Origin of the sequence: Acinetobacter junii CIP 64.5 (genome assembly GCF_000368765.1) — a bacterium.
In the GTDB taxonomy this organism is placed as follows: Bacteria; Pseudomonadota; Gammaproteobacteria; order Pseudomonadales; family Moraxellaceae; genus Acinetobacter; species Acinetobacter junii.
In genome coordinates, this window is the sequence record NZ_KB849655.1 from 519,080 (window position 1) to 576,750 (window position 57,671).

The 57,671-nt window shown below is 38.0% G+C and carries 51 protein-coding genes, 1 tRNA gene and 1 pseudogene (1 of these 53 cut by a window edge); 28 read left to right on the plus strand and 25 right to left on the minus strand.

Annotation, left to right across the window (positions count from 1 at the left end; all coding sequences use genetic code 11):
• Positions 1–177 (minus strand): transposase (locus F948_RS08240; protein ID WP_004962561.1); only part of this gene is annotated, 177 nt, incomplete at its 3' end.
• Between the two features lie 111 nt (positions 178–288).
• Here F948_RS08240 and F948_RS08245 point away from each other — a divergent pair.
• The 5 genes and pseudogenes from F948_RS08245 to F948_RS16700 all read left to right on the plus strand — a co-directional run.
• Positions 289–1,191, plus strand: a pseudogene (locus F948_RS08245) (catalase family protein); the annotation flags it as partial.
• Between the two features lie 150 nt (positions 1,192–1,341).
• Positions 1,342–2,271 (plus strand): LpxL/LpxP family acyltransferase, encoded by a 930-nt coding sequence (locus F948_RS08250; protein ID WP_004962565.1) that lies wholly within the window; start codon positions 1,342–1,344, stop codon positions 2,269–2,271.
• Between the two features lie 117 nt (positions 2,272–2,388).
• Positions 2,389–2,465 (plus strand) — tRNA-Met (locus F948_RS08255).
• Positions 2,466–2,739: 274 nt separating this feature from the next.
• Positions 2,740–2,961: a cold-shock protein gene (locus tag F948_RS08260; RefSeq protein ID WP_004911781.1), complete on the plus strand. Its 222-nt coding sequence runs from the start codon at positions 2,740–2,742 to the stop codon at positions 2,959–2,961.
• A 277-nt stretch (positions 2,962–3,238) separates the two neighbouring features.
• On the plus strand, positions 3,239–3,472 hold the full coding sequence (locus tag F948_RS16700) for a hypothetical protein (RefSeq protein ID WP_004962567.1): 234 nt from the start codon (positions 3,239–3,241) through the stop codon (positions 3,470–3,472).
• 76 nt (positions 3,473–3,548) lie between these two features.
• Here F948_RS16700 and F948_RS08270 read toward each other — a convergent pair whose 3' ends face one another.
• Positions 3,549–4,115 carry a lysozyme gene (locus tag F948_RS08270; protein ID WP_004962571.1) on the minus strand — a complete coding sequence of 189 codons (567 nt, stop codon included), beginning with the start codon at positions 4,113–4,115 and terminating at the stop codon, positions 3,549–3,551.
• 222 nt (positions 4,116–4,337) lie between these two features.
• Between F948_RS08270 and F948_RS08275 the strand changes: the two genes are divergently transcribed.
• Together F948_RS08275 and F948_RS08280 are read left to right on the plus strand one after the other, a co-directional pair.
• A complete protein-coding gene (locus F948_RS08275) occupies positions 4,338–4,892 on the plus strand; it encodes a 1-acyl-sn-glycerol-3-phosphate acyltransferase (RefSeq protein ID WP_004962575.1) in 555 nt (184 codons plus the stop codon).
• Between the two features lie 142 nt (positions 4,893–5,034).
• Positions 5,035–5,784 (plus strand): YebC/PmpR family DNA-binding transcriptional regulator, encoded by a 750-nt coding sequence (locus F948_RS08280; RefSeq protein ID WP_004954784.1) that lies wholly within the window; start codon positions 5,035–5,037, stop codon positions 5,782–5,784.
• Between the two features lie 43 nt (positions 5,785–5,827).
• On the opposite strand, the gene F948_RS08285 is transcribed toward F948_RS08280, so the two are convergent.
• Both F948_RS08285 and F948_RS08290 read right to left on the minus strand, forming a co-directional pair.
• Positions 5,828–6,298 (minus strand): Lrp/AsnC family transcriptional regulator, encoded by a 471-nt coding sequence (locus tag F948_RS08285; protein ID WP_004911804.1) that lies wholly within the window; start codon positions 6,296–6,298, stop codon positions 5,828–5,830.
• Positions 6,299–6,754: 456 nt separating this feature from the next.
• Positions 6,755–7,525, minus strand: coding sequence for a glutathione S-transferase family protein (locus F948_RS08290; protein WP_004962578.1), 771 nt, complete (start codon positions 7,523–7,525; stop codon positions 6,755–6,757).
• 356 nt (positions 7,526–7,881) lie between these two features.
• On the opposite strand from F948_RS08290, the gene F948_RS08295 reads away from it, so the two are divergent.
• The 7 genes from F948_RS08295 (at position 7,882) to ychF (ending at position 15,513) form a co-directional block, all read left to right on the plus strand.
• Positions 7,882–9,093, plus strand: coding sequence for an SfnB family sulfur acquisition oxidoreductase (locus tag F948_RS08295; protein ID WP_004962581.1), 1,212 nt, complete (start codon positions 7,882–7,884; stop codon positions 9,091–9,093).
• 13 nt (positions 9,094–9,106) lie between these two features.
• The gene (locus F948_RS08300; protein WP_004962585.1) at positions 9,107–10,330 is read left to right on the plus strand and encodes an SfnB family sulfur acquisition oxidoreductase; all 1,224 of its coding nucleotides are present in this window, start codon (positions 9,107–9,109) and stop codon (positions 10,328–10,330) included.
• Positions 10,330–11,742 carry an LLM class flavin-dependent oxidoreductase gene (locus tag F948_RS08305; protein WP_004962589.1) on the plus strand — a complete coding sequence of 471 codons (1,413 nt, stop codon included), beginning with the start codon at positions 10,330–10,332 and terminating at the stop codon, positions 11,740–11,742. Before F948_RS08300 ends, F948_RS08305 begins: the two co-directional genes overlap by 1 nt.
• Before the next feature lie 27 nt (positions 11,743–11,769).
• Positions 11,770–12,600 (plus strand): MetQ/NlpA family ABC transporter substrate-binding protein, encoded by an 831-nt coding sequence (locus F948_RS08310; protein WP_004962591.1) that lies wholly within the window; start codon positions 11,770–11,772, stop codon positions 12,598–12,600.
• A gap of 11 nt (positions 12,601–12,611) precedes the next feature.
• Complete coding sequence (locus F948_RS08315; protein WP_004962593.1) at positions 12,612–13,682, plus strand: methionine ABC transporter ATP-binding protein; 1,071 nt, start codon at positions 12,612–12,614, stop codon at positions 13,680–13,682.
• Positions 13,663–14,322 (plus strand): methionine ABC transporter permease, encoded by a 660-nt coding sequence (locus F948_RS08320; RefSeq protein WP_004962596.1) that lies wholly within the window; start codon positions 13,663–13,665, stop codon positions 14,320–14,322. Before F948_RS08315 ends, F948_RS08320 begins: the two co-directional genes overlap by 20 nt.
• A gap of 99 nt (positions 14,323–14,421) precedes the next feature.
• A complete protein-coding gene (gene ychF, locus F948_RS08325; RefSeq protein ID WP_004911821.1) occupies positions 14,422–15,513 on the plus strand; it encodes a redox-regulated ATPase YchF in 1,092 nt (363 codons plus the stop codon).
• Between the two features lie 85 nt (positions 15,514–15,598).
• Here ychF and F948_RS08330 read toward each other — a convergent pair whose 3' ends face one another.
• Complete coding sequence (locus F948_RS08330; protein ID WP_004962601.1) at positions 15,599–16,171, minus strand: hypothetical protein; 573 nt, start codon at positions 16,169–16,171, stop codon at positions 15,599–15,601.
• Between the two features lie 128 nt (positions 16,172–16,299).
• A complete protein-coding gene (locus F948_RS08335; RefSeq protein ID WP_004962603.1) occupies positions 16,300–16,833 on the minus strand; it encodes an Mpo1 family 2-hydroxy fatty acid dioxygenase in 534 nt (177 codons plus the stop codon).
• Positions 16,834–16,939: 106 nt separating this feature from the next.
• On the opposite strand from F948_RS08335, the gene F948_RS08340 reads away from it, so the two are divergent.
• Positions 16,940–17,644 (plus strand): Crp/Fnr family transcriptional regulator, encoded by a 705-nt coding sequence (locus F948_RS08340; RefSeq protein ID WP_004962611.1) that lies wholly within the window; start codon positions 16,940–16,942, stop codon positions 17,642–17,644.
• A gap of 143 nt (positions 17,645–17,787) precedes the next feature.
• On the opposite strand, the gene F948_RS08345 is transcribed toward F948_RS08340, so the two are convergent.
• Complete coding sequence (locus F948_RS08345) at positions 17,788–18,249, minus strand: hypothetical protein (protein ID WP_004962614.1); 462 nt, start codon at positions 18,247–18,249, stop codon at positions 17,788–17,790.
• A gap of 268 nt (positions 18,250–18,517) precedes the next feature.
• Here F948_RS08345 and purT point away from each other — a divergent pair, with 268 nt between their 5' ends.
• From purT to dapC, 3 genes are read left to right on the plus strand one after another with little or no spacing between them, the layout of a single operon-like run.
• The gene (gene purT / locus F948_RS08350; RefSeq protein WP_171057541.1) at positions 18,518–19,735 is read left to right on the plus strand and encodes a formate-dependent phosphoribosylglycinamide formyltransferase; all 1,218 of its coding nucleotides are present in this window, start codon (positions 18,518–18,520) and stop codon (positions 19,733–19,735) included.
• Between the two features lie 24 nt (positions 19,736–19,759).
• The gene (gene glnD, locus F948_RS08355) at positions 19,760–22,426 is read left to right on the plus strand and encodes a [protein-PII] uridylyltransferase (protein ID WP_004954822.1); all 2,667 of its coding nucleotides are present in this window, start codon (positions 19,760–19,762) and stop codon (positions 22,424–22,426) included.
• 25 nt (positions 22,427–22,451) lie between these two features.
• Positions 22,452–23,621, plus strand: coding sequence for a succinyldiaminopimelate transaminase (gene dapC, locus F948_RS08360; RefSeq protein WP_004962620.1), 1,170 nt, complete (start codon positions 22,452–22,454; stop codon positions 23,619–23,621).
• 55 nt (positions 23,622–23,676) lie between these two features.
• Here dapC and F948_RS08365 read toward each other — a convergent pair whose 3' ends face one another.
• Positions 23,677–24,294 (minus strand): LysE family translocator, encoded by a 618-nt coding sequence (locus tag F948_RS08365; protein ID WP_004962622.1) that lies wholly within the window; start codon positions 24,292–24,294, stop codon positions 23,677–23,679.
• 155 nt (positions 24,295–24,449) lie between these two features.
• Here F948_RS08365 and F948_RS08370 point away from each other — a divergent pair, with 155 nt between their 5' ends.
• From F948_RS08370 to F948_RS08380, 3 genes are all read left to right on the plus strand, one after another.
• Positions 24,450–24,902 (plus strand): Lrp/AsnC family transcriptional regulator, encoded by a 453-nt coding sequence (locus F948_RS08370; protein WP_004962624.1) that lies wholly within the window; start codon positions 24,450–24,452, stop codon positions 24,900–24,902.
• 145 nt (positions 24,903–25,047) lie between these two features.
• Positions 25,048–26,238: an efflux RND transporter periplasmic adaptor subunit gene (locus tag F948_RS08375; protein WP_004962626.1), complete on the plus strand. Its 1,191-nt coding sequence runs from the start codon at positions 25,048–25,050 to the stop codon at positions 26,236–26,238.
• 1 nt (position 26,239) lies between these two features.
• Complete coding sequence (locus F948_RS08380; RefSeq protein WP_004962629.1) at positions 26,240–29,389, plus strand: efflux RND transporter permease subunit; 3,150 nt, start codon at positions 26,240–26,242, stop codon at positions 29,387–29,389.
• A 56-nt stretch (positions 29,390–29,445) separates the two neighbouring features.
• On the opposite strand, the gene F948_RS08385 is transcribed toward F948_RS08380, so the two are convergent.
• Both F948_RS08385 and msrB read right to left on the minus strand, forming a co-directional pair.
• Complete coding sequence (locus F948_RS08385) at positions 29,446–29,934, minus strand: glutathione peroxidase (protein ID WP_004954840.1); 489 nt, start codon at positions 29,932–29,934, stop codon at positions 29,446–29,448.
• Positions 29,931–30,350 (minus strand): peptide-methionine (R)-S-oxide reductase MsrB, encoded by a 420-nt coding sequence (msrB, locus tag F948_RS08390; protein WP_004911848.1) that lies wholly within the window; start codon positions 30,348–30,350, stop codon positions 29,931–29,933. The genes F948_RS08385 and msrB overlap by 4 nt, the downstream gene beginning before the upstream one ends.
• A gap of 240 nt (positions 30,351–30,590) precedes the next feature.
• On the opposite strand from msrB, the gene F948_RS08395 reads away from it, so the two are divergent.
• Positions 30,591–32,021, plus strand: a complete 1,431-nt coding sequence (locus F948_RS08395; RefSeq protein WP_004954843.1) for a pyridoxal phosphate-dependent aminotransferase — start codon at positions 30,591–30,593, stop codon at positions 32,019–32,021.
• Positions 32,022–32,061: 40 nt separating this feature from the next.
• Here the strand turns inward: F948_RS08395 and F948_RS08400 are convergent, their stop codons facing one another.
• Positions 32,062–32,964, minus strand: coding sequence for an SEL1-like repeat protein (locus F948_RS08400; RefSeq protein ID WP_004962636.1), 903 nt, complete (start codon positions 32,962–32,964; stop codon positions 32,062–32,064).
• A gap of 553 nt (positions 32,965–33,517) precedes the next feature.
• On the opposite strand from F948_RS08400, the gene F948_RS08405 reads away from it, so the two are divergent.
• The 6 genes from F948_RS08405 (at position 33,518) to F948_RS08430 (ending at position 43,135) form a co-directional block, all read left to right on the plus strand.
• A complete protein-coding gene (locus F948_RS08405; protein WP_004962643.1) occupies positions 33,518–34,585 on the plus strand; it encodes an asparaginase in 1,068 nt (355 codons plus the stop codon).
• Positions 34,586–34,754: 169 nt separating this feature from the next.
• Positions 34,755–38,318 carry a DNA polymerase III subunit alpha gene (gene dnaE, locus F948_RS08410; protein ID WP_004962644.1) on the plus strand — a complete coding sequence of 1,188 codons (3,564 nt, stop codon included), beginning with the start codon at positions 34,755–34,757 and terminating at the stop codon, positions 38,316–38,318.
• Between the two features lie 14 nt (positions 38,319–38,332).
• The gene (locus F948_RS08415) at positions 38,333–39,178 is read left to right on the plus strand and encodes an RNA methyltransferase (RefSeq protein ID WP_004962645.1); all 846 of its coding nucleotides are present in this window, start codon (positions 38,333–38,335) and stop codon (positions 39,176–39,178) included.
• Positions 39,171–39,983, plus strand: coding sequence for a serine O-acetyltransferase (cysE, locus tag F948_RS08420; protein WP_004954858.1), 813 nt, complete (start codon positions 39,171–39,173; stop codon positions 39,981–39,983). Before F948_RS08415 ends, cysE begins: the two co-directional genes overlap by 8 nt.
• Before the next feature lie 113 nt (positions 39,984–40,096).
• A complete protein-coding gene (locus F948_RS08425; RefSeq protein WP_004911875.1) occupies positions 40,097–40,996 on the plus strand; it encodes an ABUW_2363 family tetratricopeptide repeat lipoprotein in 900 nt (299 codons plus the stop codon).
• A 120-nt stretch (positions 40,997–41,116) separates the two neighbouring features.
• The gene (locus F948_RS08430) at positions 41,117–43,135 is read left to right on the plus strand and encodes a lipase family alpha/beta hydrolase (protein ID WP_004962646.1); all 2,019 of its coding nucleotides are present in this window, start codon (positions 41,117–41,119) and stop codon (positions 43,133–43,135) included.
• 47 nt (positions 43,136–43,182) lie between these two features.
• On the opposite strand, the gene ahpF is transcribed toward F948_RS08430, so the two are convergent.
• The 14 genes from ahpF to gspL form a co-directional block, all read right to left on the minus strand.
• Positions 43,183–44,748 (minus strand): alkyl hydroperoxide reductase subunit F, encoded by a 1,566-nt coding sequence (gene ahpF / locus F948_RS08435; protein WP_004962651.1) that lies wholly within the window; start codon positions 44,746–44,748, stop codon positions 43,183–43,185.
• Between the two features lie 129 nt (positions 44,749–44,877).
• Positions 44,878–45,792 carry a hypothetical protein gene (locus F948_RS08440; protein ID WP_004911883.1) on the minus strand — a complete coding sequence of 305 codons (915 nt, stop codon included), beginning with the start codon at positions 45,790–45,792 and terminating at the stop codon, positions 44,878–44,880.
• Between the two features lie 24 nt (positions 45,793–45,816).
• A complete protein-coding gene (locus F948_RS08445; protein ID WP_004962654.1) occupies positions 45,817–46,944 on the minus strand; it encodes a toxic anion resistance protein in 1,128 nt (375 codons plus the stop codon).
• A 12-nt stretch (positions 46,945–46,956) separates the two neighbouring features.
• Positions 46,957–47,733, minus strand: coding sequence for a hypothetical protein (locus tag F948_RS08450; RefSeq protein WP_004962657.1), 777 nt, complete (start codon positions 47,731–47,733; stop codon positions 46,957–46,959).
• 123 nt (positions 47,734–47,856) lie between these two features.
• Entirely contained in the window at positions 47,857–48,270 is a 414-nt protein-coding gene (locus tag F948_RS08455) for a PaaI family thioesterase (RefSeq protein WP_004911902.1), read from the minus strand.
• 21 nt (positions 48,271–48,291) lie between these two features.
• The gene (locus F948_RS08460) at positions 48,292–49,275 is read right to left on the minus strand and encodes a fatty acid desaturase family protein (RefSeq protein ID WP_004962660.1); all 984 of its coding nucleotides are present in this window, start codon (positions 49,273–49,275) and stop codon (positions 48,292–48,294) included.
• A gap of 116 nt (positions 49,276–49,391) precedes the next feature.
• The gene (locus F948_RS08465; RefSeq protein ID WP_026057375.1) at positions 49,392–50,189 is read right to left on the minus strand and encodes a PaaX family transcriptional regulator C-terminal domain-containing protein; all 798 of its coding nucleotides are present in this window, start codon (positions 50,187–50,189) and stop codon (positions 49,392–49,394) included.
• A gap of 104 nt (positions 50,190–50,293) precedes the next feature.
• Positions 50,294–51,094: an undecaprenyl-diphosphate phosphatase gene (locus F948_RS08470; protein WP_004911912.1), complete on the minus strand. Its 801-nt coding sequence runs from the start codon at positions 51,092–51,094 to the stop codon at positions 50,294–50,296.
• Between the two features lie 124 nt (positions 51,095–51,218).
• Positions 51,219–53,108, minus strand: a complete 1,890-nt coding sequence (locus F948_RS08475) for a M48 family metalloprotease (protein ID WP_005402427.1) — start codon at positions 53,106–53,108, stop codon at positions 51,219–51,221.
• 104 nt (positions 53,109–53,212) lie between these two features.
• Complete coding sequence (gene purF, locus F948_RS08480; RefSeq protein ID WP_004962671.1) at positions 53,213–54,751, minus strand: amidophosphoribosyltransferase; 1,539 nt, start codon at positions 54,749–54,751, stop codon at positions 53,213–53,215.
• A 40-nt stretch (positions 54,752–54,791) separates the two neighbouring features.
• Positions 54,792–55,385, minus strand: coding sequence for a CvpA family protein (locus tag F948_RS08485; RefSeq protein WP_004911917.1), 594 nt, complete (start codon positions 55,383–55,385; stop codon positions 54,792–54,794).
• A 1-nt stretch (position 55,386) separates the two neighbouring features.
• A complete protein-coding gene (locus tag F948_RS08490) occupies positions 55,387–56,394 on the minus strand; it encodes a quinone-dependent dihydroorotate dehydrogenase (RefSeq protein WP_004962676.1) in 1,008 nt (335 codons plus the stop codon).
• Positions 56,395–56,644: 250 nt separating this feature from the next.
• On the minus strand, positions 56,645–57,124 hold the full coding sequence (gspM, locus tag F948_RS08495) for a type II secretion system protein GspM (protein WP_004911921.1): 480 nt from the start codon (positions 57,122–57,124) through the stop codon (positions 56,645–56,647).
• A protein-coding gene (gene gspL, locus F948_RS08500; protein WP_004962679.1) for a type II secretion system protein GspL crosses the window boundary here: on the minus strand, positions 57,124–57,671 show its 3' portion. Its footprint extends 592 nt past the window's final position; 548 of the gene's 1,140 nt are visible here — the last part of the coding sequence; the start codon falls outside the window, past its right edge; the stop codon is at positions 57,124–57,126. The genes gspM and gspL overlap by 1 nt, the downstream gene beginning before the upstream one ends.

The window sequence follows — 57,671 nt, forward strand, 5'->3', positions numbered from 1 at the left end:
ATACATCTTTTTAAGTCTGGTATTTTCGGCTTCTAGCTCTTTCAGTCGAGCCATTAATGATGTATCCATACCACCATATTTGGCACGCCATTTATAAAAGGTAGCATTACTCATGCCGTGTTCACGGCAAAGGGTCGCTACAGGTGTGCCAGATTCTGCCTGTTTCAAGATGGACATGATCTAACTGTCAGTAAATTTAGATGTTTTCATGCAGAATCTCCTGTTCGTATCTTAAGAGAAAATTCTACTTTTAGATCCTATTTTTTTTAGGGGGGATTACCAAAATTAGCACTACGAGACGCTCATCCTAAAGCCCATGGTTGTATGAAAGCAGAATTCAAAGTTTTACCAAATTTAGTCGAAAAATTTGCACATGGCATTTTCATACCTAGTAAAAATTATGATGCTTGGATCCGTTTTTCAAATGCATCTAGCGATGCTTCAAAAGCAGACTATGAAAAAGATGCTCGTGGCATGGCGATTAAAATTTTAGGCGTTACAGGCAATAAAATTCTAGAAAATGAAAAAAATGCCACGACTCAAGATTTTATTATGATTAATCATCCTGTTTTCTTTGCAGATAATGCAAGTCGATATCTTAAATTTGTGGATGCAACCAGCAGTGATAGTATCTTAAAAAAACTAAAACTCCCTTTTACACTTGGTTTTAAAGGTACAAAAAATGCTTTTAGTGCCGCGAACTCAAAAATAACTAATCCAATAAATAGTCGTTATTGGTCGATGGTTCCCTATCAACTTGGATCAGGAGCTGATAGAAAAGCAGTAAAATACTCGGTTAAACCATGCACACAGACTTCCGAGTTTATAACTAAACAAACAAACCCTGATTATTTAAGAACAGCGCTTAGAAGCACCTTACAGGAAAAAAATGTTTGTATGGAATTTATGGTTCAACCAAGAACGTCATCTAACATGTCTGTCGAAGATTCAATGACCGAGTGGAAAGAGTCAATCGCCCCATTTTATACTGTTGCAATCATAAACATTCCTAAACAAGAGTTTGACACCCCAGAACAAAATCAGTTCTGTGAGAATCTTTCATTTACACCTTGGCATTCCTTGCCTGAACACAAACCTTTAGGCGCTATCAATCGTATGCGTAAAATCATTTACGAAAATATAAGTACTGTTCGCCATCAGATGAACGTTACCCAAAGAATTGAGCCGTGAATAACATCTCAATTCTAGATACATTAATCTAATGTAAAATAATAACTTAAGAATATAGTGAATATGCTTTTCTAGAAGTAAAGATTTCTCTAAAACAAATAAATCTAAAATATGCTAGGCTGGTGAGTTTTTTAAACGAAACAGACTGCTATGAAAACCAACAAACATTATGAGGCAGGAAAGTTTCAGTGGGCTTTTTTACTGCCCAAATACTGGGGTATTTGGATTGCAATATCCCTACTTATGATTGGTGCAATTTTACCTTGGTTTATTCAGCACAGAGTTGCAAATTGTTTAGCAAAATTTGCATGGAAATATCTTCATTCAAGAAGAAAAACTACACTTAAAAACTTAATGATATGTTTTCCCGAAAAAGATGCTGAATCATTATACAAAGATGGTCAAGAGGTCTTTTTCAATACCATGCTTGGAGTATTTGAAGCATTAAATGCATGGTATTGCCCTAAATGGTATGAAAATAGAATTCATATCCATGGTATCGAACACATTAACTCAGCAAAAGGACATGGAATATTACTATTAGGAAGTCATACCACGCTACTGGATGCTGGAGGATTTATCAGTAGTCGCTTCTTTGATCTAGATGTAGTTTATCGCCCTCAAAACAATCCTGTACTTGATATGATGATTACAAGATGCAGAGCATCTAGCTATAAACATCAAATCTCAAAAGATGATATGAAAGGGTTAATTAGCAGTCTAAAAGCTGGGCGAGCTATCTGGTATAGTCCCGATCAAGATTTTGGACTGAAACAAGGTGTGATGGCCCCCTTTTTCGGTGTACAGGCAGCAACATTAACCGCACATAGACGTCTAATAAAAATTGCAAATGCTGTAGCGATTCCTTTATTTTTCTATCGAACTGGAGATATTAAAAATCCTCAGTATCATATTTTATTAGAGAAGCAGCTTGAGAATTTTCCTACAAATGATGAAATTAATGATGCGACTCGTGTAAATTTAATATTAGAAAATCAAATTCGTACTCAACCAACACAATATATGTGGTTCCATCGCCGCTTTAAAACACGATTAGTAGGTCAAGATAAGATATATTAATTATAGATAAAATCATGTTAAAACCTCAATAAAGGTTAAAAATACTTCAGATAGCATTATTTATTGAAGATTTATTTGACCTTATCAATTATACCGCGTATAACGTCAACTCACTGGTGCGGGGTGGAGCAGTCTGGTAGCTCGTCGGGCTCATAACCCGAAGGTCGTTGGTTCAAATCCAACCCCCGCATCCAATTATTTAAGTTTTTTTAGAAAAATATTCTGTATTAATCTTATGTAATTCATAACATTAATATTGGTTCATTTTTTAATCTAAAAATAAAGATTGCTAATTCACATATAAAGCGTATAGTGAATATACACGATAAGAAAATATATTTTTGTCTCATTAAAATTCTCATTTTGCATGAATACTTCCCGCTTATTTGATATTTTAGTTTCAAGTTTATTATTTTAAAATCAGTCTTTTATAAATTTATTCTCATCAAGAGAAAGGATATTATTATTATGTCAAATGGTATGAATGGTACAGTTAAATGGTTTAACGAAACTAAAGGTTTTGGTTTTATTCAGTCAGATAATGGTCAAGATGTTTTCGCTCACTACAGCGAAATTGCAAACAACGGATTTAAAACACTTTTTGAAGGTCAACGCGTTAAATTTGACGTAATGCAAGGTAAAAAAGGTTTACAAGCAAGTAATATTTCTGTTCTTGCATTGAACTCTTAACTCCATTTGCTAATTTAGTTAATTCCAGTCAAAAATATCAAAACTTATAGCTGAAAATACCATAAACTTTTCATCTTACGGTCTTAGAATATTACTAAATTTGCTCAGTAAGCCTACTTATAGAAGTGGGCTTATTTCTTATTAGATAAACCATTAAATAGAATATAAAATTAAAATCTCTCGAATAAAATTTTCATAGAATTTAAATATTGCATTTACATTACAAAGCTTAATTTTTATGTTAGGATAAGATCGAATCTAAGATCATCTTATAAATATGTGCAATATTAGTATATTAGAAGAATTAAACCAATCTATTGAGTACTATTTAAATAGAAATGGACAATATCCAAGTCGAATTATTTTAGGTTATAAAACCTATACTGAACTTATGCATCAAAAGAAATTTTCAGACGAATTAAAACATTCTGCTATAGAACCTAATAAGCGTAAGTACAGAAAAATTAAAATTAAGCTAACTCAAGATGATCACCAGTTAGAGTTACGATAGCTCTATTCGTTATTAGAAAGTCCCCCTTAACGTATTTACTGTTTCAATCTTAATTTATTGAATAGAATTCCAATAATTATTTTAGAAATAGTTCTTTTTCAGCATGTCGACGTCTCACCAATCCACGCATCACATTCCCTCCAGCCTTATTCCAAACCCCAAATTGTTCGGCTGCTGCTGAATATTCACCCATATTTAGATACTTTAATAATGTTGATGTTCTAAATGCATTTTCACCAATGTTATAAGTCAATGATACAAGGGCATCGAACTGATTTTGCTTTAATGAAACATTAACAAGCTGATTTACTGTACGCTGAAACCTTAATAAATCATGTTGAAAATAAGCTTTTGCTTCACTTTCAGTGCAGGTTTCACCTCTTTTAACTATCACTCCATTTGGATAAATCGTTGTTCCATATCCAATAGTCCAAGTGCCTGCTCCATCATCATAAGATTTTAATCTCAGATCTTCAAACTCCATGATGAAGCGCATTCCAGCATGGCTTATTTGCATAGGCACTATGGCTTCAACTTCAGTTTCATCATATGCAGTTGCTATATTAGAGTTCGATGTCTCTGATCTAGAACTCACTTGGTATTGATTGATCATTTGTTTTAGCCACTTCTTAAAGCTTTTCACCAAGTTTTTCTCGAATCTAAATTAAGTGAGTTCAGCATATTCATGCTGTGATTACGAGTTTGTTATGGTAACAACCTTACATATCACTGAATCAACAGATCAGAATTATTTGCTATTCCTTGAAAAATATTCAATTTGCCGAAATCATGAAGTTGTGGTTGTTAAGGATATATATTTTCACAATAAGTCATATTAAACTGCTGTGATTCTTTTGAACGATGAATGACTGCTATGAAAAAAATTATTGGAAAATCAATCTTTAAGGCAGCAGGCTGGACATATCAAGTTGATCCCGCAATTTTGGAACAAAAACAAGTGATTATTGGATTTGAACATACATCAAATCTAGATACTATTCTTTCACTCGCTTTGTTTGAAATTTTACAACTCAAAGTTCATACATTGATTAAAAAGGAACTCTTCAAAGGTCCTCTTAAACCTATTTTAGAAAAGCTAGGTGGCATTCCTGTTGATCGTAAAGCAAATAAAGACATAGTGACGCAAATGGTCGACTTATTTAAGCGTAATGAGCGCTTTAATTTAGTCATAGCTCCAGAGGCAACACGCGCAAAAAATGGTGAAGATCGCAAACCAATTCGTACAGGATTTTGGCATATTGCTAAAGCAGCCAACGTACCTATTATTTTGATGTATGCCAATGCACGTACAAAACAAGGTGGTATTTTAGGAAAAATTTATCCTACAGATTTACAAAAAGATTTGGAACAAATCAAAGCTCTTTATGCTGAATACGATATTGACGTAAAGATTAACTAATTTTTGCATTCTTTCTGATCAATCTTTAATACATGATCAGGAATTTAAATTTTGAATGCTTAATGCAGTGGTTTTCAACAAAACTATCGCTATGCTAATATTCACGCACTTTTTTGAGTTTTAATTTTTTGGAGTTACTTCCATGGCGGGTCATTCTAAATGGGCCAATATTAAGCATCGTAAAGCTAAACAAGATGCAAGTCGCGGTAAAGTTTTTACTAAATACATCCGTGAAATCGTAACAGCTTCACGTTTAGGCGGGCCAGATGCAGCGAGTAACCCTCGTTTACGTGCCGTTGTTGAAAAAGCACTTTCTGTGAATATGACACGTGACACCATCAACCGTGCGATCCAACGTGGTGCTGGTGGCGAAGATAATGATGATTTAAAAGAAGTAACCTATGAAGGTTATGGTGTTGGTGGTGTTGCAGTTATCGTTGAAACCATGACTGATAACTTAAACCGTACTGTTCCAGATGTTCGTCATTGCTTTAGTAAAACCAATGGCAACTTGGGTACCAACGGTTCAGTAGCGTACCTATTCACTAAGCGCGGCGAAATTTCTTTTGATGATGTTTCATTAGAAGACAAAGTGATGGAAGTTGCCTTAGAAGCTGGTGCTGATGACATCGAGATCGATGAAGACAGTATCTTAGTTATCACTAGTCCAGAAAGTTTTGGTGATGTTCAAGATGCGCTTACAGCAGCAGGATTAAAATCTGACAATGCCGAAGTGGTCATGAGCCCATCGACTAAAGCTGAAATCAACGATATCGATCAAGCTAAACAGATCATGAAAATGATTGATATGCTTGAAGATCTTGATGATGTTCAAAACGTTTATACAAACGTGGAATTTACAGAAGAAGTTTTAGCTCAACTCGATGCTTAACTGATTCAAATGAGTAAAAAATGCATCTTTTTAGATGCATTTTTTATAGCTTATTTAAAAGCTTATAACAGTTGAAAACATTATATTCTTTGATCACAAAACTCGAATGAAGTGCGACTACACTGTCGATCTTACCAATACGGCGTAATAAAATTTCACTGTAGTCATCCATATTTCTCGCTACCAGTTCTAAAATAAAATCTGCACTCTGCCCTGTTACCAGAAATGCATTGGTCACTTCTGGAATATCTTCAATCTCTTCTAAAAACTTATCAAAAGTTTCACTGTCATGCTTACTAAGCGACACTTGCAAAAGAATGTGCAGACTAAAACCAAGCTTATTAAAGTTAATTTCTCGTTTAAGTTGCCCCATTACTTGGGATTCAATTAAATTTTTAATACGGCGATGCACTGAACTTACAGATAGATTAATACGCTCTGACAATTCATTCAGATTTACGTCTTCATGAGTCAAAATTTCAAGAATTTGCTTATCAAATCGATCTAATTCCATAGTACAGTCCATATGATTTCTAACTTATTTTATCGGAACTGCTTAAAACAAATTTTTAAGGGTCAAGGGAAAACATACGTTTAACTTTTGACAATGTTGTATGGATAACACGAACATTATTCCGATAAACTTTTGGTTTATCTTTGTCTCAAAGCCGAAACAAGACCTTTTGAGTAAATGTTCGACTCATCTCCCAATAGTCAAACAACTCGTTTCGATCCCCATCACACCCTGAAACATAAGATAACAAAGCCTTCTTACAATTATTTCCCTCTTTTAACTTTTTTTAAAGTAAATTTGGAAAATATTTCTAATATTTTTAGCTCAAAACGAATTTTCTTTTAATAATTAATTTTATTCACCGATAATTTTTTACTTTATTGACTATTTTGCTCTTTTCTTTCTCATAAAAAAGCCCCGATTATTTTCAATCAGGGCTTTATTCACCAACAAATCTTATAAACCCCGCCAATCAACCCGTGCATTACGTTCAGTCGCATAAATACGCTGTGCATATTGTCCAAGCGGTAAATCTAATAAATAGTCATGATATTCCTTCAATTCACCCGTGAATTGTTCAATATCATCATTTTCCAATTCCCACGGCGTACCTTTAATCACGAGTAAAGGCGCAAGAATTGAACAAACTGCTATATCTGCTAAACCTAGACGATCGCCAACCAAATAACGCCCTTGATTATCAATCAAGCGTTGATTGAGGTCGGTAATCAGCTCAGTCATTCTCACTTTAGATTTTGCGACTTTCTGAGGATTTAACTTATAGTTTGAAGAAACTAAACTCTTTAAAATTGGTTTAGAAATTTTTTCAAACTGGCGTAAATAGCCTTGCTCACCCATCATAATTTCGAGTGGATGATCGCCAACAGATAACGCTTGCGCCAATGACCAACGTCGGACATGCACACCCAGCTCACCCGATAATTTATCAATTTCTAAAGCTTGCTCACGTAACTGTTCATCACGTCTCAATAATGCATGTTCGGGATAAGTCGCATCAAGATAGAGGGCGATCTTGGTTGAATCTGCAACCCAGCGTTTGTCATCTTTCAACATTGGCAAAAAATATTGCCCTGATTTGAGATAGGTAAACGCTCGGTGAAAACCAGGAATTAAATTATGTGCAACATAGTCCAATTCCTTATGATCTAACAACCAGCGAGCTTTTTCACAATAGTGAGATAAAGGAAATTGGTATAAAACCCGCATAGACACTCCAAATTTATTTTTCTATTCGATCAAACATAAAGTTTTCCCTACTTTAGAAGTAAAAGTGAATGATTACAATGTCGTTTTTGCTCTATCTTTTTTAATTTTGGCTAAAGCTTGCTATACATTTTTTAGATGAAGTTATTCTATTTAGTCATAAAAAACTATTTTTGTAGCTTTAGGTTTACACCAAAAGTGATAAATAATTGTTTTCACTAAAATTTAAATATCATTTTTTATTTCATTTTTCTCATAAAAAATGCTTAACAATTATTGTGATATACAAGCCAAAACTGATGGTTTAGTGGAAAAGTAAAACTTTTGTAAATTTCCTCTTATCTATTAGAGGTGTCTACATGTCCAGTAATCAATCAGTGATCCAAGCTCCAGTACAACTGATTTTAAATGATCAGCAGGCCATTAATGCTGCCTATCAAGTTGCTGACTTTGCATTAGAAGAACGAAATAAACGAGACCAAAATCGTATTTTGCCAACGGAACAAATCAATCAGTTTAGTCAAAAGGGTTTAGGCGGTATCCGTATTCCAAAACAATATGGTGGTGCTTTTGTCTCCAATAAAACTTTGGCCCATGTGTTTCGTATTTTAAGTAAAGCAGACGCCAATGTTGGGCAAATTCCACAAAACCAATTCGGTCTTTTAAATTTTATTAATATCACGGGTTCAGATGCACAAAAACAGTTTATCTACACTGAAATTCTTGCAGGTAAACGCATTGCAAATGGTGGACCTGAAAAAAATTCCAAAGATACCAAATCCATTCAAACCACGTTAACGTTGGAAAATGGGCAATACTTTTTAAATGGAGAAAAGTTTTACTCGACTGGAACCAGCTTTGCAGACTGGATAGCGATTCGTGCCTTACACCCAGATGGTTATACCGTATTGGCGATCGTTGATCGACATGCTGTTGGTGTTGAAGTGATTAATGACTGGAATGGCTTTGGTCAACGCACTACAGCCAGCGGAACGGTAAAACTACGTAATGTTGTCGTTGATCCTGCACTATTTTTTAATGAGCGCATTATTGCTGATACTCCAAATGTTCGCGGTGCCTATTCTCAACTTCTACAAGTTGCCATTGATGTTGGCATCGCCGAAGCAGCTTTTGATGACACTTTAACCAGCATTCGTAAAGCACGCCCCATTATTGATGCAGGTGTAGAAAAAGCCAGTGAAGAACATTACACCTTACAAGAAGTTGGTAAACTCAATATCCTGCTCGATGCAGCCATTTTATTACTAGATGAGGCAGCAGAATTTCTAGATGAACTTGATCAACTTACTGAGATTTCTACCGAACAAGCCGCACGCGCTTCTATTTTAGTAGCAGAAGCAAAGATCTATGCCAATGATGCTGCCCTGCATATCTCAGAAAAATTACTCGAATTTGGTGGTAGTCGTGCCAGCCTAAGCCAACATAATCTTGATCAGCATTGGCGCAATGCTCGCGTACATACCTTACACGATCCTGTGCGTTGGAAATTCCATGTGATTGGTGACTATTACCTGAATGGTACTCACCCTGCCCGCCATGCTTGGATTTAAGGAGTAAATCATCATGACCTCATATCAAGAATTAGAAGGTTTTGCCAAAACCCATATTAAAGCAGCGCGTATTATTCAGAGCGATAGCGAAGCCCTAGAAATTGCAACTCAACTCAGTCAACAGTTTAAACAAAATGCGGTGGAACGCGATGCCAATCGAAACTTGCCGTTTACTGAAATCGAAGCCTATAGTCAGTCAGGTTTATGGGCAATTACGGTACCTAAGCAGTACGGTGGTGCAGAAGTTTCCAGCCTAACTGTAGCTAAAGTGATTGCGCTGTTTAGTGGTGCGGATGGTTCAATCGGTCAGATTCCACAAAACCATTTTTATGCATTGGAGGTATTGCGCAATACTGGTACGGAAGCGCAAAAGAAACACCTCTATCAAGAAGTGTTACAAGGTGCGCGTTTTGGTAATGCACTGGCTGAATTTAAAACACGTACCTCTGCACATAAGCAAACCACATTGATTCCAAGCGAAAACGGTTATCTGATCCAAGGGGAAAAATTCTATTGCACTGGTAGCCTATTCGCCCATCGTATTCCAACCTTAGTGGTGAATGAATCTGGACGCGAATTTTTGGCTTTTGTACAAAGAGACAGTCAAGGATTAGAACTGATTGATGACTGGTCTGGCTTTGGGCAACGGACTACCGGCAGCGGTACAGTCAAATTTCATCAGGTCTTTGTTGCCAAAGAGGATGTGATTCCTTTTGATACCGCCTTTAAGCAGCTATCTTTGGTAGGACCATTTGCTCAAATCATGCATGCCGCGATTGAAGTCGGGATTGCTCGTGCTGCTTTTGAAGAAACCCTAGAACGTGTACGTGTTGCCCGCCCTTGGATTGATGCCAATATTGATTCCGCCACTCAAGACCCCCTAACCCTATTTGAGCTGGGTCGTGTGGCAACCGATGTCAAAGCCAGCGAACTTTTACTAAAACAAGCAGCTCGCTCTGTAGATATTGCCAAACAAGATTTGAATGCGGAGACCTTAGCCAAAGCCTCAATTGATGTGGCAAAAGTACGTGCGCATAGTACTGAAACTGCATTAAAGGCATCATCGAAACTGATTGAATTAGCAGGTAGTCGCGGCAGTCAACGTGCTGATGGTCTTGATCGTCATTGGCGTAATGCACGTGTACACACCTTGCATGATGCTGCACGCTGGAAATATTACTTCATCGGTAATTATGTGTTGAATGGCATTCTGCCTCCACGTCGGGGGACTTTGTAATGAGCCAAACGACTGCTAAAAAAATCTTGTTAAATGCCTTTGATATGAACTGTGTCGGTCATATCAATCATGGCTTATGGACGCATCCGCGTGATCAATCACATCGCTTTAATGAACTGAGTTATTGGACTGAATTGGCACAAACTTTAGAACAAGGTTTGTTTGATGGTTTATTTTTAGCTGATATTACAGGTATTTATGATGTCTATCAGAATGGCATCGATCTCACTCTGAAAGAATCGATTCAGTTACCAAGTCATGACCCTTCCACCCTGATTTCAGCAATGGCTTTGGTCACGCAGAATTTGGGTTTTGGCGTCACGGTCAATCTCAGCTATGAACAGCCTTATCAATTTGCACGGCGATTTGCCAGTCTTGATCATTTAACCCAAGGTCGTTTGGGCTGGAATATTGTTACTGGCTATTTGGATAGTGCCGAACGGCTTATTGGGCAAAAAGGTTTAAAAGATCATGATGCGCGTTATGATCAAGCCGAGGAGTTTTTACAGCTTTGCTATCAATATTGGGAAGGTTCTTGGGAAAATGATGCCTTAAAAAAAGATAAGCAACAGCGCGTTTTTACTGATCCCAATAAAGTCCACTCGATCAATCATCAAGGTCAATATTACCAAAGCCAAGGGGTATTTCAAGTTGCACCTTCGGTTCAACGTACCCCAACACTTTTCCAAGCTGGTGCTTCACCAAAAGGACTAAAGTTTGCTACGCGCCATGCCGAATGTATTTTTATTGGTGGTGATCAGCCAGAAAAGATTCGTCAACAGGTCAATAAAATACGATTACAAGCACAACAACAAGGTCGTGATGAAAATGCGATTAAAGTCTTTGTCGGTATGACCGTTGTCGTCGCGGAAACACATGAACTCGCCCAGCAAAAACTGGCTGAATATCGTCAATATGCCAGCCCTGAAGCGGGTTTAGCGCATTATGCCAGTTCAGTCGGGATTGATCTTGCCAAGTTTGCAGATGATGAAGCGATTCCATATCAAAAGAGCAATAGCATTGCTTCCGTCAATGAGAAGTTTAAAGAACAGCGCATCAGCAAAAATGACTTAAAAGCCCAACATGTTTTGGGTGGACGTTATCCCCTGATTGTAGGGAGTGGCGCTGAAGTTGCTGAATACCTGATTGAACTACTCGATCAAACTGGCATTGATGGTTTTAACCTGACCCGTACAGTTGCACCTGAATCACACCATGATTTCATTCGACTGGTAATTCCTGAGTTACAGCAACGTGGACGCTATAAAACTGAATATGCTACAGGCTCATTACGCAATAAGCTATTTGCCCAAGGCGATCATTTAGCTACAAGCCATCCTGCTGATCAGTTCCGATGTAGAACACATAACAACGCAGATGAACTAAAAATAATTGAAGAAATTAGCGCTTAACATTTAAGAAAAGAATTGGAGAAATATATGGCTCAAACAGCCTCTAAAAAATGGTTGGGTATTGGCCTTGTCGTTGTTGTCGCAATTATTGCCTTATTGATTTGGAATAAACAAAGACAGCACCATAGCACTGAACTGGTGATTGGGATTAGTCCCTCTTTTGCCCATCCATTGCAAGTTGCAGCGGATGAAGCCAAACAGCAAGGTTTGAATGTCAAATTGGTCGAGTTTTCCGACTGGAATACCCCAAACATCACTTTGAATCATGGCGATATTGATGCGAACTTTTTCCAGCATCAACCTTTTTTGGATAATGCCATTAAAGAAACTGGCTTTAAATTAAAGTCATTTGCTGCTGGTGCGGCTTCACATGTTGGACTGTATTCAAAAAAATATAAAAGTTTTGATGAACTTCCGAATGGTGCAACTGTTGCGATTCCGAATGATCCTGTCAATCAAGGGCGTGCTTTATTGCTATTGCAACAAGCCAAGTTGATTGAGCTGAAAGACAGCAATAATCACCTTTCTGCACTGAAGGACATTACAGCGAATCCGAAGAACCTGAAATTTACCGAAGTTGAAGGCCCTCAAACTGCACGTGCCATTGATGATGTTGATCTCGCTTTTGGCTATCCACATTATTTACGTTTAGCCAAAACGGCTGATCCTGAAATTGCCTTGTTGTTTGATGACAATACCAATAAACGTTATGCGATTTTATTTGTGGTGCGTGATGATTATCAGGACAAAGACAACAAACTACAGAAATTTGTCGAGATTTATCAAAACTCAGCAAAAGTTAAAGCAGCCTTGGATAGCGATTTCGGTCCAACGTTGTGGTTCCCAGGTTGGAAATAAGGAGAACAATCATGGTGAGTTTTGGTTCACAGGTCGATTTTTCAGTCCAGCATCTGAAAATACGTGGTTTAAATAAGTTTTATAATGTACAGGGCCAACGCTTACATACCTTAAAAGACATTCATCTCGATATTCCCAAAGGACAGATTGTTGGGATTATTGGAAAAAGCGGTGCGGGTAAATCCTCCCTACTCCGTACCTTAAACGGCTTAGAGTCGATTGATACAGGCAGTATTTTGATTCATCAACAAAATATCGCGGAATTGAGCCATGCCGAGTTGATCAAAACTCGGCAGAAAATTGGCATGATTTTTCAGCATTTTAATTTAATGTCTGCCAAAACGGTGTGGGAAAACGTAGCCTTACCGCTGCGTATTGCAGGTTATGACAAGGCTGAGATTGAACAACGGGTCAGCGATGTACTGACGCTGGTGGGATTAGAAGCGAAGCGACATGATTACCCTGCTCAACTGTCTGGTGGACAGAAACAACGTGTTGGTATCGCACGTGCTTTGGTTTCTCAGCCTGAAATCCTGCTCTGTGATGAAGCCACCTCAGCACTGGACCCTGAAAGTACCGCCAACATTCTGTCCTTATTAAAACAGATCAATCGAGACCTCGGTTTAACCATTGTCTTGATCACCCATGAAATGCAAGTTATCCAAGAGATTTGCGATCAAGTGATCGTAATTGATCAGGGTGAAATTGTTGAAGCCGGGCAAGTCTGGTCGGTATTTTCCAATCCACAACAACAGATCACGCAGGAATTACTCAACTTTGAACAGGTGAATTTACCCTTTGAGTTGAGCCAAACCATTCTGCCTCAGAGTACGCATCAGATTTTAAAATTGAAATATGTCAGTGAGTCGAAATCGGTGCCTGATTTATATGAACTATTGGATGGCTTTAATAGCCCCGTTCAGGTGTATTACAGTCAGATAGATACCATTCAGCAACGTACCATTGGCTCATTGATCATCGGGATTCGCAATCTCAACTTTGATCTCAACCACTCACAATCTGAAAAACATCCTGCTATAACACAACTTGAGGTGATCGGTTATGTACAATCAACTCATTGATCTATTACTGACAGGCACTACCGATACTTTAATCATGGTGGGTGTCTCTGCAATTCTTGCTTTTCTGATTGGGCTACCCATTGCCTTAATTTTGGTGAGTACTGCTGATTTTGGGATTTACCCTTCCAAGAAAATCAATCAATCCTTAGGCTGGATCATTAACATCACTCGATCAGTCCCCTTCCTGATTTTAATGGTGGCATTGATTCCATTTACCCGCTGGATCGTTGGCACCAGTTATGGTGTTTTAGCCGCGATTGTACCCTTAACCATTGCGGCTATTCCGTTCTTTGCCCGCATTGCAGAGGTCAGTCTACGTGAAGTAGATCAAGGGTTGATTGAAGCAGCACAAGCAATGGGCTGTAACCGCAAGCAGATTCTTTGGCATGTATTGCTTCCTGAAGCTTTGCCGGGAATTGTTGCAGGTTTTACCGTGACTATTGTCACCATGATCAGCTCTTCTGCCATTGCAGGTGCGATTGGTGCAGGTGGGCTCGGTGATATTGCCTATCGTTATGGCTATCAGCGTTTTGATATGCAAGTCATGCTGGCGGTGATTTTGGTCCTAATTGTTTTGGTCATGTTGGTACAAACGACAGGTGATAATATTGCCAAACAACTCGATAAACGAAAAGTTTGATCCTGAATTATGAATCCTCACTAGCCATGACCTGACTTTGTCATGGCTTTCATGTAAAATCAGCAACAATTTTTAAATAACACATTTGTGAGTGGTTTCATGGGTTTTAATTGCGGTATTGTTGGTCTGCCAAACGTAGGTAAATCTACATTATTTAATGCATTAACAAAGGCAGCGATTGCTGCTGAAAACTTTCCTTTCTGTACCATTGAACCAAATACAGGCATTGTTCCTGTTCCAGATCCACGTTTAGACAAACTTACAGCAATTGTTAAACCACAACGTGTTATTCCAACTACGATGGAATTCGTTGATATCGCAGGTTTGGTTGCTGGTGCTTCAAAAGGTGAAGGTCTGGGTAACCAATTCCTTGCAAACATCCGTGAAACTGATGCAATCGCACACGTAGTACGTTGTTTTGAAGATGAAAACGTGATTCACGTAAATGGTAAAATTGACCCATTAGATGACATCGCAACCATCAATACTGAACTTGCACTTGCTGACCTTGATACTGTTGCAAAAGCATTACTACGCTTAACTAAAGCAGCTAAAGGTGGCGATAAAGATGCAATTGCCACTAAAGCAGCATTAGAAAAAATCCAACCTTTACTCGATGAAGGTAAACCAGCACGTGCCGCTGACCTATCAGATGATGAGCGTAAAGCTGTTCGTGGTTTTGGTTTAATGACACTTAAACCAACCATGTATATTGCCAACGTTGCAGAAGATGGTTTTGAAAACAACCCACATCTTGACGCAGTTAAAAAACTTGCTGCTGAAGAAAATGCAATCGTTGTACCACTTTGCAATCAGATCGAAGCCGAAATTTCATTACTTGAAGATGAAGACCGTGCTGAATTCTTAGAAGCAATGGGTATGGAAGAGCCAGGTCTAAACGTAGTGATTCGTGCAGGCTATAGCTTACTTGGCTTACAAACATACTTTACTGCAGGCGTACAAGAAGTTCGTGCTTGGACAGTTAAAGTGGGTGCGACTGCGCCACAAGCGGCTGGTGTGATTCACACTGATTTTGAAAAAGGTTTTATTCGTGCAGAATGTATTTCTTACGATGACTTTATTCAATACAACGGTGAAAACGGCGCGAAAGAAGCAGGAAAATGGCGTCTAGAAGGTAAAACTTATGTCGTTCAAGACGGTGATGTCCTTCACTTCCGTTTCAACGTATAAATCAAAGTTTTGATTTCCAAACCGCCAATTTGACCTGATTGGCGGTTTTTTTTATTTTTTATTACCACTTAAATTTAAAAACAACTTATAACAATAACTTTTTCAATTGTTGCGTGACATGCAATCTCGCTTTTTTCTGCTTAAAGATAGTTGGGATATGTAATAAAAAGAAAGAATGTCGAAAATTTTTGTGGTCTCTTAGGTTTTCATTTAGATAATGATACAGATCCAAAGCAGCCTCACGATGAAACGCCCATAAAACTTGCTGTTTATACATCACAGTGTAATAAGCATCATTCGGCCAGTTTAAATGATGCTTTTGTTGACAATTACATGATTCGCAAACGACTCCTCCATGACTTAGTCTGGAATAACGTGCATGCCAAACTGTTGCATCATAGCCTTTAGGTAAGTCTTGAATTTGTTCAATCGGAATTGATAAATTTGGATAATAAAATGCAGCATGCCAATAAGCTCCGCAACTATCCTGAAAGCGCTCATATTCAAAAGCAGCATGTTGTTGGAAATACTCGACATCTTTCTTGAGTGTTATCTTGGCTATTCTGGCAAATTCGAAATTAGCTTTACCGACACAACAACATGGACATTTAATTTCTAATTTTTCAGGTAAGGACCAATATTCATAAATTCCTGTCATTTGCTCTTTAATAATAAATCATCAACCTAAACCGAAAATAAGCTTAGCAATTAGATCAAGCTTTTAGAATCAGTAAATGAAAAAGCCAAGTCGTTATGAGCTTGGCTTTTTAACTTGCAATAGATCAATTAAGACGCTGTTTGCGGTTTCATATCCATTTCTGCACGTTTCATTTGTGCTTCTTTTAAAATACGTTGATGTAATGGCTTACGGAATCCAAGTAGAAAAACGAACTCTGCCAATACAAATAGAGGTCCTATTGCTAAACCAATCAAATCATCAACAAATGCAGGTTTTTTCTTCTCGAAATAATGCCCTACAAATTGAAATACCCAACCTACTACAAAAATACCGATACTCGCTCCTAACCAGCTCCACATCGGTAATACGGCTATTTTTACTGCAAGTGGATATGCTGCGATGAATATAATCAACATTAGAATGCCAAATAACTTATCTAGTGATATATAGTAAATCGCACTCAATACAATCAGTATCGATGCCAAAGTCACTGAAACTCCTGATATTTCTACTCCCACACGCGCAGTTAAGCATAAAATTGAAAAAACAATCAGTGGAATACCCACAAAATGGGTCACAATATTTTTCTGATCCAAATGATATGCAGCATACTGACTGAGTAGACGCTCCAAATTTGTCATTTTTAATTCCTCATATTATTTCTGTATGTTATTAATCTATTACAAATCAGCAAATAAAATTGTCATGTAGCTGACAAATGGATTTATATTTTTAAAAGGAAATAGAGTGTTAGATCCCATTCATATTCACCATTTACAGCAAAATTCGTGGTTTAGTCATCTTGCAGAGCCTTTCAAGCAGTTCATTTTGGATCATGGTAAGAAACTTATAATTGAAAAAAATGCCGCTGTGTTTAATGCTCAAGATCAATTCGATGGTGTGTATGGTGTTCTCGATGGCTCAATTAGTTTGGGTTACATAGACGTTAACGGTAATGAAGCAATTGCTGCTATCGCTGAACCAATCATGTGGTTTGGCGAGATTTCTCTCATAGACAAACAACCACGCTCTCATGATGCTATTGCATTGAAAAAAAGTGTTGTGCTTCAAATCCCAGCTCAACCTCTGAACGAGTTTTTATCTAAAAATCCCTATTATTGGTATTTCTTTGCCCTACTGACCAGTCAAAAACTTCGCTATGTCTTTTTAGAGCAAATTGCAATTCAAACTCAAACGATCAGTCAGCGTCTTGCTCAACGCTTGTTATTTATATTAGAAGGTTACGGTAACCGCTCATCCATTCAAGATTTAAATATTCAAATCTCACAAGATCAACTTGCCAATATGCTGACAGTCTCTAGGCAAACTGTAAATCAAGAATTGAATGCTTTCGAAAAACAAGGAATCATTCAATTAGGCTTTAAAAAAATCATCGTTATAAATTTAGATGGGTTGAGACATTTAGCTGCGGTGAATAATCTGAATGATTAAAAGTAAAATGTTTGTTTGATATCCCAGATTTATTTTTCTAATAATTAGCAATCTAAGAACCTGAAAATAAAAAATTTGAAAAATAGAAGCTACATAAAACCTAAAGCGAAAATCGTATTCTCGCTTTAGGAGCAAATTTGAATTTACTTCGGTGAAGTATTACCTAATGCTGGATTGTCAATTGCATCCTTGCACTGGGCTTTATCGCGCTCATAATCTGATTGCTTCTGACCTGAGTTATTTGCATTGTCTTTAACATCTCTAGCCCAACTATCTAGGCTTGTGAGCGCTTTACGACATAAAGCATATTTCCCTTCCGTCACAGAATCAGTCATTTTGACATTAATACGCCAATCTGTACTCAACTGACGGATAGGCTTTCTCACCTTCTCTTCGATATCAGTAACTTGCTTGTTATATACAAGTACATCTATCTCATTAATTAACTTCCAAGCAGCATTTGCATATGTTGTAGCGTCATTCGTTAATTTTGGAGCTGGTTTGATTTCAACCTTTTTCTCGCTTTCTCTGTTTGAGTTACCACATGCAGCTAAAAAAGGACAAATCATCAGTGCTGCTAAAAGATGAACTCTTGCATTTAACATATCAATTCGCCGATGAAAAATTTGGTCTTTATGCTAGTCAATTTAGTCATAATTCTCAACGGCTGTTGACACATTATCATGCAGCTATGACATTAATCGTTTTAGACTCAATAAAATCATTTAATTTATATAAATAGTTGTCTTTCCATCTTGGATAAAGAAACTTAAAGCCATTATTTGTCTAACAAAAACCTATTATTTTTGTTCCTAGCGAGCTTAATTCAACAAAAAGTTCTGCTATGCTTAAACACAAATTACTCAGGATAGGATTATGCGCATGAGCGTCACTCTTGGAACTCCACTTCAATCTTCTGCATTTAAGGTTTTACTGTTAGGTTCTGGAGAGCTAGGTAAAGAAGTTGTTATATCTTTACAACGTTTAGGTGTCGAAGTTCATGCTGCTGATCGTTACGACGATGCACCTGCTATGCAAGTTGCTCATTATTCATATACTTTGAATATGGCTGATCCTACCGAATTAAAACAACTGATTGAAACAATCAAACCTAATCTAATCGTCCCAGAAATTGAAGCAATTGCGACTGAAGTTCTCGTCGAAATCGAACAGTCTCAAACGGCAACGGTGATCCCATCAGCAAAAGCTGTAAACCTTACGATGAATCGTGAAGGTATTCGCCGTTTAGCTGCTGAAGAACTTGGTTTACCAACTTCTGCATATCGTTTCGCGAGTACTTTGGAAAGCTTCCGTGCTGCATGCGATGATATTGGTTATCCAAACTTTGTAAAACCTGTAATGTCATCTTCTGGCAAAGGTCAATCTCGAGTAAAAAACTTTGATGAAGTTGATGCAGCTTGGGATTATGCAATGCAAGGTGGTCGAGTTAATCAAGGCACGGTGATCATTGAGTCACAAATTGATTTTGATTTCGAAATTACCCTACTTACAGTTCGTGCTAAAAATCCTCAAACTGGTGAGATTGAAACACATTACTGTGATCCAATTGGGCATCGCCAAGACGCTGGTGATTACGTAGAAAGCTGGCAACCTCAAGCAATGACTGCTGCAGCTTTACAAGAAGCAAAACGAATTGCTAATAAAGTTACGACTGCTTTGGGTGGTTGTGGTATTTTCGGTGTAGAGTTATTTATTAAAGGCGATAAAGTTTGGTTTAGTGAGGTATCGCCTCGTCCTCATGATACTGGATTAGTTACCCTCGCTTCTCAGTTCCAAAGTGAATTTGAACTTCATGCACGTGCGATTCTAGGATTACCAGTCAATACTGAACGCCATAGTGTTGCTGCGAGTGCAGTGATTTATGCGGGTGTAGATGCAAAAAATCTTAGCTTTACTGGCTTGAATTTTGCTTTAGCAAACCCGAACACTGACTTGCGTTTGTTTGGTAAGCCTGAAGGTTTCAAACGCCGCCGTATGGGTGTTGCTACGGCACGTGCTGAAAATACAGACTTGGCTCGTGAACTGGCAAAACAAGCCGCAGATCAAGTGAATGTTCAAACCAACCTTTAACCTAAATTGAGTAGACCCATTTTCATGATCAATACATCTCCATTGCTGAACTATGTCACCAGTCATCATGATATTAAAGCTATTAACCAATGGCGAACCGATGTAGAAAAGCAATTACAAGAGAGTTATGAAAATGGGCAATCTATTCGTGAAGTTATTAAAGCTCGATCAAACTCTATTGATGAAGCATTGATTTTTTTATGGAATCATGCAGGTTTAGATCAAACGAATTTAGGTTTGTTCGCTGTAGGTGGATATGGTCGCCGCGAAATGCTGCCATATTCAGATACAGATATTATGATCTTGTCTGAGGATGAGATCAGTGAAGAACATGAAAAGCTTATTTCTTCTTTCATTTCCTCTTTATGGGATGTTGGTAATTTTAAACCAGGTACCAGTGTACGCACGATTCAAAACTGTGTTGATCAAGCATCAAATGATTTAACAGTCGCTACTACCTTGATTGAAGCACGCTTGATCACAGGCAATGAAAACTTAGCAAAATGGCCACGTCGAATTGTCGCACAGACATGGACGGATAAAACCTTCTATGATGCGAAAATGGAAGAGCAAGCTAAGCGTTATGCTCAACACAATAATACTGAAAGCAATCTCGAACCAGATATTAAAAATGCGCCTGGCGGTATCCGTGACATCAATCAAATTGGTTGGATTGCTAAACGCCATTTTCGTGTAAATCGTATTTATGATCTTGTGCATTTAGGCTTTATTACAGAATTTGAACTTGCAGTTTTAGAAGAAGCAGAGAGCTTCTTATGGGAAATTCGTAGCCATTTACATCGTTTAGCTAAACGTGATGAAAACAGACTTTTATTCGATCATCAAAGAGAAATAGCTGCTAAATTCGGCTATGTTCGTGAAGAAGGTCAACCTGCCAACTATGGCGTTGAACAATTCATGAAACGTTACTATCGAACAGCACAGCAAGTTTCAACACTGAACGAAATGCTTTTAGCATATTTTAACGAGTCAGTGATTACCCCTCGATTACCAGACTATGAACGTCAAATCGAAGACATCAATGAACGTTTCAAAATCGTAGATGGCAAACTTGCAGTACAGCACCACAAAGTTTTCTCTGAAGAGCCAAGTGCAATATTAGAGTTATTTTATTTACTCGCCAATCGTCCTGAAATAAAAGGGATTCGTGCGCGTACATTACGACTACTTGTGCTCGCAGCTAAACGAATCGATCAACGCTTCCGCGATAATCCTGATCATCAAGCACTCTTTATGTCGATTATTCGTTCACCCGATTTATATGACACTATGGTCGCGATGAAACGTTATGGCGTATTAGGTAATTACATCCCAGCTTTCGGTCAAATTACTGGGCTGATGCAATATGATCTTTTCCATATTTATACAGTCGATGCTCACACTTTATTACTGCTGCGTAACCTAAGTCGTTTTAAAGAGCCTGAATTTGCGAAAGAGTTTCCTGTAGTGAGTTCAGTGTTCCAACGTATTTCACGTCACGACATCGTTTATCTTGCTGCAATCTTCCATGATATTGCCAAGGGTCGTGGCGGTGATCACAGTGAACTCGGTGCTTTGGATGCCATTGAATTCTGTCGAACACACGGATTTACTGAACGTGAATGTAAACTTGTGGCATGGTTAATCAACAATCACTTACTGATGTCACTCACTGCTCAGAAAAAAGATATTTCTGACCCTGATGAAGTGAAGGAATTCGCTGAAAAAGTTGGTGATATGGAGCATCTTGATTATCTATACACCCTTACGGTTGCAGATATCAATGCGACAAATCCAAAACTGTGGAATACATGGCGCGCTTCATTAATGCGCCAGTTATATACCTATGCACGTGATGTGATTCGTTCAGGTCTAGGTCGACCAGTTGATTATCAAATGCTGATTGAAGATACCAAGTTCGCTGCAAGTGAATTGTTAGTGAATGATTTTTCACTCGCTGAAGTAGAAAAGGTTTGGCAAGAACTTGGCGATGAATACTTTGTAAAAGAATCTGCAAATGAAATCGCTTGGCATACTCAAGCTATATTACAGCACGGCGATAACCCTGCTCCGTTGGTATTGTTACGTGCTCACCGCAATGCTGCACAAGATGCAGTACAAATTTTTATTTATACCCGTGATCAACCAAACCTATTTGCCACAACCGTAGCCGTACTAGATCGTATGAACCTTGATGTTCAAGACGCCCGAATTATTACGGCAAGTACTGCTTTTAGTCTAGACACATATTTAGTCTTAGATCGTTTTGGCACCTTACTGACTGACCCAGAACGGGAACGAAAAGTGAAATTGGCATTGGTTGAAGCACTTAGCCATCCTGACCAATACCCTGGTATCATGCAACGTCGTATACCAAGACATTTGCGCCATTTCGATGTTCAGAACACTGTCGATATCGCACTAAACCCTGCTTTACAACAGCATATGGTTGAAATATCGACACTTGACCAACCCGGTTTACTTGCACGTATTGGCGCTCTCTTCATGCTACAAGGTTTAGATATCCACTCAGCGAGGATTGCTACCCTAGGTGAACGTGCTGAAGATATTTTCTTTGTGACCAAAAAAAATGGTGTGTTGTTAACTGATGAAGAGGTCAAACTCTTTGCTGAGACACTGAAAGCGGCTCTTGATGAAGCATCAAACCAAATTTGTAATCCACCCTCTTAATTTTTATTGTTCGGTAACTGTTTAAATGAACTCTAGCTTGTCTTTATTGCATCCGTATCCTTTTGAAAAGTTAAATCAACTTTTTAAAAATGTGCAACCAGCCAATTTACCTTTGATTCCATTGTCTATTGGTGAACCGAAACATCCTGCACCTGAGTTCGTTAAACAAGCAATTATTGAAAACTTTGCACATTTATCAACCTACCCAAACAGTAAGGGCTTACCTGAGCTGCGCCAAAGTATTGCACAATGGCTTACAAATCGCTTTTCACTGAATCAAATCAGTGCAGAAGAACATATTTTGCCTGTTTCTGGCACACGTGAAGGAATCTTTTCTTTTGTACAAGCTTTAATTAAAAGAGAAGATGCACCTTATATTGTGATGCCAAACCCTTTTTATCAGATTTATGAGGGTGCTGCGTTACTTGCTGGTGCAAAACCATATTTCATCAACTGTACAGAAGAAAATGGTTATTTAGGCGATTTTGATGCTGTACCTGCAGAAGTTTGGGAAAAAACAGCTTTATTGTTTGTATGTACACCAGGAAATCCAACTGGAACCGTACTCTCAAAAGAACAATTTAAGAAGCTAATCGCACTGTCTGATCAATATGGTTTTGTTATTGCTTCTGATGAATGTTATTCAGAACTTTGGTTTGACCAAGCACCAATTGGCCTTTTAGAAGTCTGCGCTGAAATTGGACGTGATGACTATAAGAATTGCATCGTATTTCATTCACTTTCAAAACGTTCAAACCTTCCAGGTATGCGTTCTGGTTTCGTTGCAGGCGACGCAGCATTATTAAAACCTTATTTACAGTATCGTACCTATCATGGCGCAGCAATGCCTGTTCAACATCAGCTTGCATCAATTTCAGCATGGAATGATGAAGCACATGTGGAAGAAAACCGCCAACAATATCGTGCGAAATTTGAATTATTCCAAAGCGAATTTGGTCATTTATTACCACTACAAAAGCCAGATGCTGGATTCTACTATTGGTTAAAAGTTGACAATGATGAAACTTTTGCTCAAATGCTTATGGAAAAAGCACATATCAAAGTTCTTCCAGGTCGCTATTTATCTCGTGATACTGAACAAGGCAATCCAGGCGAAGGTCACGTACGCATGGCTTTAGTTGCTGATCTCGCTCAATGTGAAGAAGTGGTTAAACGCTTAAAAGCAATTCTTTAAATACAATGAGTTCGGAATCTGTAAGTGATTTTTATTACAGATTCCGAAATAAAACTTAAACCTGACCAATAATTAGAATTGTGGCTATCAAAACCATCAACGTACCTGAAATTCGACTTACCACCCTAACCGCATAGGGTCTAGTACTTAATAGTTTCTTTGCTGCCAATCCAACCAATACATAAACAATCGCGCAACTAATTAAATGAATAATACCTAAAGAAAGGATCTGAGCTGTAGCTGAAAACTGCAAGTTTGGGTGAATAAATGGCGGCAATAATGCAAAAAAGAGCAATAAAACTTTTGGATTTAAACCACTAATTCCCACACCTTTAACGAACCAAGACTTTGCTGAATCAAACGTAGATGTCTGCTGTTCAGTACTTGAGATAGTAGCTGGTCGGATCAACAAGCTTATACCCATCCACAGTAAATAACATGCGCCAACAATCGTTAAAGATGTCAATAAAATTGGATAATGACTAACTAAAGCACCTACTCCAGCCGCAACACACAAAATCGCTAAAAAATGCCCCAGTACAAGCCCTGAAACAGCTGTAACAATAAACTTCCCTTTTATTCCCGCCAATATTGCATACGCCCAGTCAGCACCAGGTGTTAAAACAAACAAGATTGAAACACACCAAAAGGCAATAATTACATTTAAATCCATATCCATAACTCTATTTATTTCAATACACTACGATTGAAATGAATTTTTATTTCAACCATGTGTTGAAAAATCTATTGGAGAGAATATGCTTAAATGGTTAAAATGTTTTCCTAATTAATTTCTTTTATTTCTATTTATTCAGGAGATTCTTCTAAATGGATCGCACAGATAAGAAAATTCTTGCTGAATTACAAAAAAATGGGCGACTATCTATCACAGAACTCGCTGAAAAAGTAGGTCTAAGCTTATCTCCTTGCCATCGTAGAGTAAAGGCTCTGGAAGAATCAGGTGTAATCAAAGGCTATCATGCGGATTTGGAAGCATCTCAAATTGGATTTAATTTCTCAGCTATCATTTTTGTGACACTTAAAGATGGAGATAAAAGCGCACTATCTCAATTTGAAGAAAAAGTCAGTGAAATAGCCAACGTTATTCAAGCACAACGTCTGTTTGGTAATCCTGATTATCTTCTCCATGTGGTTGCCAAAGATCTAGCAAGTTTTCAGAAACTCTATGATGATAGTTTATCGGCATTACCAAATGTGCAACGACTCACCTCAACGATTGTGATGAAAAATGTGGTGATCAACCGCTTATTACCTCTTTAAATATTCATAATATGTAGCCGCTTTCAATTCATTAGTCTCCCAACATATAGTGTATTTAAAAGCTATTCATCTATCTATTAACTATTGACCATCTGTTGAAATGTTCGTCTATACTTAGGCATCAAAATTTGGTGACTATGGAAAGATGGCTCCTCAAACTTCACAAAATACAAAGAAAAAGGTTTGGTTGATTGCTGCAATCATTATTGTACTTATGACTGTTGCATTTTTTATGTGGAAAACGAGTTCAAGTAAAAACTCAGATACAGATGATAAGCAAAAAAATGCTCAAACAAACACTCAAAAAGCTGCACTGACCGTAACAGTAGTTTCACCTGAACAACAAAACTGGAAACAAGTTTTTACTGCGAATGGAAATATTGCAGCTTGGCAAGAAGTTGTAATTAGCAGTGAGCTATCTGGACAGCGATTAACACGTGTGAATGTAAATGTCGGTGATGAAGTAAAACGTGGTCAAATTTTAGCTGAAATTAATAGTGAAACTATTCGTGCTGATTTAGCGGCAGCAAAAGCAAGCTATGCAGAAGCTCAAGCTGTCTTGGCTGATGCAATTACCAATAATAAGCGCATTCAGCAGTTAAAAAATACTGGTGCTATTTCAGCTCAAGAATCAACACAATATCAAACATCACAAGCAACAGCTCAAGCACGTTTAGATGCAGCAAAAGCACAAATTGAAAGTAATCAACTGCGCTTAGCCCAAACACAAGTCGTTTCTCCTGACAACGGTGTCATTTCTGCTAGAACTGCAACCGTTGGCTCTTTAGCACAAACAGGTCAAGAATTATTCCGCTTGATTAGAGATCATCGCTTGGAGTGGAGAGCTGAAGTTACAACAACAGATTTATACAAACTTCAACAAGGCATGACTGCTCACGTTATTTCACCTGATCCTTCACAACCCAAAGTGACAGGTCAAGTTAGAATGATTGCACCAGTAATTGATCCTCAAACACGTTATGGTTTGGTATATGTTGATTTACCAACAACTCAAGCAATTCGTATGGGAATGTTTGTAAAGGGAGAGTTTGATCTAGGTGAAAAAACAGCAATCACCATTCCTCAGACCGCTCTACTGCTCCGTGATGGATTTTCCTATGTTTTTGTACTTGATCAAAACAACCGTGTAACACAGAAAAAAGTAACAACAGGACGTCGACAAAATGATCGAGTTGAAATCTTAGACCTCCCGTTAAATGTAAAAGTGGTTTCTTCTGGTACAGGTTTCTTGACCGATGGTGATTTAGTGAATGTTGCGCAAGCAATTCCTGAAACGCCACTTACTCAAAAGCTTGTAAAATCGCAGGAGAAATAAAATGAATTTCTCAGCGTGGTCAATCCGAAATCCAATTCCAGGAATTCTTTTATTCATCATGCTTGGATTGGCAGGTCTGTTATGTTTTCACTGGATGAAAATACAACAATTTCCCGATATTGAATTACCGATGGTGACTGTTTCCGCCGCATTACCAGGTGCAGCTCCACCACAGTTAGAAACAGAAGTTGCTCGAAAAATTGAAAACTCAATTGCAACGCTACAAGGTCTAAGAAATCAGTACACCAACATTCAAGATGGTGTTGTGACTGTCACCGCAGAATTTCAGCTAGAAAAGCCACTACAAGAAGCTGTTGATGACGTGCGTAATGCTGTTTCACAAGTACGTTCAGACCTACCTGCTGATTTAAGAGACCCGATTGTTAGTAAAATTAATCTATCTGGTTCACCTATCCTCACCTATACCATCCAATCCCCTAAAATGGATGAAGAAGCTCTTTCGTGGTTCGTGGATTACGATATTGCTCGTGCTATGTTACAGGTTAAAGGTGTGGGTGCTGTTGCACGTGTTGGTGGTGTCACCCGCCAAGTTGAAGTCGAACTCGATCCTGAAAAATTATTGGCACTCAATGCGACTGCAACGGATATCACTCGCCAGCTTCGTTTGGTTCAACAAGATGCTTCAGGTGGACAAACCAAGATTGGTGGCAGTGAACAATCCATTCGTACGATTGCAACTGTAAAAACAGCTGCTGAAATTGGCGCCATGGATATCGCTTTAAGTGATGGTCGACATATCAGACTTGATCAAGTGGCTACAATTCGAGATGGAATAGCGGAACGACGTTCAGCAGCATTACTGAATGGACAGCCAGTAATCGGTTTTGAGATCACACGAAGTAAAGGTGCAAGTGAAGTTGATGTTGAAAAAGGCGTTATTGAAGCATTAGATAAGCTTAAGGCATCTCATCCTGATATCAAAATCACAGAAGCCTTTAACTTCGTTAAGCCTGTTGCTGACAACTATAAAGGTTCAATGTCATTACTTTATGAAGGTGCAATTCTTGCAATTTTAGTGGTTTGGCTGTTTCTACGCGATTGGCGAGCTACGATTATTGCAGCTACAGCTTTACCTCTTTCTATTTTGCCTGCCTTAATCGGCATGTACTATTTTGGATTTACCTTAAACACAGTAACACTACTCGCTATGTCACTCGTCGTGGGTATCTTGGTGGATGATGCAATTGTTGAAATTGAAAATATCATTCGGCATCTACGGATGGGTAAAACACCATATGAAGCTGCTATGGAAGCAGCCGATGAGATTGGACTAGCTGTTATTGCAACCACATTTACATTGATTGCTGTATTCCTTCCCACCGCATTCATGAGCGGCATCGCAGGAAAATTCTTTGTTCAATTTGGATGGACAGCAGCGCTAGCGATATTTGCCTCGCTTTTAGTCGCTCGATTATTAACACCAATGATGTCAGCTTATATTCTGAAGCCTTGGATTGGTAAAGTTGAAAACACAGCAGAAAACTCAGATGCAGATAGATTAAATGATCAAGGGACATCCAAGCTTGCACGTGACCGAGAAAAAGATGGTCGTGTTATGCGTGGTTATATGCATCTAGTCACGTGGTGTCTACATCACCGTTGGGTTACGCTTGGTGGTGCTATTCTGTTTTTCATCGGCTCCATTATGCTGATTCCACTTCTGCCTACAGGTTTTGTTCCACCACCTGACACAGGACAAACTCAAGTAAGATTAGAACTCACCCCAGGCTCACAATTCGCAGACACCTTAAAAACTGCCGAATACGCACGAAATCTTATTAAAGATCATCCAGAAATCAAAAGCATCTATACAACCATCGGCGGTGGTGCAGCAGGTTCAGATCCCTTTTCTGGTGGTGCATCCAGTGAGCCTCGAAAAGCAACTCTGACAATCCAAACCTCAGAGCGCTCAGATCGTAGTTTAAGTTTGCAAGAAATCGAAAGTGAAATACGTCAACGACTCGCTCCTTTACCCGGTGCTCGTATTCAAGTCGGTATCGCAGGGAACAATAGCCAATATCAACTCGCCTTATCAGGTGATGACCCTGAAGCTCTTATTTCAACAGCACGTAAGCTGGAACGCGAATTACGCACAATTCCAAACATCGGCAGTATTACTTCCAGTGCAGCACTCATTCGTCCAGAGTTGGTTATCCGCCCAGATTTTGCTAAAGCAGCTGATCTTGGGGTTACAACTTTTGATATCGCAGAAACACTGAGAATTGCCACTGCAGGTGATTTCGACCAAAACCTTGCAAAATTAAATTTATCGCAACGACAAGTTCCTGTCGTGATCAAACTTCCGCTTTCTGCACGTCAAGATCAGGAATTGATTAAACGCTTAATGATTAAAGGAAGTCATGGTCCAGTGATGTTAGGCACAATTGCTGATGTCAATATTGAAAGCGGTCCATCACAAATCGATCGTTTCAATCGCCTGCGCAATATTAATTTTAATATTGAGTTGAATAACCAACCGCTTGGTGATGTAGCAGCAAAAGTTGATCAATTACCAACGATGAAAAACTTACCACCTACTGTGAAACGTACCAATATTGGTGATGCTGAGGTGATGCAGGAGCTTTTCTCAAGCTTTGGATTGGCAATGCTCACAGGGGTGCTATGTATCTATGTCGTTTTAGTGCTCTTATTCAAAGACTTCTTACAACCTATTACCATTTTGGTCGCATTACCATTGTCTTTGGGCGGTGCATTTGTATTGTTGCTTTTGGCAAAAAGCAGCTTTTCAATGCCAAGTTTGATTGGACTAATTATGCTGATGGGGATTGCAAGTAAGAACTCTATTCTTTTAGTCGATTACGCGATCATCGCAAGAAAAGAGAAAGATTATTCACGATTTAATGCTTTGCTTGATGCCTGTCATAAACGTGCGCGCCCGATTATTATGACAACCCTTGCTATGGGTGCAGGTATGCTACCTATCGCTTTGGGTATCGGAACAGATCCAAGCTTCCGTGCACCAATGGCAATTTCAGTAATTGGTGGTTTAATCACTAGCACTTTCTTATCTTTATTGGTTATTCCAGTGGTGTATACCTTTATTGATGATATTAATCGCAAGCTGCATAGCTTTAGAAAAACCAAAGATCAAGCGGTTGAACAGCTTTGATCTGTATGTGAAAAAGACGGTCTTATGACCGTCTTTTTTTAATACTTATATTATTGTTACTTTTTCGCCAAAGCTTTCTCAATATCAGCTTCTAAAGCTTCAGGTTTAGTAGTCGGTGCATAACGCCCCAGAACTTCACCATTACGACCAACCAAGAACTTTGTGAAGTTCCATTTGATATTTTGACTACCCAAAATACCTTTTGCCTCACGTGTCAAAAATCTAAAAATAACGTGTGCTTCCGGCCCTTTCACATCAACCTTTGCAAACATTGGAAAAGTTACACCATAGTTCCTTTGACAAAAATTTCCAATTTCCTTATTTGTCCCTGGATCTTGCCCTCCAAATTGATTGCAAGGAAACCCTAAAATTTCTAATCCTTGAGATTTATATTTTTCGTAAAGCTTCTCAAGTCCTGCAAATTGCGGAGTGAAACCGCATTTACTTGCGGTGTTCACAATCAGCATGACCTTGCCTTTATAATCAGCGAGCGCCTTTGTTTCTCCCTCTAACAATTCAGCTTCAAACTGATAAATGTTACTCATGGATACGTTTCCTCGTCATTCTTTTCTTCTGTTTTAAGTTGTAATGATGCCGAATTCACGCAATAACGCAGTCCTGTCGGCTGTGGACCATCCTCAAACACATGGCCCAAATGTGCATCGCAATCATGGCAGACAATTTCTGTTCTGACCATACCATGTGATATGTCTTCGTGCTCTTCTATTGCACTATTATCAATCGGTCGATAGAAACTTGGCCAGCCCGAACCACTGTCGTATTTCGTTTCTGAAGAAAACAACTCAGCACCACAGCAACGACATACATAAATGCCATGTTGTTTGCTATTCCAATATTGACCTGTAAATGCGGGTTCTGTGCCTTTTTTACGAGTGATACGATATTCTTCTGGTGACAACTCTCTTTGCCATTCTCGATCTGTTTTATTCACTTTTCCCATAGCCAGCACCTATTATTTTGTTGTAAAAAATATCTTGATGATCATGCTTTATATTTACGCCATTCAAAAAAAAAACTCTAGTCTTTCAATGTGTAATTTATCGTAATTTAAGCACTTATATTAAAATAGCAAATAGTAAGCAAAATATTTTTACACAAGTAAGCAATTTTCATTTAAAACACCTTTCAAGTAAGCAGTCATAGTGGTATTCTTGTTCAGCGCGGTTGTATTGGACAAAAAATGTCACAGAAAAAAAGTGTGGTTTTTAAAAATCTATTACCAACCATCAGACAGTATCAACAATCTGGTTTTACGCATGAAAAAATTGTTGAATTACTGAGAGATCAACATGATCTTGATCTGGTTACAGTTGAAACATTTAAAAGTTATCTATATCGATATGCAAAAGTGAATCCCGCTATGCCTAAAAATACTGCTACACCCCACTCAGCTCAAACGCCTCGACAAATCAAAAAGTCTTCAAAGCTTGAGCATGTATGCTATGACATTCGTGGACCAGTATTACGCGCCGCCAATGAAATGGAGGAGCAAGGGCATAAAATTATTAAGCTAAATATTGGTAACCCTGCACCTTTTGGTTTTGAAGCACCACAAGAAATTATTAATGACGTAGCATTAAACCTACCGAATGCAATTGGATATACAGACTCAAAGGGGATTTTCCCTGCTCGTAAAGCCATTTGTCAGTACTATCAGCAAAAAGGCGTCTTTGACATGCATGTCAATGATGTCTATGTAGGTAATGGTGTTTCAGAATTAATCGTAATGGCAATGCAAGGTTTGCTAGATGATGGCGATGAAATGCTTGTTCCAATGCCAGACTATCCTTTATGGACAGCTGCGGTAAATCTGTCAGGCGGCACAGCAATCCACTATAAGTGTGATGAAGAAAATTATTGGTATCCAGATCTCGCAGATATGGAAAGCAAAATTACCCCAAATACTCGTGGTATTGTTGTAATTAACCCAAACAACCCAACTGGTTCTGTTTACCCTAGACACGTTTTAGAACAGATCGTTGCTTTAGCGAAGAAATACGATCTCATTTTATTTGCCGATGAAATCTACGACAAAATCGTTTATGACGGAATTGAACACGTTGCTCTAGCAGCATTAGCTGGTGATCAATTGTGTATTTCATTTAACGGTTTGTCTAAAGCATATCGAATTGCAGGTTATCGTGCTGGGTGGATGGCGATTACAGGTGACAAGGCACGAGCTGCTGATTATATCGAAGGTTTAGATATGCTAGCGTCAATGCGCTTGTGTTCAAACCATCAAGCTCAGTATGCGATTCAAACAGCATTAGGCGGCTATCAATCAATTAATGACTTGATTCGTCCTGGTGGTCGTTTATATGAACAACGCAATATTGCATGGGAAATGTTAAATGAAATTCCAGGTGTAAGTTGTGTGAAACCTGATGGGGCGATGTATTGTTTCCCTAAACTTGATCCCGAGATTTATCCAGTTGAAGATGATGAAAAGCTCATGCTTGATTTACTGAAAGCTGAAAAGGTACTTTTAGTACAAGGCACAGGATTTAACTGGCCAACACCAGACCACTTCCGTGTTGTATTTTTACCAGCTGAAAATGAATTACGTGAAGCAATCAATCGTTTAAGCCGTTTCTTGGCAAAAATGCGCTAAGCATCTAAAAAAATCCCCCTATCTAAAGGGGGATTTTTTATCAGTATTCTGAACTTTGAATTTCATCCCACTGAGCTTCGTATTCTTTTGATTTTTTTAGATCTTGTTTCAGACCAAAACCACCTTTTTCATAGATACGAGCTAAATCCAACAAACACTCATTCTCACCCTGATCAACTGCAAGCTCGTAATATTCAGCCGCTTTTTTATAGTTTTTTACGACGCCTTTGCCTTCTTCATATATATAAGCAATATTTGATGACCCCAAACCGTTATCTGCCTCAGAAGCAAGGGTAAATAATCTTAGCGCTTCTTTATAATCCTGCTTTATACCACCCTTACCTTCTAGATAGAAAATCCCAAGATTATTGATCGCTGTTGGCTCATCTTGTTTTACCGCTAGCTGATAATAATGGAGAGCCTTTTTGAAATCCTGAGTGACTCCATCACTTCCATCATTATATAAGTGACCTAATTCAGCCTGAGCTAAATCTAATCCTCCATCAGCAGATTTAGTCATCCACTCCAAGCCTTTTTTACTATTCACTCCAACTCCTTCATCTCCATACAAATAGAGAAAACCAAGGTAGTATTGAGCATACAGTTGCCCCTTTTGTGCAGCTTGGGTGTACCACTTTAATGCAGTTGGATTATCTTCTTCTGTGCCCTCACCATAGTCATACATGTAACCGACTGAAAAAAGTGCATCTGCATTTCCTTTCGCAGCTGACTTTTTGAACCACTCTAAAGCCTTACCAAAATCTTGATCAACATCATTTCCGTAGTAATAAGCATCACCTAAATTATTTTGTGCTTCAGCATTACCTGATTTTGCCTGCTCTACGAGTTCTTGGCTAAACGGAACATCTTCGGCATAAACAGTACTCGAAATAGTGACACTGCTACTTAATAGTATTGAAAGAACAATATTCTTTAATTTCATTATAAATTTCTCATGGATAAATTTTTTATTGGTCTCTATTTTAACGTCAAAAACATCCAAGTAAACTTAAATTTAAATTTACCAATTAGATGAAATAAACCCATCTTTTAAAAGCTCACTATAACCATATCACTTTGAGGTGAATGATTCAGAACAAATTTTTTCATCACCTAATATCACATGAAAAATAAAATAATGGGAAATGGATAAATGTGTTAAAAAATATCAATGTTTGCTTTTTGCCATGGCACAAGTATTGAAAATTATGGTTCTTACAATACGACTAAAGCATAAAGTCCTCATATGAAAAATAAAAAATTGACCATTTGATCATAAATACCTTATGAAATTCATGATTTTCACACCTTAAAATAGCAATTAAATATTATAAATTTAAAACCCAACTTCTCATTGTTTCGACATAAATTAGATGTAGTCGAAAAAAATATAATGCCAATGATTTTGATCCATAAAAATTTGAATAATATTCCAGTGTCATATCGTGTGTAGACATAGCACATCTATGGAAAATTAAAATACAGGATTGTGATTAATGATTACTAAAACGGTTAAATCATTTGGATTAGCTTTAACACTGATTGCTTCATCAGTTGCGTTACATGCCAAAAACAATGTCGTAGTTGTAGCAACAGGCGGAACAATTGCTGGTGCGGGTGCAAGTTCAACGAACAGTGCGACATATACCGCAGCCAAAGTTCCAGTCGATGGTTTAATTAATGCTGTTCCTCAAATCAAAGATCTGGCAAATGTAAGTGGTATTCAAGCCCTTCAAATCGCTTCTGAAAATATCACTGACAAAGAGTTACTCTCCCTTGCTCGCCAAGTCAATGATTTAGTTAAAAAACCATCTGTAAATGGCGTTGTAATTACTCACGGTTCCGATACGCTAGAAGAAACGGCATTCTTTCTAAATCTAGTTATTCACACTGAAAAACCTATCGTTCTTGTTGGTTCTATGCGTCCATCAACTGCTCTTTCAGCAGATGGTCCACTCAATCTTTATAGTGCCGTTGCAATCGCTGCATCTGAAGAAGCCAAAAATAAAGGTGTTTTCATCGTGATGAATGATTCAATTTTTGCTGCGCGTGATGCAACCAAAGGGATTAACATTCATACCAATGCATTTATAAGCCAATGTGGCGCATTAGGTACAATCGTTGAGGGGAAACCTTATTGGTTCAGAAATAGTATCAAACGTCATACTAACAACTCTGAATTTAATATTGAAAACATCAAAGGTGATCAACTTCCGTTGGTTCAAATCGCATATGGTTCAGGTTCAATGACACCAGAAGCTTATCTTGCTTATGCAAAAGCTGGAACGAAAGCGATTATTCATGCAGGAACAGGGAATGGTTCGGTAGCAAAATATCTTGTTCCGACATTGAAACAACTACATGATGAACAAGGCATTCAAATTGTCCGTTCATCTCGCGCAGGTCAAGGTTTTGTATTACGAAATGCAGAGCAACCTGATGATCAATACGGTTGGGTGGCTGGACATAATCTAAACCCACAAAAAGCTCTTATTTTGACTGCTTTAGCACTGACTAAAACTAATGATGCAAAAGAAATTCAGCGAATCTTTTGGCAATACTAATTGCTAAGCTGAGATCCAAATCGATGTTAATCAGTTGATCTGATTAGCATCGTTTTTTTATTTATTCTTGGTTAGATCATTCCGAACAGCATTCTATTGCAAAAATATTAGACAACTGTCCTAAACAGAGCGTGTTAGAATATTCTTCAATCGCGTTTAGGATAGATTTATGCAGTTTGTTCATCTTGGTATTCACACAGAGTTTTCGATTACAGAATCGATAGTTCGCATACCTGATTTGGTCAAAGCTGCTGTTGCTGAAGAAATGCCAGCTTTAGCAATTACTGATCTTTCTAACCTACATGCTGCTGTTAAATTCTATGGTGCATGCTTAGGTAAAGGGATTAAGCCTATTATGGGCAGTGTTATTCGATTGAATGATGCTGAACATCGTGCAACTTTACTTGCGATGAGCAATACAGGTTGGCGAAATTTAACGGAAATAGTATCTAGAGGATTCATCGAAGGTCAGCAACTTAGTGTTCCTTGTGTTCAAAAAGAATGGGTATTAGAACAAGCAGAAGATTTAATCATTCTATTGGGGCAACACAGTGATGTAGGCAAAATGCTCTGCTCTTCCAACCCTCAGAAAGCAGAACCTCTTCTTGAAGACTGGATTAGTAAATTTGGAAATCGTGTCTACCTTAGTTTGACGCGCACAGATCGTTTTGGGGAAGAAGATTTTATTATTGAGGCGCTAAAACTTGCTGCTAAGTACCAAATCGGTGTAGTGGCTCATAACGATATCCACTTTATCGAGCAAGACGATTTTTATGCTCATGAAGCGCGTGTTTGTATCGCAGATGGATACGTATTAGGTGATGATAAGCGTCCTAAACCTTATAGTCCTGAACAATACTTTAAAACAGCAGAACAAATGTCTGAGTTATTCTCTGACATTCCTAGTGCGATTGAAAATACTTACCAAATTGCTAAACGTTGCAACGTTGCCTTGCAGCTTGGTACCTATTTCTTGCCTGATTTCCCTATTCCTGATGGTTATACCATTGATACCTATTTCGAACATTTATCTCGAGAAGGTTTAGAAGAACGTTTAAATCATCTTTATCCAATTGATGAACGCGATGAAGATTGGCCTGATATTCGAAAGCCATATGATGAACGAATCAAATATGAAGTCGATATCATCCTCAAGATGGGATTCCCAGGTTACTTCCTTATCGTCATGGACTTTATCCAATGGGCAAAAAACAATGGTGTACCTGTGGGACCAGGGCGTGGTTCGGGTGCAGGTTCATTAGTTGCATATAGTTTAAAAATTACTGACCTTGATCCTTTACGGTACGACCTATTATTTGAGCGCTTTCTAAATCCTGAACGTGTCTCAATGCCTGACTTTGATGTCGATTTCTGTATCGCAGGTCGTGACCGTGTTATTGAATATGTTGCACAAAATTACGGACGTGAAGCAGTTTCACAGATTGCAACCTTTGGAACAATGGCTGCAAAAGGTGCAATTCGTGACGTAGCACGTGTCTTAGGTAAATCTTATGGTTTAGCTGATCGTATCTCCAAAATGGTTCCAACAAAACCATTGGGTGTAGACTTAAAACAGGCCATAGAGCTTGAACCACAACTAAAAGATATCGTCACCAACCCTGCAAACCCTGATCATGATGATGCTGCTGAAATTTGGGAAATGGCGCTCAAATTAGAAGGCATTACACGTAACACAGGTAAGCATGCGGGTGGTGTTGTCATCGCACCTGGAAAAATTACAGATTACTCAGCCGTTATCTGTGATCCTGATGGCACAAACCGTGTAGCTCAATATGATAAAGATGATGTTGAAGCAGCAGGTTTGGTTAAATTCGACTTCTTAGGACTGCGAAATTTAACAGTAATTGAAGATGCTGTTCAAAATATTAATAAAAGAATTCAATCAGATGTCCCACTAAATATCGCTAATGTACCATTAGATGATAAAGATGCTTATCTCGTATTTGCTGAGGCAAATACGACTGCGGTTTTCCAGTTTGAATCCGTCGGCATGAAAAAGATGTTAAAGGAAGCTAGACCAAGCAAATTCGAAGAGATTATTGCTTTCGTTTCCTTGTATCGTCCTGGTCCGATGGACCTCATTCCAGACTTTATCCATCGTATGCACGGTGGAGAATTCGAATATTTGCATCCTTTGCTTGAAAGTGTCTTAGAACCTACCTATGGGATTATGGTTTATCAAGAACAAGTAATGCAGGCAGCACAGTTCTGCGCTGGCTATACGCTTGGTGGAGCCGACTTATTGCGCCGTGCAATGGGTAAGAAAAAACCTGAAGAAATGGTAAAACAACGCCAAATCTTTATTAAAGGTGCGGCAGAAAAAGATATTGATGAAGCAACAGCGAATCATATCTTCGATTACATGGAAAAATTTGCGGGTTACGGTTTTAACAAATCACATGCGGCCGCTTATGCTTTAGTTGCTTACCATACTGCATGGTTAAAGGCGCATTATCCAGCTGAATTTATGGCAGCGGTAATGTCATCGGAAATGCAGAATACGGATAGTGTCGTATTCTTAATTGATGACTGTCGTAATAACAAACTCGAAGTTCTTCCCCCTTCTGTAAATATGTCCTTGTATCATTTCCATGCCATTGATGAGCGTACAATCGTCTATGGTTTAGGTGCAATCAAAGGTGTTGGTGAGCAGGCAATGCAGTCTGTGATCGATTCACGTATTAAAGATGGACCATATAAAGATTTGTTTGATTTTTGCCATCGTATTGATCTGAAAAAAATTAACAAACGTACACTCGAAGCGCTTATTCGTGCTGGTGCACTCGACTGTTTAGGAATAGAACGTTCTAGTCTTATGGCTCAGCTTCCTGAAGCCGTTCAAGCTGCGGAACAAGCACGAAGCAATCGTGAAACAGGAATTATGGATTTATTTGGTGAAGTTGAAGAAGTTCAGCGTAAACCAGCTAAACCTGTTAAACCATGGTCAGATGAAGTTCGTTTAAAAGGTGAAAAAGATACACTTGGACTTTACTTAACAGGACATCCAATCGATGTCTATCGTTCAGAATTAAAAGCATTCATTCCTGCAAAACTGAATGAAGTTACCCCGACACGTCGTGGTGTAACCACCGTATTTGCTGGTTTGGTACTCGATGTAGCAAACTTTCCAAACCGTATCATGATCACTTTAGACGATGGCACTGCACGAATTGAAGTTAGTTGCAATCATGAACGTTTTCAACGATATAAAGATATTGTGCGCTTAGAACAAGTCGTCGTGATCGAAGGCGAGATTTATGAGCGTGAAGGCTTTGACCGCCCAATGGCACGTTTAAGTAAAGCATTTAGTTTGAATGAAATTCGTCAAAAACGTGCTCAATCCATTCAAATACGTATGCCACACGATCTCATGACTAAATCTTTAGCAAAAGATATGCAAAACATTCTCTTACCATATTGCAATATAGATATGTGTCAGCATATCGGTATACAACTTCTTATCGATCAAAGTTTTGCGACAGCTGAGTTACATTTAGGTGCTCAGTGGAAAGTTGCTCCTTTAGATGAACTGCTCGGTAAATTACGTGACTACTTTGGCAAAGATGCGATATATATTGAATATCAAGTAAAATCCAAAGCAGCAAAAGTCATTGAAACACCCAAAGTAAGTGTGGTTCCTCCTCCACCTGCAAATATGTCTATAGATGATGCTTTAGATCTGTATCAAGCCGAAGTTTCTCAATATTCTTAAAAATTGGATCATTTATGAACCTGTTTGACCAAAATGACGTGTCCAAACAATTGGATCATGTTCGTATTGTTATGGTAAATACGACTCTCCCTGCCAATATAGGTAGTGCACTTCGTGCCATGAAAACGATGGGATTGTCTAAATTAATATTGGTAGCACCTAAAACCTATCCTCATCCTGATATTGATGCTTTAGCCGCTGGCGCCCAAGATTTAATCGAAAAAATACAAATCGTTGATACTTTGGAACAAGCAATTGAAGACTGCCATCTGGTGTTTGGAACCAGTGCTCGCAGCCGTACTATTCCTTGGCCTCTGCTTGATGTTCGCCCTGCAGCTCAAGAAAGTTTAAAAGCAGCCAATTTAGATCAAAATATTGCAATCGTCTTTGGTCGCGAAGATCGTGGTCTGACCAATGAAGAGTTAGCATTAGCAAACTACCATTTAACTATTCCAGTCAATCCAAGTTATGGCGTTTTAAATGTAGCTCAAGCAATTCAAGTGGTATGCTATGAATTAAGGATGGCAGCACTTGAGCTCAATCAGCAAAACACTGATCAGACTGACCCGCAAGAACATATGCAGCTAAAGCAAAATCAAAGTATGCAATGGGATGAGCCATTGGTGACACAGAAACAAATGGAAGAGTTCTATCCTCATTTAGAAAAAATGCTAACTGAAATTGAATTCTTAGATCCAAATAATCCACGTTTATTGCCTTTGCGTTTGCGTCGTTTATTTGGAAGAATACAATTAGATCGTATGGAATATCATTTATTGCGCGGTATTTTCAGTCGAGTACAAGCTTTAGCCAATGGTTCATGGAAAAAAACACAGACGGAGGATCACTCTCATGATTAAACAGCTAAAAGAAGACATTGAAGCTGTATTTGCACGTGACCCTGCGGCTCGAAATACACTTGAGGTTTTAACCACTTATCCCGGTATTCATGCATTAATTATGCATCGTGTAGCACATGAACTCTGGAAAAAAGATCACAAAGGCACAGCTCGCCTGCTCTCGTCATTTAGTCGATTTGCAACTGGGATCGAAATCCATCCAGGTGCAAAAATTGGAAAACGTTTTTTTATTGATCACGGCATGGGCGTTGTGATTGGGGAAACAGCTGAAATTGGTGATGATGTCACCCTATACCATGGTGTTACGCTTGGTGGTACGACTTGGAATAAAGGTAAACGTCACCCAACTCTAGAAGATGGTGTTGTTGTTGGCGCTGGAGCTAAGATATTAGGACCATTTACTGTCCATAAAGGGGCGAAAGTTGGTTCAAATGCTGTAGTGACCAAAGAAGTTCCTGAAGGAGTTACAGCTGTAGGTAACCCAGCACGTTATATCTTTAAAGATAAAAATCAAGTTGAGCAAGATGAAGCAAACCGTCGCGACTATGCAGAAAGCATCGGTTTCCAACCTTATGCAACAACTCAAGATCAATCAGATCCTATTTTAGAAGGCATACGCGTGTTATTAGATCGTATGCAGAAAAATGAAAAGCGTATGAATATTCTATGTCAGCGTCTATCTGAGCTTGACCCAACATTCAAACCTCAAGGTGGTAAAAATCAACCATTGAGTAAAGAAGAACTTAAGATTATTGAAGAAGTTAGAAGAGAGTGTGAAGCACAAAGCAAAACATCAACAACATAATATAATTTATAAGAAATGTAACAAGCTTTTGATTGCAAGTTGGTTTTGCTTTTCCTAGACTGGTAAAACCAACGAACTACTTCTCATTTTACTAAAATTAATGGATGTAAAGCATGAATTTTAAGCCTTTGGCATTACTTGTAATTTCAACCACATTTTTAACCGCATGTGGTATTGCGCCGACCAAAAAAGAGAAGATTGTTGAACCGTTTGTGTTCAAAGAACCAGATCCGACACCACCATTCTATGCTTTAAATCCGATCAAATATGATGCACCACCGAGCTTTGAAGTTGCCATCAAAGATGCCTCTACACAACCTGTGACAAAAATGGTTGTTTCTTTGCAAAATGACCCAACAAAATCTGCAACTTTAGATATTAATAAATTGATTGTCCCAACAATTGATAGTTCTGAAAGACGTATGAAATATGCGGTTCTTGCAGGCGAAAATGAAATTGATGTAACGGAAATTGATGACTTCTTACAACTAGTTGAAGGAAAAGCACGTCATTACCCTCCTCGATTTACTGAACGCCAAGAACGCAAAGGATATGAAGTAAAGTTAAAAGAAATCACACACAAACTAGATGCTCTCGCTGAGAAACCAAATGCATCTATGGATATTTTGACCCGTGCATTTAAAGCCAGTGTAATGGCTCGCAACCTTGACTTGGGTACAGCTTACACATCTAAGTCTTTAACTTATGCTCAACGAATTTTAGCGATTAACCCTAACGATCCTGAAACCAATTTTTGGTTCGGTTTTGGATTATCAGAAGGTGGTGGACAACGTGAAGCGATTCCATACCTAGATAAAGCGATCAAAGGTGGAGTGCAAGAGGCATATCTTTCTGCTGCAAACAATTTCTTATGGCTTGAACAGAAAAAAAATGCGCTTCAAACGCTCAAAAATTACAAAATTAATTATCCTGACGAAGCAGAAGTAGTTGACCGTCTGATTCAAGAAGTTGAATCAGGAAAACGTTGGAACATGTGGCAAGTTCTTAACTAAATTACTCTCTTTTTTGTAAAAATAGGCCGTTTTATACGGTCTATTTTTTTATGTTGATTGAAAATGCATCCTTTTTTCGTATTATAGCGGTAATCCTGCTCTCAATTTACTGAAACCCTAATGCGTGCATTTAATTCTTCACATCGCCTATTTGCAATAACGCTACTCAGTACAGTCGTCATGAGTGGTTGCCAAGTTGTAAGCCTAAAACAGCAAGCCATTGATGTCACAATTGCTAATGAGAGAAATAGTATCCTGACACAAAAAAGACTCAGCGAAGCAAGTCTCAATGTTTTATCGATGTCAGGTAAAGAAGCAAAGTATTGCATGCAATCTGCTGATGAGTGCATTGCAGATTTACATAAGATTCCTCAAATCTTAGATGAACAGCTCTTATCGACTAGCAGTGAATTATTTCTAGCGAAATCCAAAGCCCTAGCGGACTCATCAGAATGCAAAATAAGTAAACTAAGCAAACACAAATCCGAGGAAGAACAAAAGAATATTCAGAAAAATTATGAGCAGTGCTTAGATCAACAATTAGAAGCTTTAGATAAAAGTATTCGCTATAGCTATGCTTATCTATTTAAAACTAGTCGTGCACCACAAGAGCGACTTTTTGATAACCGCCAAGTACAAATTCGTGACTTTTACAACCAAGCATTAACTCAACTGGTCAATATTCATAGTCTAAGAAATCCATCCAAAGATCTCGCACCGACTATTAAAATTGGGAAAAGTACGTATACGATTGATATCCAAGCTTATCAACGTTTACAGAATATGAAGCTAGAAAAATTTGTTTCTAGCTATAACATGAACTTCTCAGGATTAAGAGCAATTAACCGACGCGATGGTTTTGGTTCTGATTTTGTAGCAGTATTCCCTGCAGACAATACCAATAAGTTTGAGAATAAATATATTTTAGATCCTCTCAACTACAACTACCCTAAAGGTACAAATCCGAATATTCATAAAGCTCGTTATTTAGCTGCGACTATTATTGCTCAACCTAAACGCGCCGCAGCAACAGCCGATGAAGTGTTAAATAGCCCAGAATTTGAGATTAAAGTTTACGATCCATATAGCGTTGAAAAAGTTAATATCGCTGGAAAACCTTATTCATTGGCTGCAAATTTCTCTGCACCATATGGTTTATGGTTGTCTGAAAATAATTTAGGAGCAGCAGCTTACTTAACTTTAATTGATCGTGATCAACACCTAACCATGCCGCATTTATATATGCTGGAACCTTACAATCCTAATAAAAAAGTCATCGTATTGGTCCATGGTTTAGCTAGTAGTCCTGAAGCATGGATTGCGGTAACAAACGATATTATGGGTGATCCTGTACTTCGTGAACATTATCAAGTCTGGCAAGTTTTTTATTCAACCAATATGCCAATCTTAGAAAGTCGTTTTCAAATATATGCTCTACTTAAACAAGCATTTGGCTCGGTGAATATGCAAGATGCTGCAGCCAAAGATGCTGTTCTCATTGGACATAGTATGGGTGGTATTATCAGTCGTCTTTTAGTGAGCAATGCTGATATATCAAAAGAAGCATTAGTGATGATGAGTAGTCGTCAGCAAACTCGTTTACGCAAGCATCCCGTAATTGGTGAGCGACTAAAAATGCAACCTGTATCTAATTTTGATCGTGCGATTTTTCTTGCAGCACCGCATAAAGGTACAGATTACGCTGATCGTTGGTTTACTCTCGCAGCACGAAAAATCATTAAACTACCGACCACATTTCTCACAACACTGGCAGATACTTTAACAAGTAATGATGTTGAGCTAAAAGATTTTGTAAAAACACTTACTAATGATGTTATTCAGAATGGTCCAAGTGATCTAAGTAAAAAATCCAAATTTATGGAGTTAACGGCTGATATTCCTCCACAGAAAGGTCTGCTGTTTCATTCCATCATGGGAAATATCACAAAGAGCCAAGACCCTAACGTCATGACAGATGGAATAGTTCCCTATAAAAGTGCTCACCTAGATGGAGCTGTTTCTGAAAAAATTATTACAGGTGGTCATTCAATTCAAGAAACGCCCGAAGCAGTCCTCGAATTAAGACGAATTTTAAGACAACATCTTGTGGAACACGGTTTATATAAACCTCAAAACTAAACAAAAAGCCCAAAGTTAACTTTGGGCTTTTTTATTACTAGTTCTAATTAATTCGTAGAACGAATCATGTAATCAAAGGCAGATAATGCAGCTTTCGCACCTTCGCCTGTTGCGATGATGATTTGCTTGTATGGTACTGTCGTACAGTCACCTGCTGCAAATACACCCTGTACATTGGTCTCATTACGATCATTAATCACAATCTCACCACGATTGCTGAGTTCGACTGCACTGTTCTTTAGGAAATCCGTATTTGGCAATAAACCAATTTGTACAAAGATTCCCGCAAGTTCAACTGTGTGTTCTACATCAGTCGCACGATCTTTATACTTCAATGCTGTCACTTGTGAACCATCACCAACCACTTCAGTACTTAAAGCATTGGTAATAACTGTGGTATTCGGCAAGCTATTCAACTTATCCTGTAAGACTTGGTCAGCACGAAGTTTGGTATCAAACTCAACCAAAGTCACATGCTCAACAATCCCTGCTAGATCAATCGCAGCTTCTACACCCGAGTTACCTCCACCAATCACTGCAACTCGTTTACCTTTAAATAATGGGCCATCACAGTGTGGGCAGTACGCAACACCACGTGTACGGTATTCAGCTTCACCTGGAACATTCATTTCTCTCCAACGAGCACCTGTTGAAAGAATAATGGTTTTCGATTCAAGCTTAGCACCATTTTCTAGTTCAACTTCAACCAAACCATTGGCTGTTTGGTCTGCACCTGTGATTTTGCTGACTCTTTGTAAGTTCATGATGTCCACGCCGTATTCACGAACATGCGCTTCCATATCTTGAGCAAACTTAGGACCAACTGTTTTTTGAATCGTAGTAAAGTTTTCAATATCCATGGTATCCATGACTTGACCGCCAAAACGTTCAGCCACAATCCCTGTTTTGATCCCTTTACGCGCTGCATAGATCGCTGCTGTACCGCCTGCAGGACCACCACCAATCACCAATACATCAAAAGCATCTTTTGCATTGAGAAGAGCTGCATCTTTCTCTGCTGAGTTGCTATCTAACTTCGCGATGATTTCTTCCAAAGTCATACGACCCTGACCAATATGTTGATTATCTTGGAACAACATTGGGACTGCTAAGATTTTGCGTTCTTCAACTTCTTCTTGGAAGAAACCACCATCAATCATGGTCGCAGTTGCATCGGGGTTATAGATCGCAATCAAGTTCAACGCTTGAACTACATCTGGACAGTTGTGACAACTCAAAGATACAAACACATCAAAGTTTGATTTTAAGTTCAAACCTTTAATCTGATTTAACACCTCATCAGATACCTTCGGTGCATAACCTGAAACTTGTAACAATGCCAAGATCAAAGAGGTGAACTCATGTCCCATTGGTAGACCAGCGAAGAACACACGAGGTTGCTCACCTGCTTTAGCCACACCGAAACTAGGACGGCGAGCGTTTGAACCGTCAAAACGCGCCGTAACTTGATCAGAAAGTTCTGCAATTTCAGTCACGAGTTCTTTGATTTTTGCAGCTTTATCGGATTCATCTAAAGCAGCCACCAACTCGATTGGACTTTCTAAACGTTCTAAGTAAGCTTTTAATTGAGTTTTAATATTTTGATCTAACATGTCTTTCTCCAAATTCTCAGCAATTCAATCAGCTAAATTCTTTCAATGGGGCTATAGTACGCAAATTATTTAAATAGGTAAAACAGGTTGTTTTCATAATATCAATCGAACAAACCGAACATAACAAACTTATAGATCAAGTTTCTGCGTAATTCGATATCGACGGTTTTTAAAATGCTTAGCTAGCATGTACAAAACCACACTCATTGCGAGATTGATAATTAGAAAGACCAACAAAAAGAAATTCACGTACTTTGAAATTTTTTCTGCTTGCTGCGCTTGGATATCTAGCGGTTGAGTAATCAAAGTAATACTTTTCCCATACAGCTGTTGTTGCATCACCCACAATTGTTCAGGCTTAAAATCATATTTACGAAATTCAGTGGGAACCTTTTTCTCAGCTTCGATCAATTGATTGACATAAATATTCGCAGTTTTGCGATCAATCGGATCATGTAACAAAGCAACCTGAGCTAAGACATAAGCTTTTTCTGTTTGAGAAATATTTATATCTTGTAAATCTTGAGCAATTTGGCTTTCGACAATATTTGTTTGATAGCTCATCCAACGCTGATAAGCTTCTTCTGTTTCGTTTTTCCAGTCATATTGAATATAGCTTAATCCCGACCATAGCAATATAAACGAAATGATCCATGCCAAAAATCGCTGCGTCCAAGCTTGAAATCGTTGTTGGAAGAACTTAAATTTCTTCACCCAACGCACAATTAGAAATGCACCAACAAAGGAAACAAGGACTTTCAGAAACAGCCAACCAAACCAAGAAAGAAGATTAAAAAAATAATCCACAGGTTGTTTAAAAGGTACCAAATCTTGTACTTGATATGGTAAATCTAAACTCTGAACATGCAATGAAAGATCAAAAAACCGATAAATAAATTCTTTTTGTAGAAAGAATGCCGCAATAGTTAAAACCATCAAGACTATACTTACAGCAAGCCCAATGACTATATTGCGTTGGCGTTTTTTCAACACCTGCAAACGCTGATCAATAGGTTCCACACTTAAATCATTTATGGGTGACAATGATCTTTCCTTTCATAATAAATTTTAAGATTTAGGCGTTTGCCCACTATTTTCCAGAACGAGATGATTAAGACTTTCTTGCAATGCACGCAAACGCGTTGTTGCTTCAGCTCTTTTTTGCATTCCCTCTTTCTGGATTTGAATTACATCATTTACTGTTTTAATGAGGGTGTTTTGAACATGTTCAAGTGTTTCAACATCAATCACTGAACGTTGATTCGCTTTTGCAGTATCAACTGAGTTTTGATGCAATAATTCCGCATTTCGACGAAGTAAATCATTGGTCGTGTCATCAATCGCTTTCGCTAATTGCACACTATTTTTCTGTTCTTGTAGTGAAATCGCTAAACTAATCTGATTCTTCCAAGCTGGTAATGTAATATTTTTTATTGCATAGAACTTATCAACCAACATCAAATTATTAGATTGAATAATACGAATCATAGGTAGGGTTTGCATTGCAGATTGTTGAAGTACTTGTAAATCACTCACCCTTTTTTCAAGATTATTCGCTAAATGATTGAGATCATAAATTTGTTGCGTGGTCTGCTGATCTTGCTCTTGATTAGTTAAGGCCACAATTTGCTGTTGAATATCTTGTTGCTTCAATTGTCCTGCTGCGATATATACACCCAATTGTTTATACTCTTCCTGCACAGCATCAAACATTTTGTCTAGAGTTCCAACACGTGCTTTCAAACCAGATTGTGAACTCTCAATTTCTTTAACTAAAGCATCAATCTGTTCTTTGGTTGTATTAAAATGCTGATCAAAACTATGCTTTGCGCTTTTAAATTTACTAAGTAAACCACCAAAAAATCCTGAACTTTTAGACTTATTCAAAATACTCGAAGTATTTAATTGCTGAGCAACCTGAACGACCTGATTTAATTTTTGCCCTGTTGCATCTAAATCTTTATTTTGAACGAGATCAAGTAACTCATCTGTATAAGTCGATGTTTTATTGGCAATATTTTTCCCATATTCAGCTACAACAGTTGTGCTTATCTCAGCGAGTTCCTTATGTGCATCCATCACCTCCGCAAAATCATGCGGTTGCAATCCTAGCTCTTTTAAATTCAATTGTTCAAAGCGTTCCTCTTGTTTTAATTCGACTTGAGTTGACGCTTGAGTCAATTCTGAACCAGACATACTTTTCCCCTCTTATTTCTCTAATGATTTTTTAAGATTTTGAATCAAATCTTCTCGACTTTTATCCAATTTTTCAAGAGTGATGCTTGAATTTGAGTGACGACTTTGCTGTAAATGATATTGCCATGCTGGAATCAAAACTTGCTGAGCTTCTTTAAATCGATCTAATAAACTAAAAGATAAATGCTGAGATAACTGCATTTGTTTGATCGCAATATCATTACTCGTTTGTAAAGTTTGTAAGGTATTCACTTTTTTAGACAATCGCTCAAGAAAATGATCTAAAGTTTTTTGGCGACTAAACTCAGGATATTCATTCAAAAACTCTTGAGCTGCGCCAATATAGGCTGCCATTTGTTCTCGTAAGCCCAATACCTGCTGTATTCGTGATTGTGACTTCTGTATTTCTATTTGCAGTTTTTGACTTAAATGATTTGCTTCATCAATTAAGCGATCAAGGTCTTTTAAATATTTTACCTGACCTGCATCATACTCCACATCAATGCCGAGCCATTTTTGCAATGCATTGAATCGACGACCACGTAGATACTTTTTTGAGAGTGACAGCTGTTGAATAATCTGTGAGATAACCGCACTTAACTGTTGATTTAATTTTGGGTCAATACCATTCAGTAAAACACTTTGAGCTTGAACTAAATGATCGGCATAGGCATTCAAACGATGCGGATCATCCATCAAAGGCAATAGATCATTTCGCTTAATCGCTAAAAGTTGCTCGTGATCAAGCGAAATCTGAGATAGAGGTATTAAGTCGAGTTCTATGGGCATATAAGTAAAAATGGTAAGAACAAATAAATTTGAACAAACTTAGTTTTAGCATGTTCTTACCAATTCTCATACTGAATTGTTGTTATGTTTTGCTGCTCTATTCGTTGTTATTTCTAAAATTTTTTATTGCTTTGGAATTGCATATGTACCGATAACATGAGCAACAGGTTCATCGTCTCCAACTGAATACAACCATACCTCACCAGTCACCAAGGTTTTACCGACTTTAATCAATTTACAAACAGCTTTAATATTTTGCATTCCGTTTGGTTTGCGGAAAAAGTTAATCGTCATATTGGTTGTGACTGCCATGGCCACCAATCCCAAGTCACCTAAAATCGCAACATACAATGCAAAATCAGCTACAAGCATTAATGTTGGCCCAGACACAGTTTGTCCGGGACGTAAGTCACTTTGATCGACACGATATAATAGCTCTGCACCTTTTGGGGTAATCTCAACAATTGATGTTTTTTCCAGTGCTTGTGGAAACTCTTGAGCTAAAAAACTAATGATCTGTTCTTTTGCTAATAGCATATCTATTCCTCTATTCTTGAATTAATCAGCTTGGTTAGATAGTTCATGTAAAACTTGCCAATACGTTGGCGGTTCTTCTACATGTCCGCGCTCACGTAACATCTGATGCATTTTCGGTAATTTGAAATATGGAACAGCAGCCATAAGATGATGTTCTTTATGATAATTAACATGTATTGGCGCGACTAATGCACGTGCTAAATATCCTGCTTTAGTTGTACGAGTATTTGTTAAAGCACTATTACTTGTTGGCATTCCTGCATGTTCAGCCATTGAACGGACACGGAGAAACAAAGGAAATGGGGTGAGATATGCCAAGATCCACAATGCATACAACTTAGGATGACCTGAAGCCCACAATGCTCCGAAAATAGCTGCATTAGTGGCTATCGCTCCGCCACTATTTTTTATAAATGTTTTTGCATAATCGCTCCAATGACGTCCATCTTGAGGAATCCAACGGCGATCATTTGAAACTGTCCATTCCATCTTCTCAATATCCATCAACACTCGCCCAATCGCAAATTTAATTCCCGTTAAACCAGATAAATCCCGAATAAATTTGCGCATTAATGATTTTTTGGAAGTTGGAAAGCCCGAAACCAATATTAGATCAGGGTCATCAACAGTAGAGGTTTTACTGTGATGACGGATATGATGAGCTCGATATTTATTTAAATCATTCCAAATCGGACGAGCGCATAACCAATCAGTTAATGTGTCATTCAACCACTTAGTTTTAAATAAACTTTGATGGGAAGCATCATGCATAAGAATAGCCAGCGCTAATTGCCTACCAGCAAGAATGATTAGCGCTACGATACACAATAATAATTTACCCCAAGCTGGTACATAGTCCCAAAAGCTAGCAACTGCAGCAAAGGTACCGCCAATCACAGCCCAAGTTGAGAAAACAGCCCAGCCCCCATGTAAATCTGATTTACTAGTTAGCTCACTGATTTCGTCTCTTGTGAATAGATCACTAATAGCAACACGCGTATTCATATCCTTATCCCATATTTTTTTAATTTTAAAACTACTCAACTTATATTTTTATTTTAAAACATGTAATATTTCTGTCAACAAAATATAATTAAATTATTAGTAATATTTTAAATTAACTATTCATCTTGCTGTTCATAAAATCTTCGCCATAGTTCTAAACCAATTTGATCTAACCTCTGAACACTTTGAGCAAATTGATCGCGTAATTTTACGTCAACAAAATCTTCTGGTAACAATGGATCATTCATTAATTGTGAAATTGTTTGCCGACCAAGTAATAAAGATTCTTTCGTTGCGATATCTAAATCCAACTCATTCGCTGTTTCTAACCATTGTTCAATCATTTGAGCGTATTTTTGATAATTTTGATTTAATGTCTTGGTGGACCATAGTTCAGTTATTATTTTTATAGTTTGAGCATCGAAAAACTGGATCAAACAGACTTTTGCAGTTTGCTCCAGACCCGTAGCATGTAGTTCGTTAACAAGCTGCTCGAAAGAAATTGCTAAATTGTCTGGGCGAATATAAATGCCTTGCTCTAACTCTTTGAATCCCAAATGTTTCAAAGCGCGTTCTCTTCTATGCAAAGCCGTTCGATCGACTCTTCCCAAAGCCCCTGTAAATACACCGATAAATTGCTGATTCCATGGTTTGGTTTGTTTAATACCATTTTTTCGATTTAACATCACATCAGCCCACTCACGTGACTGATTGGTAAACTGATAGACGCCGCGCTCAATCGCCTCAATGACTCCTTCACTCGATAATCGAGTCACAGCAACCCTGATGCTATTTTCACTAATCTCAAAAAGTCGAGCTGCAATGATGATCTGCTTGATTGAAATTTCTCGTCCTTGTAACCCCAAAAGGAGATCAACAATCAAATCACGGGCATTCAGTTTTGCTATTGTCATAGTATGTTTTAACCAATACATAACTAGTGAATATAAAAAAAATAAGATCCAAAAATTAGTAAAAAAGCCTCTTTTCTAATCAAAAAAAAGAGGCTGATTTATATTTATAAGAATACGAAAAGTAAAATTACACCCAAAACAATGCGGTACCAAGCAAATACACGCAAAGTATGACGTTCAACAAATTTAACTAAAGCACTAACTACCAACAATGCAGAAATAAACGCAGCCACAAAACCAACACCAATATTCAGCATATTGTCTTGTGTGAGAACATCAGCATTACGAATTAAATCAAATGTCGCAGCACCTAACATCGTTGGCATCGCCAAGAAGAAAGAAAACTCTGTTGCTGCTTTACGCGATAGGCCTGCAAACATACCACCAACAATGGTTGCACCTGAACGAGATGTTCCTGGAATCATCGCCACACATTGCGCACAACCCACTAATAACGCCTGTTTATAGGTGATTTTTGTCGCTTCAGTTGTTTTATGATCAAAATTCTTTGCTTCAACCCAGAAAATAATAAGACCACCAACGATTAGGGCAATCGCGACCACTAAAGGACTAAAAAGCACACTCTTAATGAAATCAACAGCGAAAACCCCAATAATCACAGCAGGGAAAAATGCAATCAAAACACTAAATGCAAAGTGTCGAGCCTCTGCATCACCACTAAAAAAACCTTTGAGTAAATTAAAGATTTTTTGGCGATATAACCAACATACCGCCAAAATTGCACCTAGCTGAATAACGACTTCAAATACTCGACCATCATCTGAATGGAAATCAATTAAATGACCGAACAGGATTAAATGTCCTGTACTTGAAATCGGTAGAAATTCGGTGAGACCCTCAATAAAACCTAGAAACAAAGCTTTTAAAATTTCAATATGTTCCATAACTTACTCAAAAACACACAATACAAAATAAAAATAAATGGCAAGCTTACTCTGAAATCAGACCAAATTATGTGTTTGTCACGTAACCTTTGATCAAATAAATAGTCAATTTTTGATAGCAGCATCAAATAATCATCAAACTATTTTTCTTCAGCATTTGTTCAACAACATCCTGAGTATCAAAACCCAAGCGCCAATATAAAAGTTCCAAAACATCTAATTCATCTTGAGTGATGATGCGATCACTCCATAAGCATCTTTCTGCAATTGCCAAGATATTGAGTCGATCTCGTAATAGCAAACCTGAAACATCATTTAGAATTTCCGCTAGATCTAAAGGTTCATCAGAAATATCCGCATAAACTTGCATTTCTTCAACTGTCAAAATTTGCTGTAAAATTCGTTCACGAACTTCTAATTGGTTTGGACTATTGATTTGCTGGACGTGCAACAGCGCATCAATTAAATGAACAATTTGTGATTTTACATCTTCAAATGCTGTAGGCAGATGGGCTGGCATCAAATTCAATTCATGCTTCACTTTCTCTAAAAGCAACGCATCTAATAAACCAACCTCTCCATCTTCTTGAATAATACAAGCAAGCTTAGTGAGAAACTGACGTGCAATACTTGTCGGCATGTGCCCAATGTTTTTACAAGCATCATGAAAAATCTGAACATGGATACGACCATCTAAATTGAGTAACGCATCTACGATTGCATGACTCACTGCCGCTTCTTGTGGAATAAATTCACGATATTGACGAATCATTAAAATCGCAACCATGACTTCTCTAGAACCCGTAGCTGTTTGCATCGCACGCTGAATCAGCTCAGGACGTTTTTTATTTTTTCGAAGCTCTGGATTGAGTGGTTTAATTGCATCATTTAAGGCAAAACTAATGGGTGACAATCTAAGTAAAGGTAAAGGCTGAGGTGAACTCCAAGGAACTGTCATATCTGTCAGCTCTTCTTCTAAAGAACGAAACAGACTAAATAAAGGACGATTACGCAATTTTCTCAGGTTTTCTAATTGTAGGTCTTGCAATAATGTTGGATTTAATTCAAAGATTCGATCTTTAATACTTGGATGAATATTCATCCAGCTTTGTGGACTTAATGAGTTTGCAAAACACATATGAGAAATTGATTCTGAATATGCACTATGAATTTGTGAACCTGAGTGATGAACATAAATACGCAACAATGTTTGAACGTTGGCATTATTATTCATTAGTTTCATGGTCTTCAGATCATTTCTAAATGTACGTCCACTTAGAGTTAAATATTTGATTAGACGGGTAATTAAAATACCCCAACTCCCAATCAACCAAATCACACCACCAATTGCGACAAAAATAGTTTCAAATTTATTTCTATATAATGTGGCATACGGGCTGTATCCCGCTTGAGCTAATTTACTGCCCCACTGACTAAATGTTGTTAGACCACTGTATAAGATTTTTAACTTCGTGTTTTCAACAGCTTCGCCTGATAGAATTTGATTAAACTCATAACTCAGCAATCCATATAGCTCAAGCTCATCCAAGTTCTGTAATGCACCCCACGTCAAAATAATTGCGATATCTTGCGACTTAAAACCAGCTGTTAGCGCATTTACGCCAATCTCATCTGGCAGCACATACACTGCAGGTGTATCTATCGAAAAACTTTTTGCAACTTGTTCAACAACTCTCAGAGCAGTATTTTCTTCAGGAGTACTTTCATCAAAAACCAATCGACGTGCTTTTAATTGCTTTGCTAGAGAGTGTCCACCCTCACGCAGGACATACAGTTCAGCACCGACTGACCATACTAATACTAAAAATAATAAACAAATAAAATAAGGACTTAAAAAATGCCACCAAATCGGCTGAGTATAATCAAAGAAATGAACAACTAAACCCAAAATCCAATTGAGAATAAATAATGTAAGTAACATTGCAAGAATACAAAAGCTTACTGACCAAGCAATATTCTTATTTTCAATTAAATAATGGCTCATTTCTTTCAATGTAAATTTTCCTTATTACATTGTTTCGGTAAGAGGCTTTATGCCTTGAGTATCATAAAATAAAAAAGCGGGAAATTCCCGCTTTTCTCGATATTAAAGTAATTTTACTCTTCTCGAATACCAGTTAAATCCACTGAAGCAGCATCAATGTTCACATCGATATAGCCATCAGCTTTTTTCTTCGCACTATCATTACGTTTTTGTTCAAGATTGATCAAATAATCACTATCAATCCCGCCAGCAACGTATACACCATCAAATACAGAACAATCAAACTCTCTGAGATGCGGAACTTTACTTGTGCGAACTGCATTTTTCAAATCTTCCAAATCTTGGAAAATTAGACGATCAGCGCCAATAATCTCACGAATCTCTTCTACAGTACGATCTGAAGCAATCAATTCAGATTTTGCTGGCATATCAATACCATACACATTTGGATATTTGACCATAGGTGCAGCCGATGCAAAAAACACTTTTTTCGCACCAGAATCACGAGCCATTTGGATAATTTCATTACAGGTTGTACCACGAACAATCGAGTCATCAACAAGTAATACATTCTTATCTTTAAATTCTAGTTCAACAGGGTTCAACTTTTGACGAACTGATTTCTTACGTTGCTGTTGTCCTGGCATAATGAAGGTACGCCCGATATAACGGTTTTTCATAAAACCTTCACGGAACTTCACACCTAAAATATTAGCAAGTTCTAAAGCAGATGTACGGCTTGTATCAGGAATCGGAATAACTACATCAATATCGTGTTGCTCGCCCCATTCTTTCAAGATTTTATAGGCTAACTTCTCGCCCATTTTCAAACGAGATTTATAGACTGAAATCCCATCAATCGTTGCATCTGGTCGTGCAAAATAAACATATTCAAAAATACATGGACGGTATTCTGGATTTGCTGCACATTGTTTAGTAAACAATTGACCATCTGAATTGATAAAGACCGCTTCACCAGGTGCAATATCACGCTCTACTTTAAAGCCAAGCGCGGTGATTGCAACTGACTCAGAGGCAATAATATATTCAACGCCTTGATCAGTTTCACGAGAACCATAAACTAAAGGACGAATACCATTTGGATCACGGAAACCAACTAATCCATGTCCAGTAATCATCGCTACAACGCCATAAGCACCTTTACAACGCTCATGTACGCGAGTAACTGTATGAAAAATATCATCAGGTGTTGGATTTAAAGTACCAATTTTCTGTAATTCATGAGCAAATACGTTAAGTAAAACCTCTGAGTCAGAATCAGTATTCATATGACGCAGATCTGTTTTGAACAAGTCATCATGAATTTCTGCCGCATTGGTTAAGTTACCATTGTGAGCAAGGGTAATACCATATGGTGAATTTACATAAAATGGTTGAGCTTCTGCACTACTTGAAGAGCCTGCTGTAGGGTAACGCACATGCCCAATACCATAGTTGCCAAGTAAAGCTCGCATATGACGAGTATGGAATACATCACGTACCATACCATTATCTTTGCGGAGGAATAAACGCCCTTGATGACAAGTTACTATACCTGCTGCATCTTGTCCGCGATGTTGTAACATCGTCAAGGCATCAAATAACATTTGGTTCACTGGTGATTTACCGGCTATCCCAACAACTCCACACATAATAACCTCGCGACAAGCTTGGAATGGGGTTCAACCCCACTTAATAAAAAGGGTTTTTTGTCGAATGATCAGCAGCTTGCTCTGTGGAAGCACGCTCCGATTCGTCCATTTCTGAAGAAGGGCGATGTAACAAAGCACCTTCAGATGTCATTTCGTGTATCGCTTGATTTGCAGCATCTTTAGACAACTCTGTCGCTAAAGGAGCATATGGCAATAAGATTTGTACAAATTTTGATTGCTTCCAATGCGGAGAGCTGTCAACCCATGGTCCCACACCTTGCATGGCAATCAAAACAATAAGTAGACCTTTTAAAGAACCAAAAGCACCACCTGCTAAACGATTTAATGGGCCCAATTTCAAACTTTTCAAGAGACCATTTAAAAGCGCGGTAATAACCCATGTACAGACAACAATGATGAGCACAATAAATGCAAATGCTGCAATTTTTTGCACTACAGGGTCTTGGCTTAAACTGCTCATGGCAGGTGCCAGTATGACTGCGTATTTTGCCCCAATGATCAATGCAAATATCCATCCGATCAAGTTCGCAAAGGCTTTGATAAATCCTTGACGCAAACCGTTTAGCCCTCCAATGAGCAAAATGATCAGAATAATGATATCAAGCGTGTTCATTTCACACTGTCATCGCATCAACACAATCTTTAACAAGTGTTGGACCTGTATAAATCAATCCACTGTAGACTTGTATTAAGCTTGCGCCAGCTTGCTGTTTAATAACGGCTTGATCACCAGAAACGATTCCACCAACACCTATTAAAGGCATACGCCCATCTAGGATCTTAGAAAATTGGCGTAAACATTCAGTACTTTTTTCAAACACTGGTGCACCTGATAATCCACCAGCTTCATTTCCATTCAGGAGATTTTCAACACCTTCTCTTCCAAGCGTAGTGTTGGTTACAATTAACCCATCAATTTTAAATTTCAGTAATTGTGTAGAAATAAAATTAATATCTTCAATCGTTAAATCTGGCGCAACTTTAAGAACCAAAGGAACATAATGATTATATTGTTCAGCAAGTTTTAGTTGTCTATCTTTCAATGTTTGTAACAACTCTGTTAATGCATCGCCACTTTGCAAACTGCGTAAGTTTTTTGTATTTGGAGATGAAATATTCACAGTGATGTATGATGCGTAGTTATAAACTTTTTCTAAACAAATTAGATAATCTGATACTGCATCTTCGACAGGAGTATCCGCATTTTTACCGATATTAATGCCTAGAATACCTTTGAATTTTGAAGCTTTGACATTCTCAACAAGCTTGTCCACCCCATCATTATTAAATCCCATACGGTTAATAATTGCTTTGGCTTCTGGAATACGGAATAAACGTGGTTGAGGATTTCCTGCTTGAGGTCGTGGTGTGATTGTACCAATTTCAATAAAACCAAAACCTAGTGCTGCCAATGCATCAATGTGTGCACCGTTCTTATCTAAACCAGCAGCTAAACCTACTGGATTTGGAAATTCAATTCCCATACAAGTTACAGGTTTATTTGCAACTTTTTGATGCATAAAACCTAGCTTATAAGCTTTGTCGAGCATAGAAAGTGTGAGTTCATGTGCACGCTCTGGTGCTAAAGTAAACAACAGAGGGCGGGCCAATGAATATAACATACCAATCACAGTCTACTGATTTTTCAAGTATGCGTATTATAGGCTTAGGCTAAACAAAACACCATGCTTGACAGGCGCTTATTTTGTAGAGTCGTTGCTTTAATGCGCCTTGAATCAATACTTAAAACAGTAATTGGAAAAATCTAGATTTAAAAATATGGCTGTACTTAATGTAAAAGCCTTTAAAAAAGCTAAATGCTGGCATATCTCAATTTTTAGTAAAAATAAATATCTAGAAATTAGAAATGATTTATTGCACCGTTGCCGTTAATTTGATCTGATTATTGGTAGAAATCATATCCATTTTTTGAATACTTAAACCCATTTGAGAGAGTTGCATCAAGAAATTCGCAAGTACCGCATAATTTTGATGTTCTGCAATCAATTGTATTTGATCGCCATTTTGTTGTGATGATACTGCTAAACCCTGTTGCTGAGCAGTACGCTGTATCTTATCTGCAGGAGAAAGATCCAGATCATTTGCTGGTTTCATTGTTGCTGCGTTACTTTGCATCCAAACCGTTAAATCTTTCAGCTCATTTAAACGATTTTGCTGCTGATCGGCAAGAGAATGCATTTTCCACAATGCAAAACCTATAATGACAACAGTTAAAAACACTGCTGTAAAAACAACCATGACTCGTTCACGAACCGATAGTCCTTGAAGATAGTGATTTAATCTTTCAATATTTTGATCAATACGGTTTTGTATATTATTCAATGCTTTCATTATTTAATCTTAACCAAGCCAATTGCGCCGACTGTATCAGCTTGAACATTACCAAGTTCAGCCTGAAATCCTTGTTGATTTAATTGTTGCGCTAAGCCCTGAAGATCATCCGCTGATTTTGCCTTGAGCGACATCGCTAACACAGATGCATCATAACTCACTTGCTGAGCCACAATTTGCTTTTGCATAAGAATAGGACCAACTCGGCTCAATAAAGATAAAGCCTGTGTATCTCCAAGCTGACTCATTCTTAACTGGCTTTCAAACTGACTTTTAATATTTTGCTCATTTACTCGACTATTTTCACCAAACCAATATTTATATTGATCAATCGCCTGAACCGCAGTTTGATCAGCAACGCGTTTTAATTTAGACCAACGTAAACCATCATAAACTAACTGAACACAAATGACTGCAACCAATACATATGCAGCAGCTTTCCAGTAACCTGACCATTCAACTTCTTTATTTTTTGCTTTTGGCAAGACATTCAATGGATGTTGCTTAGGACGATTTAGGCTATGAAATTGATAACTAAATTCTGTTA

Excerpts from the sequence above, each read along its gene's own strand:
- F948_RS08395 (WP_004954843.1), top strand. The coding sequence starts at position 30,591 with ATGTCACAGAAAAAAAGTGTGGTTTTTAAAAATCTATTACCAACCATC.
- F948_RS08405 (WP_004962643.1), top strand. The coding sequence starts at position 33,518 with ATGATTACTAAAACGGTTAAATCATTTGGATTAGCTTTAACACTGATT.
- dnaE (WP_004962644.1), top strand. The coding sequence starts at position 34,755 with ATGCAGTTTGTTCATCTTGGTATTCACACAGAGTTTTCGATTACAGAA.
- F948_RS08285 (WP_004911804.1), bottom strand. The coding sequence starts at position 6,298 with ATGGAATTAGATCGATTTGATAAGCAAATTCTTGAAATTTTGACTCAT.
- F948_RS08345 (WP_004962614.1), bottom strand. The coding sequence starts at position 18,249 with ATGTTAAATGCAAGAGTTCATCTTTTAGCAGCACTGATGATTTGTCCT.
- cysE (WP_004954858.1), top strand. The coding sequence starts at position 39,171 with ATGATTAAACAGCTAAAAGAAGACATTGAAGCTGTATTTGCACGTGAC.
- F948_RS08430 (WP_004962646.1), top strand. The coding sequence starts at position 41,117 with ATGCGTGCATTTAATTCTTCACATCGCCTATTTGCAATAACGCTACTC.
- F948_RS08415 (WP_004962645.1), top strand. The coding sequence starts at position 38,333 with ATGAACCTGTTTGACCAAAATGACGTGTCCAAACAATTGGATCATGTT.
- F948_RS08380 (WP_004962629.1), top strand. The coding sequence starts at position 26,240 with ATGAATTTCTCAGCGTGGTCAATCCGAAATCCAATTCCAGGAATTCTT.
- F948_RS08250 (WP_004962565.1), top strand. The coding sequence starts at position 1,342 with ATGAAAACCAACAAACATTATGAGGCAGGAAAGTTTCAGTGGGCTTTT.
- F948_RS08335 (WP_004962603.1), bottom strand. The coding sequence starts at position 16,833 with ATGACAAATTTGGAGCGTCTACTCAGTCAGTATGCTGCATATCATTTG.
- F948_RS08315 (WP_004962593.1), top strand. The coding sequence starts at position 12,612 with ATGGTGAGTTTTGGTTCACAGGTCGATTTTTCAGTCCAGCATCTGAAA.
- gspM (WP_004911921.1), bottom strand. The coding sequence starts at position 57,124 with ATGAAAGCATTGAATAATATACAAAACCGTATTGATCAAAATATTGAA.
- msrB (WP_004911848.1), bottom strand. The coding sequence starts at position 30,350 with ATGGGAAAAGTGAATAAAACAGATCGAGAATGGCAAAGAGAGTTGTCA.
- F948_RS08260 (WP_004911781.1), top strand. The coding sequence starts at position 2,740 with ATGTCAAATGGTATGAATGGTACAGTTAAATGGTTTAACGAAACTAAA.
- F948_RS08375 (WP_004962626.1), top strand. The coding sequence starts at position 25,048 with ATGGCTCCTCAAACTTCACAAAATACAAAGAAAAAGGTTTGGTTGATT.
- F948_RS08450 (WP_004962657.1), bottom strand. The coding sequence starts at position 47,733 with ATGCCCATAGAACTCGACTTAATACCTCTATCTCAGATTTCGCTTGAT.
- F948_RS08310 (WP_004962591.1), top strand. The coding sequence starts at position 11,770 with ATGGCTCAAACAGCCTCTAAAAAATGGTTGGGTATTGGCCTTGTCGTT.
- ychF (WP_004911821.1), top strand. The coding sequence starts at position 14,422 with ATGGGTTTTAATTGCGGTATTGTTGGTCTGCCAAACGTAGGTAAATCT.
- F948_RS16700 (WP_004962567.1), top strand. The coding sequence starts at position 3,239 with ATGTGCAATATTAGTATATTAGAAGAATTAAACCAATCTATTGAGTAC.
- ahpF (WP_004962651.1), bottom strand. The coding sequence starts at position 44,748 with ATGTTAGATCAAAATATTAAAACTCAATTAAAAGCTTACTTAGAACGT.
- F948_RS08280 (WP_004954784.1), top strand. The coding sequence starts at position 5,035 with ATGGCGGGTCATTCTAAATGGGCCAATATTAAGCATCGTAAAGCTAAA.
- dapC (WP_004962620.1), top strand. The coding sequence starts at position 22,452 with ATGAACTCTAGCTTGTCTTTATTGCATCCGTATCCTTTTGAAAAGTTA.
- F948_RS08305 (WP_004962589.1), top strand. The coding sequence starts at position 10,330 with ATGAGCCAAACGACTGCTAAAAAAATCTTGTTAAATGCCTTTGATATG.
- F948_RS08455 (WP_004911902.1), bottom strand. The coding sequence starts at position 48,270 with ATGCTATTAGCAAAAGAACAGATCATTAGTTTTTTAGCTCAAGAGTTT.
- glnD (WP_004954822.1), top strand. The coding sequence starts at position 19,760 with ATGATCAATACATCTCCATTGCTGAACTATGTCACCAGTCATCATGAT.
- F948_RS08300 (WP_004962585.1), top strand. The coding sequence starts at position 9,107 with ATGACCTCATATCAAGAATTAGAAGGTTTTGCCAAAACCCATATTAAA.
- F948_RS08470 (WP_004911912.1), bottom strand. The coding sequence starts at position 51,094 with ATGGAACATATTGAAATTTTAAAAGCTTTGTTTCTAGGTTTTATTGAG.
- F948_RS08275 (WP_004962575.1), top strand. The coding sequence starts at position 4,338 with ATGACTGCTATGAAAAAAATTATTGGAAAATCAATCTTTAAGGCAGCA.
- F948_RS08400 (WP_004962636.1), bottom strand. The coding sequence starts at position 32,964 with ATGAAATTAAAGAATATTGTTCTTTCAATACTATTAAGTAGCAGTGTC.
- F948_RS08385 (WP_004954840.1), bottom strand. The coding sequence starts at position 29,934 with ATGAGTAACATTTATCAGTTTGAAGCTGAATTGTTAGAGGGAGAAACA.
- F948_RS08485 (WP_004911917.1), bottom strand. The coding sequence starts at position 55,385 with ATGAACACGCTTGATATCATTATTCTGATCATTTTGCTCATTGGAGGG.
- F948_RS08320 (WP_004962596.1), top strand. The coding sequence starts at position 13,663 with ATGTACAATCAACTCATTGATCTATTACTGACAGGCACTACCGATACT.
- F948_RS08425 (WP_004911875.1), top strand. The coding sequence starts at position 40,097 with ATGAATTTTAAGCCTTTGGCATTACTTGTAATTTCAACCACATTTTTA.
- F948_RS08290 (WP_004962578.1), bottom strand. The coding sequence starts at position 7,525 with ATGCGGGTTTTATACCAATTTCCTTTATCTCACTATTGTGAAAAAGCT.
- F948_RS08490 (WP_004962676.1), bottom strand. The coding sequence starts at position 56,394 with ATGTTATATTCATTGGCCCGCCCTCTGTTGTTTACTTTAGCACCAGAG.
- F948_RS08370 (WP_004962624.1), top strand. The coding sequence starts at position 24,450 with ATGGATCGCACAGATAAGAAAATTCTTGCTGAATTACAAAAAAATGGG.
- F948_RS08295 (WP_004962581.1), top strand. The coding sequence starts at position 7,882 with ATGTCCAGTAATCAATCAGTGATCCAAGCTCCAGTACAACTGATTTTA.
- F948_RS08460 (WP_004962660.1), bottom strand. The coding sequence starts at position 49,275 with ATGAATACGCGTGTTGCTATTAGTGATCTATTCACAAGAGACGAAATC.
- F948_RS08330 (WP_004962601.1), bottom strand. The coding sequence starts at position 16,171 with ATGACAGGAATTTATGAATATTGGTCCTTACCTGAAAAATTAGAAATT.
- purF (WP_004962671.1), bottom strand. The coding sequence starts at position 54,751 with ATGTGTGGAGTTGTTGGGATAGCCGGTAAATCACCAGTGAACCAAATG.
- F948_RS08465 (WP_026057375.1), bottom strand. The coding sequence starts at position 50,189 with ATGACAATAGCAAAACTGAATGCCCGTGATTTGATTGTTGATCTCCTT.
- F948_RS08445 (WP_004962654.1), bottom strand. The coding sequence starts at position 46,944 with ATGTCTGGTTCAGAATTGACTCAAGCGTCAACTCAAGTCGAATTAAAA.
- F948_RS08365 (WP_004962622.1), bottom strand. The coding sequence starts at position 24,294 with ATGGATTTAAATGTAATTATTGCCTTTTGGTGTGTTTCAATCTTGTTT.